This is a genomic window from Phaeobacter sp. B1627, from assembly GCF_006265095.1.
GTDB lineage: Bacteria > Pseudomonadota > Alphaproteobacteria > Rhodobacterales > Rhodobacteraceae > Epibacterium.
The window spans coordinates 1-57397 of sequence record NZ_VCNK01000002.1 but is presented as its reverse complement, the minus strand read 5'-3'; the positions used below and the strand labels follow the sequence as shown (position 1 = coordinate 57397).

Genomic DNA, 57397 nt, shown 5'->3' with positions numbered 1-57397 from the left:
CCTGCCCCCAGAACCCCCAGCCGCCAGGTCAGCAACAGCAGGAACACCGCGCCGGTGCAGGGACGCGCCGCAATGGCCAGCACAATCGCCAGCGCTTCGCGCAGGGAGCTCAGCCCTTCGGCCTCCTCCGGGGTGGGGCCGTGGCGATGGCCGCAACTGGCGCAGACCTCCCCCGCCGCGCCGGAGTGCAGGGGATCTGTATGACTGTGCTCTGTATGACTGTGGCCTGAATGACTGTGGCCTGAGTGGCTGTGTTCAGCGTGGCTGTGGCCTGTACTGTGGCCAACATGAGCGTGCTCAGCCTGATGCCCGTGATGCCCCTGGTGCCCGTGATGACCACCGTGACCGCCGTCCCCTACACCGCCGAATGGCAGCACCGCCGTCTGGCGCCAGAGCCGGAAGAACCGCCGCAGCCCCCGCAGCATCAGATAGAGCCCCAGCAGCGCCATCAACCCGTAGGAGACCGGTGCCAGCAGGCGTTCAGCGGTATCGGTCAGCCGCACGCGCCCCCAATCAAACAGCCATACCCCCGCCAGCACCAGGAGGACCGCCGTTGCGGCCTGCGCCAGGGATGAGGCCACCGCCAGCCCCGACAGACGCCACAGCGGCACCGACCGGCCCAGGCCGTAGCCGCCGATGACCATCTTGCCGTGACCCGGCCCCGCCGCGTGAAAGAACCCGTAGGCGAAACAGACACCCATCAGGCTCCACCAGGCGCCGGGGGCCCCGGCCTTCAGCGCCCGCAAGCCCCGCGCCATGGCGTTCTGCGCCTCCCGTTGCGCCTCCGCCGCCGCCCGCAACAGATGGTCCGCACCACCAAATCCCCAGAGCCAGAGCGCCACCGCGCCCACGGCCACCAGCATCAGCAGGCTCAGCGCGGTCAGGACAGGCCGCGCCATCTCAGGCGTCGCAGTCCAGCATCACGGTGGTGGCAAAGGCGCGGCCCACCTCCGGATAGGCATCTTCGGCCTGATCGGCCGGCATCGCATAGAGCAGCTCTTCGACCAGCGTATAGGCCCGGTCCAGATCCGGCGCTGTCACCGTGGCGGTGCAGGGGCCGCTCACGCGCACCCCGCGGCTGATTTCATAGGCGGTGTAATAGGTGGGATCATAGGCCCGTAGCGTCACCCCGGCGGCCTCTACCGGCACCGGCGCGGTCACTTCGCGCCGATGCCGGGTGGTGATGACACCATTCGCCACTTCGGTGCTCAGATGCTGCGGCGCGCCCAGCACCTGCGCCTGTTCCTGTTCCTGTCCCGGTGCGTCGGGGCCGGTGGTCACATATAGGTCACCCGCAAACCCCGGCGACCAGTTCAGATCGAACCCCTGCAGCGTCTGCAGCTCCTGCGGCGTCAGCTGACCGTCAAGATCCCCATCCAGCGCCAGATCCTCGAAGATCAGCAGCGAATAGAAATCGTCATAGGCCCAGGTGACCTCCACCGCGCGCAGAATGCCCGCGTCATCCACCTCCAGCGCCAGCCCCGTATCGACAAAGATATGGGGATGCGCCGCGAGCGGAGCAGGCAACAGCAGCCACAGGCCGAGAAATACAGGTCTCATCATGGCTCCGACTCCTACAGCGCCCGCAGCCTCCTCTCAAGCCTGCATATCGCCGCGCATTGCCACCGGCACCCTGACGCCGATCCCTGCCAGCATGACCCGCCAGATAACCGCCCCCGACGCCATCACCACCGACCATCACGGCGATCACCCGTTCGGCTACCACGGGCTGGCTGACACTGGCTCTGCCGCCCCGATGCCCCGCCGCCCTCTCGGGTTCATCTGTCGGGTTCACCTCACAGATTCAGCGGTGGCTCCAGTCCTGCGGATCGTCGAGATTGCCAGGGCTGAGCCCCAGCACATCGCCCTTGGTCGAGCAGCCAAGCCCCAAAACCGTCCGGTTGGCATAGGCGAAATAGGCCACCACCTGATTGATCTCGAGGATCTCGCCATCGCTCAGCCCGGCGTCGCGCAGCGGCCAGACGTCCTGCGATGTCAACTCCGCCGGTTGCTCTGTCAGCTTGCGCGCATATCGCAGCGCCGCCCGTTCGGCCTGCCGGACCGGCATGGCGGCAACGTCGCGCGCTTCAACCGCCGCCAACATGGCGGCGACGCGCTCCTCGTCATACATCAGCCGCTTCAGCCCGGCCTCGTGATGAAGCCTGCAATACTCACAATCGTTCAGCGCCGAAACCCAGACCCCCAGCAGCTCCAGAAACCACTTGGGCCGCTCGTTGCTGGTGTGATGCAGAACGTTCTTGTACAGCGCCATATGGCCTTCCATCGAATGCGGCCGCAGGGAATGCAGCTGCATGATGTTGTCCACCTGGCCATCCGGCCCCGTCATCCGTTCATAAAGTTCGCGCAGCTTCCCCGTCGCGTTCCGAAACGGAATCACCTCGATCCACGGCATCAATTACCTCTTACCAAACACTGGCCTGATATTGGCCCACTCGTACAAAACATCGCCAGAAGGTAGGCTGTGGACTATATTATGCAAGCCGGATGCGCCTGGGAAGGTGAATATATCACGCGGATTGTCATATTAACGGAGCGCCTGCGGCTCTGCCGCAACACCCACGCCCCGTTACCGCAAAGAACGCCCTCCCCGGCCCCCTCCCGGCTCCGCGCACTGCGCCCCTTCCCCCGCCCTGCGACATGCGCCATAATGGGCCCAACCAATAGCAACAATGAGCAGCGCGACACATGGCCGACGATCTTCTCAGCCCCAACACGTCCGAAACCTATGACGCTTCCTCCATCGAGGTGCTCGAAGGGCTGGAACCGGTGCGCCAACGTCCCGGCATGTATATCGGCGGCACCGACGAGCGCGCCCTGCACCATATGGTGGCCGAGATCCTCGACAACTCCATGGACGAGGCCGTCGCGGGCCACGCCAACCGGATCGAAATCACCCTGAACGCCGACTACTCGGTGACCATCACCGACAACGGCCGCGGCATCCCGATCGATCCGCACCCGAAGTTCCCCGACAAATCCGCGCTGGAGGTGATCCTCTGCACTCTGCACGCGGGCGGCAAATTCTCCGGCAAGGCCTATCAGACCTCCGGCGGTCTGCACGGTGTGGGCTCCTCGGTGGTCAACGCGCTCTCGGACAGTCTGGTGGTGCAGGTGGCCAAGAACAAGGAACTGTTCGAACAACGGTTTTCGCGCGGCATCCCCCTTGGTCCGGTCGAAAAAATCGGCGCCGCCCCCAACAAGCGCGGCACTTTCGTCACCTTTCACGCCGACGAGCAGATCTTCGGCTCGCATCGGTTCAAACCCAAACGCCTCTTCACCCTCGCCCGCTCCAAGGCCTATCTGTTCTCCGGCGTCGAGATCCGCTGGAAGAGCGCCATCGATGACGGCGAGACCCCGACCGAGGCGACCTTCCATTTCCCCGGCGGCCTCAAGGACTACCTGACCGAGGTGCTGGGCAAATCCACCACCTATGCCGATGCGCCCTTTGCCGGCAAAGTGGAGTTCCGCGAGAAATTCGGCGAACCCGGCTATGTGGAATGGGCGATCAACTGGACCCCCTCGCGCGACGGCTTCACCCAGAGCTACTGCAACACCGTCCCCACGCCTGAGGGCGGCACCCATGTGGCGGGATTCTGGGCCGCCATACTCAAGGGGATCAAGGCCTATGGCGAGCTGGTCGGCAACAAGAAGGCCGCCCAGATCACCCGCGACGACCTGATGGCGGGGGGCTGCGGGCTGGTGTCCTGCTTCATCGCCGACCCGGCCTTTGTTGGACAGACCAAGGACCGCCTGTCCACCGAAAGCGCCGCGCGCATGGTCGAGAACTCGGTCCGTGACCATTTCGACAACTGGCTGGCGGCCGATACCAAATCCGCCGGCGCCATCCTCGATTTCCTGATCCTGCGCTCCGAGGAACGGCTGCGCCGCAAACAGGAAAAAGAGACCCAGCGCAAATCCGCCACCAAGAAACTGCGCCTGCCCGGCAAGCTCACCGACTGTTCCTCCAAGGACCGCTCCGGCACCGAGCTGTTCATCGTCGAGGGCGACAGCGCCGGCGGCTCCGGCAAGGGCGCGCGGCACCGGGAATATCAGGCGCTGCTGCCGCTCAAGGGCAAGATCCTGAACGTGCTCGGCGCCGCTTCCGGCAAGCTCTCCTCCAACGCCGAGATCCGCGACCTCTGCGAGGCGCTCGGCGTCGGTCTCGGCACCCGCTTCAACCTCGACGATCTGCGCTATGACAAGATCATCATCATGACCGATGCGGATGTGGACGGCGCCCATATCGCCTCCTTGCTGATGACTTTCTTCTTCACCCAGATGCGGCCGCTGATCGACGGTGGACACCTCTACCTCGCCTGTCCGCCGCTGTTCCGCCTGACCCAGGGCGCGCGCCGAGTCTATTGCCTCGACGAGGCAGAGCGCGACAAATGGCTGGAGAAGGGGCTGGGCGGCAAAGGCAAGATCGACGTCTCCCGCTTCAAGGGTCTGGGCGAGATGGACGCCAAGGATCTCAAGGAGACCACCATGGATCCCAAGACCCGCAAGCTGATCCGCGTCACCATCGACGAGGACGAGCCCGGCGAAACCGGCGATCTGGTCGAGCGTCTGATGGGCAAGAAACCCGAGCTGCGCTACCAATACATCCAGGAAAACGCCAAATTCGTCGAAGAGCTGGACGTCTGAGGGGCACCCCGCAGGCTGGACGCGTCCTCGAAAAAAATCTCCCCCCTCGAAAAAAATGCGCATCCCCCCGAATAATCCGGGCTCTGCCGGTGTTTTCCAAGCATCAGACAACAACGACAGACGAAGGAACACATCATGGCCGAGACCATCAAAATCGCAGGCAAAGCCTATCCCGCCGACGTTGCCGGCATGCTCAAGCACAACACCATGCGCAACACCTTCGGCAACTGGATCGCGCGCGAGAAAAAAGTCCTGCTGCCGCACATCAAATTCGCGATCGCACAGATGAACAACGCCGATGGCCGTCATCTGTTTCAGACCTACCTCTCGCACGATGTGGCCGAAGCGGACCGGATCGATCTGCCGATCAACATCTATTCCATCCTCGATCAGGAGGACAAAAGCGACACCCCCCGCGCCGCCGCCTTCAAGGCTGTGCTGAACAAGGCGAAGAAATTCACCCTCGGCCCGCTGGATCACTACCGGCCGGAGTTCTTCGAGTCCAAAACCTTTCGCGATCTGGTGATCAAGCTGATCGGCCAGACCGATGCCAAGAAAGAGGCAAAGGCCCAGGGCATCAAGGACGACAAGGCCCTGTTCGAGATCATGATCCTCACCAACAGCGACCGCAAGGACGAGGCCATCAAGCAGGCCAAGGCTCTGGTGAAGAAGGAGAAACTCAGCAAGGATCAGGAAGCCTCGCTGATCCGGCAGATCAAACACGGACGCCCCTGAGCGACCAGAGGGCTGGCGGGCGGCGGGACCTCTGTGCAGGCCTCTGTTGCCTGCCCGCCGCCCGCCTCTGTTGCCTCCCCACCGTCTGCTAGGCTCGCGCCCCTGCCGCCCGTCAGTGATGCGCCCCCGCCGCCCGCCCGGCTGCGCAGATCTTAACCGTGCCCTGTCATTGTGCGGGGGTCGCGACATCGGAGGCGGGCTGACATCCCGCCCCACACAGGAGAACAGGCCCCCACAGACCACCCTCCTCCGGGTGCAGGGGATCTCAGCGAGACGCGGCCACCCCGCGCCCCCTCTCCGCCCCCCGGGGATTGAAACCCACCGGGCGGCGCCGCCTCTCACCGACGCTCTTTCGCCTCGATCCTATCCGGTCGCCCTCTCCCGAGGTTGATCCCGCGGACCTCTCCCGCCTACACTTCTCCCGCCAGCAGGTCTCCCGGCCCGGCAGAGGGGGTCTTTTGCCTGCGCAGATGCCACCCGCAGACAGTCCACGCCGTCCGCCCCCAGCCACGAGGATCCGCCCATGCTTCCTGCCTTTGACGACACCAGCCGGGTGCCGCGCGACCGTGACTAGACCTCTGCTCTGCCTCCTGATCCTGCTCACCGCCTGCGGGCGGTTGCCGACCGCACAGGAGCGGCTGTTTCTCGGGCAAATCCACGGCACCAGCCTCGATCTGGATCGTCTGCGGCTGGTCGAGGGCGCCCCCCTGCGCGCCGTCACCTTCCGCCGCCCGCAACGCCCGCGCGTCACCTGCCGCGAGCGCATCCTGCCCCCACGCCCGGCCGGCGAAGAGGTCACCGCCTCACCCGCGGCCGTGGCTCTCTTCAATCGGATCTTCTTCACCCGCGACTGGTTCATGGACAACTACCTCCCCGAATTCCCCGAGGCGCTGCCTCTGGTCGAGGCGATGCTGCTCGCCCACGAAGCCACCCACGCCTGGCAATGGCAGAACCGCGCCCGCACCGGCTACACCCCGCTGAAGGCGCTGCGCGAACACAGGGTCTCGCCCGACCCCTATCTCTTTGACCCCGAGGGATCGGCCAGCTTCCTGGACTACGGCTATGAACAACAGGGCACCATCGTCGAGGAATATGTCTGCTGCCGGGCACTCGCGCCCGAGGCCTCCCGCACCCGGCGCCTGCACGCGATGCTGGCCGCCGCCATGCCTGTCTCCGCCCTGCCGCAGCGCCGTCAAAGCGACGTCTACCTGCCGTGGAAAGGGGCGCAGATCGACGGCATCTGCGATTGAAAAATCATGTCCCACGTGGCACTTCGCAGAAAATCCCCGCGCCGGCCGAGACAGCCCTTGTGAGCCTGCGAACTTGCCGCCATGGTGCCCCCACAGGACAGGTGCAGCACCGGCGCAGGACGGGCGCAGGACGGGCACAGCACTGGCGAAAACCGGGCGCAGGATACCCGCGACTCAGACTGGACGAGGCGGTGATGGGAAGAGGAAGCGACATGACCCAATATGCGCTGATCATGCTGGCGGCCGGCATCGGCATTCCGGTGCTGGCTGCGCTCAACGCGCGGTTGGGGCAGTTTCTCGGCGCTCCGGGGGCGGCCTGTGTGGTGCTGTTCGCGGTCGCCTTCCTGACGGCGCTGGCCTTTTACGGGCTGGTCGGACCAAAGACGCTGATGCAGGCGGCAAGCGCCCCGAAACACCTGCTGCTGGCGGGCTTCCTCGTGGCCTTCTATGTCCTGTCGATCACCCATGTCGCGCCCCATTTCGGAGTGGGCAATGCGGTGTTCTTCGTGCTGCTCGGGCAGCTCATCTCAGCGGCGGCGATTGATCACTTCGGCCTCTTCGGCGCTCAGGTCAGCCCGCTGACGGCGATGCGGATGCTGGGAATTTCCGTCATGGCCTGCGGCGTCTGGATTACGCAAATCGCCGCCTGATCGCCACCTGTCTGCCGCCGGAGGTCCCGCCCCGTCCGCATACGGCAGACGCGCGTCGCCCGGCACCTTTTCCGCGCCGCGCCCTGCCCGTTCATCCAGCGCAGAGCACCCCGTCCTCCAGCCGCACCACCCGGTCCATCCGGGACGCCAGATCGAGGTTATGGGTCGCAATCAGCGCCGACAGCCCGGTTTCCGCAACCAGCCGCATCAACACCTCAAACACCTGATCCGAGGTGCCGGGATCGAGGTTCCCGGTCGGCTCATCCGCCAGCAACAGACGCGGCCGGTTGGCCAGTGCCCGGCAGACCGCCACCCGCTGCTGCTCGCCGCCAGAAAGCGCCGCCGGACGATGCGCGGCGCGGCGCTCCAGCCCCACCAGCGCCAACAGCTCGGCGCCGCGCGCCTCTGCCGCCCGCTGCGACACGCCATCCGCCAGCTGCGGCAGCACGATGTTCTCCAACGCCGTGAATTCCGGCAGCAGATGGTGGAACTGATAGACGAACCCCACGTCCTGCCGCCGCACCCGGGTGCGCCTGCGCTCGCTCGCGCCGCTCATGTCCTGCCCGCCGATCCGCACCGCGCCCGCATCGGCCGTATCCAGCAGACCCGCAATCTGCAGCAGGGTCGATTTGCCCGCCCCCGACGGCGCCACCAGTGCCACCACTTCGCCCGCATGCAGGGTGAGATCCGCCCCGCGCAGCACCTGCACCTCTCCCGGCGTGCCCGGCAGATAGGTCTTCTCCAACCCCTCCAGCTGCAATGTGATCTCACTCATAGCGCAGCGCCTCCACCGGGTTCATCCGCGCCGCACGGCGGGCGGGAAAGATCGTGACCAGAAACGACAGCCCCAGCGACAGGGCAACCGCCGACAGCACATCGCCCAACCGCAGTTCTGCCGGCAAGGCATAGATCCCCCGGATCGACGGATCCCAGACGCCGCCGCCCATCGCATAGTTCACAAAGGAGAAAATCGGATCGATATAGAGCGCAAACAGGCATCCCAGCGCCACCCCCATCACGGTGCCGATCACGCCGGTGACCGAGCCGCAGATGAAGAACACCCGCATGATCGACCCCTCGCTGAGCCCGATGGTGCGCAGGATCCCGATATCGCGCCCCTTGTTCTTCACCAGCATGATCAGGCCGGAGACGATATTCATCGTCGCAATCAGCACCAGGATCGACAGGATCACGAACATCACATTGTCCTCGACCTCCAGCGCCCGCAGGAATCCCCCCGAGGCATCCCGCCAGCTCCAGACGCCATAGCCCGTGCCCGCCGCCTGTATCAGCGGCAGCACATACTGATCCACCGCTTCGGGATCGGCCACCATGACTTCGATCTCATCGGCGACGCCGTCGCGGTTGAAATAGCTCTGCGCCTCGGCAAAGGGCAGATAGGCGCGGGTGTTGTCGATATCATAGCGCCCGGCGGTAAAGACATAGACCACCTCATAGGCGTTGACCCGCGGTGAGGTGCCAAAGGCGGTCTTGATCCCGTTGGGCGAGATCAGCTTCAGCTTGTCCCCCACCTGCAGCCCGAGACTGCGCGCCACACCGGATCCGATGGCGATCCCCTCGTTGAAACGGGACAGATCGCCATAGGCCTCGGCGCTCCGGGCCACGCCCGGAATCTGCGCGAGATCCGCCGCCGAGATGCCATAGACCTGCACGCCGGCATTACGGTCGCCGCGACTGGCCATCACCTGCCCCTTGATCAGGGGCGCAGCCTGCAGGACCCCCGGCACCTGCCGCGCCGCCTCTGCCAGCGCGGCATAGTCGGTGATCGTGCGGTCCAGCCTGCCCCCCTCCGTCACCTCTCCATGGGCATAGAGCGTGGCATGGGCATTGGCGCCGAGAATGGTGCCGACGAATTCCGACCGAAAGCCGGAGCGCACCGCCAGGGTCGCAATCAGCGCAAACACCGCCAGCGTGATGCCGATCAGTGAAATCCAGGTCATCACCGACACGCCGCCTTCGCTGCGGCGGGCCCGCAGATAGCGCCAGGCAATCATCCACTCGAAACGGGCAAAAGGTGCAGGTCCGGCCATGCAGGCTATCTTTCTGTGCAGAGCGCGGACAGGATCCGGCGCGGGAAGCTGGGCATCGAGCGGACCCTAGGCGCGAGCGATGAGAGGGTCAAGCAAGCCGGTTGCGGCGCTGGCGCATCCGGGCCGACCTGCGCCGCAGCAGCCCCAGCAGCGCCCCGAGCCCCCTGAGACCCCCGGCGCCCAGAATCCCCCCTGCCGCCATCAACAGCAGCGCATCCGCAGAGACCGGCAGAGCAGGCTCGAAGGCCCCGAGGGTGGCCGCCGCAATGTCGGTTTCCGCAAAGCGGCGCAGATGCAGCGCGCGATCCACCGGTGCCAGCGCAGCCAGCTCATGGAGGTCCGCAGCCAGCCGCTCGTAGCGGTCGATGGTGGCGGCCATGGTCTCGGCCCGCTGCGCCCCGATCTCGCCCGAGCGGGCCAGTTGCACCAGGGCCGAATGGCGCTCGAGCCCCAATGCGGCGGCGTCCGCATCAAACTCCGCCACGGTGCGTCGCAGCGCATCGACGTGACCACCCAGCCGCTGCAGATAGGCCTGCGCATAGGCGGGAAACTGGGACAGGCCCGCGCCCGCGCACAGCCCACCCAACAGAGGGATCACACGCGACATCATGGCTCTGCTCCTTTCGACCGGTATCGGGAGGCATGAGAATGCAGCCCCAATCGTGAGATTCAACCCCTTGTGCCCCGGGGTCAGCTCTTTGCCCGCCAACCGACCGGAAAAGCCGGCCCCTCAATGGAGCGATAGAAATGCCCAATACACATCTGGGCACAAAGCTGGACTACACGCCGGGCGCAAAGCGTCAGTCCAAAGCGTCAGCGCAAATCGTCTGCCCAAAGCATCGGCCCAAAACATCAATCTGGCCCACCTGCCCCTGCGGGAGCGGGGCGCTCCCGCCCCCTTTTGGTGTTTTGCCAAAGGCAAAACGCCGAAAAGGCGTTGGGGGTGGCGCCGGGCCTCTGGCCCGGCGCCACCCCCAACCCGCAAGGCCCAACGGGACAAGGGCACCCTGTGCCCGCAGGACCGGCGGGAGCAGCCACCGGTCGCAGATCTCAGGCGCTCAGAAGCCGCGCGGTGTCGGATGCGCGGCGTAGATGGCGGCGATCTTCTTCACCGCCTCTTCCGGGCTCAGCTCTTCGCTTTCGCCGGTCCGGCGGGAAGTCAGCTCAACGACGCCGTTTTTCAGGCCCCGCGGCCCCACCGTGATCCGCCAGGGCAGACCGATCAGATCCATGCCTGCGAACTTCGCACCGGCCCGCTCCTTGCGGTCATCATAAAGCGGTTCCAACCCGATCGCGGTGAGTGCCGCATAGAGCTGCTCGCAGGCGGCATCCGCCTCACCGTCGCCCTGCTTCAGATTGACGATCCCGCAATGGAACGGCGTGACCCCCTCGGGCCAGATGATGCCCTTGTCGTCGTGGCTCGCCTCGATGATCGCCCCCAGCAGGCGCGACACACCAATCCCGTGCGACCCCATATGCACCGGAACCGACGCGCCATCGCCGGTCTGGACGGTGGCATTCAGGGCCTCGGAATATTTGGTGCCGAAATAGAAGATCTGGCCCACTTCGATCCCGCGTGCGACACGGCGGCGCTCCTCGGGAACGGCCTCGAACAGAGCCGCATCATGGGTCTCGTCGGTGCGGGCGTATTTCGAGGTGAACTCCTCCAGGATCGCCTGGCACTGCGCGACGTCATCATAGTTGATGTCACGATCGCCAAAGGTCAGGTCGGTCACCGCGCTGTCATAAAACACCTCCGACTCGCCGGTGTCGGCCAGCACCAGGAATTCATGGGTGTAATCGCCGCCAATCGGCCCGCCGTCGGCGCGCATGGGGATCGCCTGCAGCCCCATGCGTTCATAGGTGCGCAGGTAGCTGACCAGATGGCGGTTGTAGGCGTGCAGCGCGTCCTCTTTGCTGAGGTCGAAGTTATAGCCGTCCTTCATGTAGAATTCCCGCCCCCGCATCACACCGAACCGCGGCCGGATCTCGTCGCGGAATTTCCACTGGATCTGATACATCGTCAGCGGCAGGTCCTTGTAGCTGCTGACATTGGCGCGGAACACATCCGTGATCAGCTCTTCGGCGGTGGGCGTGAACAGCATGTCGCGATCGTGGCGGTCCTTGATCCGCAGCATTTCCTCGCCATAGGCGTCATAGCGCCCGGACTCGCGCCACAGATCCGCCGACTGGATGGTCGGCATCAGCATCGGGATATGACCCGCGCGCATCTGTTCTTCGTGCACGATGCCTTCGATCTTCTTCAGCACGCGAAACCCCAGCGGCAGCCAGGAATAAATCCCGGCGGCGGACTGTTTGATCATGCCGGCGCGCAGCATGTAGCGATGGCTGACGACCTGAGCCTCGGAAGGGGTTTCCTTGAGGACAGGCAGGAAATAGCGGGACAGGCGCATGTTGGCTCCGTGCGGTAAAATTGGTTTGGCCCGGTGTAGAAGGTGTGGCTGGGTCAGACAAGAGCCGAGATCATCGCCGCACCCGACCGCACCCTGCGCGGCGCACCGCCATGCGCCCCCCCGTGCGCCTCCCGTATGCACCCCGCCCGTATGCCTCCCCCTGTGCGCCCCTGTTCCCCCGGTGCCCCCGTGCCCCTGTGACCCCCTGCAATGTCAGGTGGCAATCCCGGGCGGCAATCAAGACTTGAACCACGGTTCAGGATTTCGCATCGTGGTTCGAGTTTTCCCCGGAGGCCGCACAGATGAGCCAGACGATCACCGAACCCGCGCGTGAGATTGATGTCATTCACCGGACCGATGTCCTAGTGGTCGGCTCCGGCCCCGGCGGGCTGGCGGCGGCGCTTGCGGCGGCCCGCACCGGTGTCGCGGTGACGCTGCTGGAGCGGTTCGGCTGTTTCGGCGGCAATATTACCGCCGTCGGCGTCGAGGGCTTTGCCTGGTATCGCCACGCGGAAACGGTGGAGGCCGGCGGCATCGGCTGGGAATTCGAGGAGCGCGCCAAGGCGATGGATGCGGCCACGCCCGAAAGCCAGTCGCTGTCCTACGAGCTGGACGCCGAAGGGTTCAAACTGGTGGCCGACCAGCTGATTGAGGAGGCAGGCATCCACCCGATGCTGCACCGCATGTATGTGGCGCCGCTCCGCGAGGGCAAGCGGATCACCGGGGTGATCGTGGAATCAAAGGCCGGCCGCGAGGCGATCCTGGCGAAACGGGTGATCGACGCCACCGGCGATGCGGATATCGCCCGGATGATGGGGGCGCCGACGATCAAGACTCCGGTCGAGGAGATGCAGGCCGCCAGCGTCATGTTCCACATCGCAGGCGTCGACAAGCAGAAATTCATGGAGGGCGTCAAGGCCGACCCCCAGACCTACAAGGACTGGTCCACGGGCGAATGGCAGGTGGAGACCTCGGGCAAGGAGGACGACATGTTCTCGCCCTTCCTCGCCAAACCCTTTGCGCAGGCGCTGAAGGACGGGCTGATCCCGGCGCATCTCAACACCATCGGCGGCACCTGGGGCGCGGTGCATGACTCGGGCGAGATGACCTATATGAACCTGGTGCATCTCGCAGGCTGCGACGGCACCGACCCCGACAGCATGACCCGGTTTGAGATCGAGGGCCGCAAACAGGCGATGCATGCGATCAATGCGCTCAAGTACTATACGCCCGGCTGCGGCGGCGCCCGGCTGCGCAACTTCGGCATGACCATCGGCATCCGCGACACCCGCAAGCTCGATGCGCAGTACAATATGACCGAGGCAGATGTCCGCGAGCAGGGCCGCTTCGACGACAGCATCGGCATCTACCCGGAGTTCATCGACGGCTACGGCGTGCTGATCCTGCCCACCACCGGGCGCTACATGCAGATCCCCTATCGCGCCATGCTGCCGAAACAGGTCGAGGGTCTGCTGGTCACCGGCCGTGCCATCGGCGGCGACCGGATCGCCCATGCGGCAACCCGGAACATGGCCTGCTGCGCCGTGGCCGGTCAGGGCGCGGGAATCGCCGCCGCCCTCTCGGTCAAGGCTGACTGCGCGCTCGATTCCCTGGCGATTTCAGAGGTTCAGACGGAATTGAAACGACAGGGCGTGCGCATCGCCTGAACAGGAGCTGCCGGATTTTCCGCCCCCGCCGCCTGTTCAGCCACCTGTTCTGCCACCTGTCCGCAGGCCGTTGTTTTGATCCAAGGCGCGGGCCGGTTTCGGCACCAGTTTTTAGGCCAGTGTTGAGGCCCGTGTTGGGGCAGCTGTTGAGGCCGCTCCGTTCAAGGTCCTGACGTGGCCACCAGTCGGACGCGCCAGGTCAACCCACGTCAACCCAGGTCAACCCAAGGCAAGCCAGAATATATGAGGGCGAACCAGCGCGCACTCCGGCAAACTAGGAAAAAGGCGATCTACCTCATAGCCTGGGATCCGCAGGCGGGGTAGAAGCGCAAAGCGGGCAATAAAGCTCCGCAAAGCACTCTTAAAATGCCTTAAATTCAACATAGTTTTTTGCCACTTTAACCCGAAATTTGAGTATTTAATGAACAGAATTCGACAAACGCAGCAGCCGTGTTGCGCTGTCACGCCCGTCCCGACGCGACACTAATTCGCCCCCATTTCTGACCTTTGACAGATCCGGTTGCCATATGAATCATTCAGTCACGCTGAGACCAGATGCTATCGATATTCTGATCCGGAAGCTTGGGCTCCTGGATGCCGACCCAGATCCGGTGTTTGACACATTGTCCGGCCTGTCCGCCGAGGTTTTGCAGGCGCCGACGGTGGTTCTGGCCTTCGCGGCGCGCAGTGACGATGGCATTGCCGTCAAAAGCGCAGTCGGCACCGCCGGGCGCGAGGCTGACCTGCTGCAGATGGCGCTGGTGCGGATCTTCTTTGCCCATATCCTGGCCACCGATGACGCAGTTCGGATCGGTCGAATTCATCCCTCTGCCCTGCTGCCAACCCTGTTCACCGCGCAATCCGGCTCCGGCTCAGATACGGATACGGATGCGGATGCTGCCACATCCCTGTCCGGCCTCGGCGTACCGGTTCACCTGGCCGACGGCACCCCGATCGGCGCCCTCTGTGTACTTGACAGCGGTCCGCGCGACTGGAGCGACGGCGACCTGCAGAGGCTGCAACAGATCGCGACCTGCGTAGACCAGCGCATCGGCTGCAGGCTGGCGCTTCATCAGGCCCGCACGGCGGAGGCGCAGGCCCGCCAGGATGCGGAGGCGCGGAAATCCTGGCTGGCCAATATGAGCCATGAAATCCGCACGCCTCTCAATGGCATCATCGGTTCGGTGGACCTGCTGATGCAGGGGGCGGCGCAACCGGCCACGCCGCCGCAGGATCAGACCGAGCTGCTGCGGGCGGTGAACCGCTCGGCGCAGAACCTCTACCGGTTGCTGAACGATGCGCTCGACATCGCCAAGATCGACGCGGGCAAGCTGGAACTGATCCCCGCCCCCTTTGATCTGCGCGACATGGTCCATGACGTGGCCAAGCTGTTCTCCGCCAATGCCGCCGCCAAGAACGTGGATCTCAATCTCCGGTTCGTCGATGTGCCGGTGGGCGAAATGCGGCTGGGCGACAGTTTCCGCCTGGCGCAGGTCCTCGGCAACCTGTTGAGCAACGCGGTCAAATTCACCGATGCGGGCTCTGTCACGCTCTGTCTGCGCGGCAGCCCGCAGGGGCTGCAGATCCAGATCCGTGACAGCGGCTGCGGCATTGCGCCGGACGCAATGGAACATTTGTTCAAACCCTTCGTGCAGGCCGATGCGATCACCGCGCGCGACAAGGGGGGCACCGGCCTCGGGATGGCGATCGTGCAGCAGATCGTGGAGCTGATGAACGGCCGCATCCGCGCCGAGAGCAGCTATGGCGAGGGCACCACCGTTCATCTGACCCTGCCGATGCCGATCACCGAACCCCAAAAGCCGCGCGCTGCGGCTCCGGTCAGCCGCAGCGATTCCCTGCCGCAGTTGCTGCGCGGAAAGCGGGTTCTGGTCGCCGATGACAGCGCCGCCAACCGTATGGTTCTGACCAAGATGCTGGAACATTTGGGGGCGATCGTCGACACGGCGCGGGATGGCGGCGACGCCTATGGCCGCGCGGTCGCCACCTGCTATGATGTGCTGATGCTGGATATTCAGATGCCGGTGCTCAGCGGAACCGAGGTGCTCAAACAGCTGCAGGACCTGTTTCGCACCGGTCGCTCCGGTGCCGAAACGGCCGATAACGCGCTCTGTCTGGCGGTGACCGGCAACGCCTTTGCCGAACAGACCCGCGAATACCGCGAGGCCGGGTTTGATGGCTGTCTGGCCAAGCCCCTGCGTCAATCTGATCTGCTTCGGGTGCTGACGCCGCTGCTCTCGCCTCGCCGCTGAGCGCCGCCGCCGCTCCGCCCTGATGGCCGCCGCCGCTCCCTGCCTGATACCGCGCCGTTCCCTGCCTGATGCCGCGCCGCTCCTGATGTGCTGCGGGCGCAGCTCCCTGATGCACGCGACGGGCAGGTCAACTCTCTCTTGCAACTCCATGACCTATGGGCGATCACAGGGGCACCCCTCCCTGCAGGCCCGTGGCCTGCGCAACATCAGCGAGGTCGCTGTCTCATGGCCCTGCCCGCCAGCAAGCAACTGACATACTGGGGCCTCGCCCTGGTGATCTTCTCCGTGGTGATGTGGGCGCTCGGCAATGTGCTGCTGCCCTTCATCCTGGGCGGCGCCATCGCCTATATGATCGACCCGCTGGCCGACCGGCTGGAGCGCGCTGGCCTGAGCCGCGAGGGGGCGACCGCGGTGATCACCGTTGCCGCAGTCTTGATATTCCTGCTGTTCCTGCTGCTGATCATTCCGATGCTGGTGAACCAGCTCATCGATCTGGTGCAGACCCTGCCCGAGGCCTGGGCCAATCTGCGCGCCTTTGCCACGGACCGCTTCCCCGCGCTGTTTGACGGCAGCAGCCAGATGAACGAGGCCCTGTCCGGCCTGTGGAAGATGCTGCAGGACAAGAGCGTGACCCTGCTGCAGACCTTTGTCGGCTCCGCGCTGTCGCTTTTGAATGTTGTGGTGCTGATCGTGATCGTGCCGGTGGTGTCGGTCTATCTGCTGGTCGACTGGGACCGGATGGTGACCCGGATCGACGCGTTGCTGCCGCGCGATCATGCCCCCGTCATCCGGCGGCTGGCGCGTGAAATTGACGAGGTCCTGTCGTCGTTCATCCGTGGCATGGGCACGGTCTGTGTCATTCTCGGCACCTATTATGCGGTGGCGCTGATGGCCGTCGGGCTGAACTTCGGTCTCGCCGTCGGGTTTGTCGCGGGGCTGGTGACCTTCATCCCCTATCTCGGGTCGATCATCGGCGGCGTGCTGGCCATCGGGCTGGCGCTGTTTCAGTTCTGGGGCGCGCTCGAGGGTGCCGACGGCGAGATGATCCGCCAGGGCACCGACTGGATCCGCATCGCGCTGGTGGCGGGGATCTTCTTTCTTGGCCAGTTCGTCGAAGGCAACTTCCTGACCCCCAAGCTGGTCGGCGATTCCGTCGGGCTGCATCCGGTCTGGCTGTTGCTGGCGCTGTCGGTGTTTGGCGCATTGTTCGGATTTGTCGGCATGCTGGTGGCGGTGCCTGTGGCGGCCGCAATCGGAGTGGTTGCACGTTTTGCCGTGGACCAGTATCTGGACAGTCGTCTTTATCAGGGACAGACACACCGGGACGCGCCGTCCCGCGCAGATGTGGAATAAGCAGACCGACAATGTCCGAACAGCTGAGCTTTGATCTCCCGGCGAAACCTGCGCTGGGGCGGGATGACTTTTTTGTGGCCCCCTCGAACGCGATGGCGGTGGCGCTGATTGACATGAATTTCGCCTGGCCCTCGGGCAAGCTGGTGCTGACCGGCCCCAAGGGCTCGGGCAAGACCCACCTCGCCCATGTCTGGGCCCGCGACAGCGGCGCCCGGGTGATCCCGGCGCAGACCCTCACCGAGGCGGCGGTGCCCGGCCTCGCCAAAGGGCCGGTGGTGGTCGAGGACGTGCCCGAGATCGCGGAAGACGGCCCGGCGCAGAAGGCGCTGTTTCACCTCCACAATATGGTTCTGACCCATGGCCACCGGCTGATGATGACCGGCCGGCCTGCGCCGAATCTCTGGGGGCTCGGGCTTGCGGATCTGCAAAGCCGGGTGCAGGCCGCCACCCACGCCGCCCTCGATCCCCCCGATGATGCGCTGCTGGCGGTGGTGTTGGCAAAACTGTTCAACGACCGTCAGATCACGCCGAAACCCGATGTGATCCCCTATCTGGTTGGGCGGATGGACAGATCCTTTGCCGCCGCACAGGCGGTGGTGGACCGGCTGGACCGGTTGGCGCTGGCCGAACACCGCACCCTGTCGCGGGCGCTGGCGATCCAGATGATGGCCGCAGATCGCAAGACCGAAGACCGCAAACCCGACCGCCGGGAGGGCTGAGCCCCGGCGATCGCATCCCCTGCCCATCTTGCAAGTCACCTTGCGGCCCGCATCCCCTGCCCTCCTTGCGGTACGCATTTCTCCCTGGGTCACCTCTGCTGAATTGACCTGACCGATCCAATAGACCATTCTTTCCAAAGTCAAAACGTCCGGAGCCCGTATGACGATCCTGCCAGAAGCCCCGACCGAGCCCGCAGCGGGCAGCCCGAATTCAGGCAGCGATTCCGCGGACGGACGCGCCGCCGACCTGCCTCCCCCGACGGCAGAGCCCGCGGCCACAGCAGAGGATTGGGGTCCCTTCGGGCATCCGCTCTTCAACGATCCCGACGCCCGCGCGCTGGAGCGGATCGGGGTGGTGGATGTGGGTTCGAACTCGGTGCGGCTGGTGATCTTTGACGGCGCGGCGCGCAGCCCTGCCTATTTCTACAACGAGAAAATCATGTGCGCCCTTGGGGCCGGCCTGTCGGAAACCGGCAAGCTCAATCCCAAGGGGCGGGCCCGCGCCCTGGCCGCGCTGCAGCGGTTTCAGGCCCTCGCGGATGGTCTTTTGCCGGACAAGCTGCATGTGGTGGCCACCGCTGCGGTGCGCGATGCCAACGACGGGCCGGAGTTCTGCACCGAGGTCGAAGCCGCCACCGGGCTGCGCATCCGGGTCATCACCGGCGAGGAAGAGGCCCGCCTGTCGGCGCAGGGGGTGTTGCTGGGCTGGCCCGGTGCCTACGGGCTGATCTGTGACATCGGCGGCTCCTCCATGGAGCTGGCAGAGATCCAGGGCGGTATCGTCGGCAAATGCGTCACCTCGAACCTCGGGCCGCTCAAGCTCAAGGAAATCGAGGGCGGACGTCAGGGCCGCAAGAAGCACATCGATGAGGTCATGCTGTCCCTGCGCGACCAGATGGGCGATCAGCGCGACCGGCTGTTTCTGGTCGGTGGCAGCTGGCGGGCCATTGCGCGCCTTGACATGCTGCGGCGCAGCTACCCGCTGACGGTGCAGCACGAATACCGCATGACGGCAAAGGACGTGCGCGAGACCGCGAAATTCATCGAGAAGAACGATCTCGACAAGCTGCGCAGCGATTGCGGGATTTCCTCCACCCGGATGGCGCTGGTGCCCTATGCCATCGACGTGCTGTCGCGGCTGGTCAAGACGTTCCGCCCCAAGGATATTGCCGTCTCCAGCTATGGTCTGCGCGAGGGGCTTCTGTATGAACAGATGCCGGACCGGCTGCGCGAACGGGATCCGCTGATTGAGGCGGCGCGCTTTGCCGAAGCCAAGGACGCGCGGGTGCCGGGCTTTGGCAAAACGCTCTATGGCTTTGTCAAACCTCTGTTTTCCGGCAGCCCCTACGCCAAGATGCGGCTGGTGAAGGCCGCGAGCCTTCTGCATGATGTCAGCTGGCGGGCCCATCCCGACTACCGCGCCGAGGTCTGTTTCGACAATGCCACCCGCGCCAATCTGGGCGGGCTGAAACATTCGGAGCGTATTTTCCTCGGTCTGGCGCTGCTGCATCGCTACCGCAACAAACGCCAGGGCACCCATTTCGAGCATCTCTACGATCTGCTGGCGCCAGAGCAGCAAAAGGAAGCCGAAATCCTCGGCAAGGCCATGCGTTTTGGTGCGATGCTGATGGTCGGCGAGGACCGCGACATCGGGACATTGCGCTGGCAGCCGCGCAAACGCTTGCTGCATGTGGAACTGCCCGCATCCGGCACGGCGCTGTTTGGCGAGGTTGCGCGTGCCCGGCTGATGTCGCTTGTCAACGCGCTGGATGCCGACGTTCGGGTCACGGTCGACGGCAAACGCGGCGATCTGATGGCCGAGGGCTGAGCCGCCCCTCCCCCCCCGCGCGGCTGCCCTCTGCTGACGCAGAGCACCACCTGCTTCCCCCGATGCGGCCAGTGCGATCCAGTGCACCCTCGTGCGCCCGCTGGTCAGAGTTCGATGCTGCCCTCCCCCGGATCGCCCCGATCGCCGGGCGGCGTTTCTGCAGGTGGATGCGCGTCCGGGAGCGGGCGCTTGCGGCGCATGATGATATCTCCGTTCTCAAGGATCTCGGGCCGCTCATAGAGGCTCCAGTCCTCGACCTGCTCCGCAATAGCCGCCAACGCAGGCCCCATCTCGGCCAGAAACTCGCGCAGGGCGGGGCCGATCTCCGCGAACAGCCGCGCCGCGTCCTCCAGCGCCGGCTCCATTTCCCGGCGCAGCCCCCTGAGAAAGAGATCCGCCCCGCGCTCCATCAGGCTCTTGCCGTCACCCTCCGCCTGTGGCACCTCGCTATCGCCCTGCGTCGTCTGGGCCAGAACAGCGTCGACAGTGCCGAACGTCATCAGCGCAGAGACCGCCACAACACCGACAACCGCGATGAGCGGCGCCGTTTTGGCCGGGCGAAAAGGATGGCGAACACTCTGTATCATGACCGGACTCTCCCTCAGTTGTATCGCATCCGGAACAGAAGACCGCGCCCGCTCCCGGATGGGCAATCTCCTGCCCGAATGATGCCGGCGATGCCGCCTGGCGGTGGCGGCAGGCTCACAGCGGATCGCCATCGGTTTGCGGCCCAAAGGAGGCCACCTCCGGCTTCCGCAGAAGCTCCAGATCCAGATCGAGGCTCACCGGGAAATGGTCCGAAGCCTCCAGAAGCGCGCGGCGCAACTCCGCGTCGCCGTAGCATTCCGCGTCCTCGAAAGGATGCCAGATGCGCCAGCGTGGGTTGCAGCGGGCAAGATCCGGCGAAATCATCGCATAGTCCAGAAGCGCCTGAAAATAGCGCTTCTCGATCTGATTATAAAATCGGGCCGAGGTCGGCAGCCCCTGCCGGTTCGGCCGCAGCAGGCAGCGCGCATGGGGATCGGCCATCTCGGCGCCGAGAATGATCTCGACGGAGGAGCGACCAAACAGGGCCTCGTATTCGTCGAGCCCGGGACCGTCGTTCAGATCCCCCATCACCACCAGCGGATCTGCGGCGTTCAGATGTTCCGTCATCCGGGCCCGCAGCCAGATCGCCTGCGCCAATTGCTTGCGCCGGTTGGAGATGGACAGCGCCCGCGCCTCTTCCGGTGAGCGCGCGCCGTGGGGGGCCTTGGATTTCAGATGGGCGCCAATCAGACGAAAGGGAGGGCCGCTGTGCGGGGTGACCTGGATCTCCATTGGTGGTTTGGAGAACCGGACGCTGTCGGCCTCTGCGTCCACGTCGAGATCAATCGAAAAGCAGCCGTCAAAGGCAGGCACGCCGGGCGAAGACACCGGCGCATGGGTGGCGCTGAGCACATCGGGGTCGAAGAGAAAGGCGATTTCCTGCTGGGTTTCGTTGGAAAACCCCATCACGGCCGCGCGGGTGCGCAGCCCGGCCCAATCGGCGAATTCCGCCAGCGCGCGCAGGGTGCTCTGGCGGCGGCCGGTGTTCGGCGCCTCGATCACAACGATCGCATCCGCATCCACCCGCCGCAGCACGGTAGCGATGGCCTCGGTCTGGGCCGCACAGCTGACCCCGTGGCGGCCCGACCGTCTTCCGTCCAGAAACAGCCGGTCCCTGGCGTCAAAGAGATTGGCGAACCATTCGATATTATACGTGCTGAGGCGCATGGTCTCGGGCCTGCGCCGCGCCGCGGATGTCGTCCCAGGCCCGGTTGATATCCGCCAGGCGCTTTTCGGCCAGACGGATCGCCTCGGTCGGCACCCCCCGCGCGATCATCGCATCAGGGTGGTTGTCGCGCACCAGCTTTCGCCAGATCTGGCGGACCTCTTCCAGCGGGGTGCCCGGCGCGACCCCCAGCACATCATGCGGATCCCGCGGGGCGCCCTCGACAAAGCGGGCGCGCAGAGACCGGAACTGCGCTTCGGACTGACCGAACATGCGGCTGACATCCGCGAGAAAGGCGTTTTCGTTCGGGTGATAGAATCCGTCTGCCAGAGCAATATGGAACAGCCCCTCCATCAGGTCGCACAGCGTGCCCGGATCATCCTGAAACATGGTGCTGATGCGGCGGGCGTATTCGCCGTAGCCTGCGATGTCCTGACGGGCGAGATTGAACACGCGGGCGGCCTGCTGTTCGTCCTCGGCGGCGATCTGGAACACCTCGCGAAAGGCGGCCACCTCGTCCCGGGTCACCTGCCCGTCGGCCTTGGCCATCTTTGCCCCCAGCGCGATCACCGCGATGGTGAAGGCCACGGACCGTTCAGGCGGCGTGCGCAGACGGTCGAAAACCGTTGCAAGGCTTTCGCCGGTGGCCAGCGCCGACAGCGCCTCGGTGATGCGGGACCAGAGTGACATGGGGGGAGCTTAGCCGGGATCGCCCTGGCTGTCAGGTCGTGCCGGTTCGTCCTCACGGAGAATTTTCTGCATCAGCACAAGATCCAGCCACTGCCCCCATTTGCAGCCGACCTCCGCCAGCCGTGCGACCTCGCGATAGCCACAGGCGGCATGAAAGGCCTGCGCCGAGGGGTTGGCGCCGCTGATGGCGGCCACAAGCACATGCAGGCCGCGCACTCGGGCCAGGTTTTCCAGGTCGCGCAGCAGGGCGCGCCCCACGCCCCTTCCCCGGGCCGCCTCGGTCAGATAGATCGAGTGCTCGGCCGTATGCGCATAGCCCGGCCCGCCACGAAACGGACCGAAGGTGGCAAAGCCGAGAAACCTGCCGGATGACCTGTCCTCGGCAATCAGCATCGGTTGGCCCGACAGGATGTCCTCCGCCCAGTCGCTGACCCCGCGCACCACAGTGGTGAAGGTGGCGAGGCTATGCTGCACTCCATGGGCATGGAGCGCCGCGACAGCCTCGGCATCGCCCGAGTGGGCCGGACGAATGCGCGGGGCGTCTGTCATGTGAGGCGGCGCAGCCCGTGCGGCGTGTCGATCTCGGCCAGCAGCCCGACGGGGCCGGGTTCAAACACCACGCGGGCCTCGTCGAGGTTGAGCACGTCCCGCAGCGCCTGCGCCTCGGGGTGGGTGATCACCAGCCGTCGCAACGCGCATCCCTGCTGCTGCAAGCGCGGAGCCGGATGGGGTCCCTGCCATTGCATCAGGGCGGGAAAACAGTTGTCAAACGGCAGGGCCCCGCTGCTCGGCACCGCCATCTGCCAGCGCAGATCCCCGCGGGTCAGCGCAACCGGCTCCCCCGCGTCAAGGTCGATCCCCGCCAAGGTCGCGGCAAGGTTTTCACTGCGGCAGATCCAGTTGCTGATGCGGGGCGCGCCGGTGAACCGGTCGAGGTCGAACCAACGGGGACTGCGCTCGGGCGGTGCAGCCGGGTCGATGGCGATGGCTTCCAGATAGAGCCCCTCTGCCAGGCCGAGGAGGCAATTGTGGGTGCCAAAGACCTGATGACGCCCCCCCGGCTGCAGGGCCACGCCGAGCGCCGCTTCGACATGGGCGCAGGCCTCATCAAGCGAGGCAGCTGCCACGGCAAAATGGTCGAGTGCGATCATTGTGGTCTCTCCCGGAGTCTGATCCGGTCAGGTTTACCCAGCCAGGTGGCAGAGGCAACGGCAAATCCTTGCCTTGCCCCACGCCCGGTTGTGGTTCGGGCCATTCCCGGCGTGCTCCCGCCCGTCTCTGGCTGCGCCCCTGGCGCAACCGAACCGGTTGGGGGTGGCGCCGCGCGCGCCCCGGATGGGGCGCGCGCGGCGCGCAGTCGGCCCCTTTGGGGCCGACTGCCATGCCCAAGCCGCCAAAGGGGTCTGACACAGTCAGGCCACGCGGCGGCGCGGGAGCGCTTTCCCCCCAAACGTCGCGCCACATCGCGCCACCGGACCGCCTCTCTCAGCCCTGGCGCGCGGTCCGGATCAGCCGCAGGATATCCTGCGCTGCCTCGGGGATATTGGTTCCGGGGCCAAAGATCGCCTTCACCCCATGATCGTAGAGGAACTGGTAGTCCTGCTGCGGTATCACCCCGCCGCAGATCACGATTATATCCTCCGCCCCCTGCGCCTTCAGCTCGTTGACCAGCTGCGGTGCCAGGGTCTTGTGGCCCGCCGCCTGGGACGAGATCCCGACCACATGCACATCGTTGTCGATCGCATCCTGCGCAGCCTCGTCCGGGGTCTGGAACAGAGGCCCCACATCCACGTCAAAGCCGATGTCGGCAAAGGCGGTGGCGATGACCTTGGCGCCCCGGTCGTGACCGTCCTGTCCCATCTTGACCACCAGCAAACGCGGGCGGCGGCCCTCTTCTTCGGCGAACTCCGCAATGCTTTTCTGGATCGCGGCAAAGCCCTCGTCGCCCTCGTAGGCGGCCCCATAGACCCCTGCGAGCGTCTTGACCTCGGCGCGGTGGCGGCCGAATTCCTCTTCCATAGCCATGCTGATTTCCCCCACAGTGGCCCGAGCACGGGCCGCATCCACAGCCGCCCCGAGCAGATTGCCGCCCTCGCGGGCGCAGCGGGTCAGTTCCGCCAGAGCCGACGCGCAGGCTTCCGGGTTGCGGTCCTTGCGGATCCGGTCGAGCCGGGCAATCTGGCTGTCGCGCACTTTGACATTGTCCACGTCGAGAATGTCGATCGGGTCTTCCTTCTCCTTGCGGTATTTGTTGACGCCGACGATCACCTCCTCGCCGCGATCGATCATCGCCTGCCGCCGCGCTGCCGTCTCCTCAATGCGCAGCTTCGGCATGCCGGAGGCCACCGCTTTGGTCATGCCGCCCATCTCCTCGACCTCCTGCATCAGAGCCCAGGCCTTGTCGATCAGTTCCGCCGTCAGGCTCTCGACGTAGTAGCTGCCCGCAAGCGGGTCCACCACATTGGTGACGCCGGTCTCCTCCTGCAGGATCAGCTGGGTATTGCGGGCGATGCGGGCAGAGAAATCGGTGGGCAGGGCGATGGCCTCATCCAGCGCATTGGTATGCAGCGACTGGGTGCCGCCGAGCACGGCCGACATCGCCTCATAGGCGGTGCGCACCACGTTGTTGTAGGGATCCTGTTCCTGCAGCGACACGCCCGAGGTCTGGCAATGGGTGCGCAGCATCTTGGAGCGCTCGTTCTGGGCGCCGACCTCTGTCATCACCCGGTGCCACAGGGTGCGGGCGGCGCGCAGTTTCGCAGCCTCCATGAAGAAATTCATACCGATGGCAAAGAAGAACGACAGCCGGCCCGCGAATTTATCCACATCCATGCCGGCCGCCATCGCCGCCTTCACATATTCGCGCCCGTCGGCCAGCGTATAGGCGAGTTCCTGCACCAGGTTCGCGCCGGCCTCCTGCATGTGGTAGCCGGAGATCGAGATCGAGTTGAATTTCGGCATCTCGGCCGAGGTATATTCGATGATGTCAGAGATGATCCGCATCGAGGGTTCGGGCGGATAGATATAGGTGTTGCGGACCATGAATTCCTTCAGGATGTCGTTCTGAATGGTGCCCGACAGGACCGATTTGTCATGGCCCTGCTCTTCGCCCGCGACGATGAAACTGGCCAGAATAGGGATCACCGCGCCGTTCATGGTCATCGATACCGAGACCTGATCCAGCGGAATGCCGTCGAACAGGATCTTCATGTCCTCGACCGAATCAATGGCCACACCGGCCTTGCCCACGTCCCCGACCACGCGGGGATGGTCGCTGTCATAGCCGCGGTGGGTGGCCAGATCGAAGGCGACCGAGACCCCCTGCTGGCCGGCCGCGAGGTTGCGGCGATAAAAAGCGTTGGATTCCTCGGCGGTAGAGAAACCCGCGTATTGGCGGATGGTCCAGGGGCGGCCTGCGTACATGGTCGCCTTGACGCCGCGGGTGAAGGGGCCAAAGCCTGGCATCCCCTGCATATGCGCCAGCCCGGCGGTGTCCTCGGCGGTATAGAGCGGCTTGACCTCGATGCCCTCGAGGGTCTGCCAGTTGAGATCGTCCAGCTTGCGTCCGCGCAGCTCTTTCTCAGCCAGCGCCCGCCAATCGTCCGGTGTCTGCGTCTCCGGTGTCTGGGTCATGGATTGGTCCTCTTGTCAGGTCGTCCTGCGGCATGCGTTCTGCTGCCGCGTTTTTATTGCGGTCGTCGCGTGCGTCCGATTTGTTCGGATCTTCAACCAGTTCGGCCAGGCCGTCGGCCCCGCCCACCAGCCACATCATGTCGTCATAATAGCGCTCGCGCAGCTGCGCGGCCTCCGCCTCGGAGAAGGGCATCCAGCGGCCGTCCCCCTCGGGCAAAAGCGCCGCCAGCCGGTCCGGCAGATCCGCCCGCAGCGCAGGCAATCTGGAACAGGCGTTGAGGCGGAAACTGCCGCGAACCGGCGGGCAATCCACCCCGGTCATCACCGAGAGCTGCGCCTCGGGACGGGCGGCAAACACCTCATGCGCAAAGACCCGGATGCGCGCCCCCGGCAAGGCGCAATAGATGTCCTGGATCACGTCGCGCCAGCTGCGGGGGCTGGTTGCAATGCGCGACAGAACCCGGCCATTGGGCATCCGCAGCGACTGTTCCAGCCGCATCGACAGAGCCGAGGCCCAGAACACCTCGGGGCTGCGAATATTGAGCATCACATCCGTCACAGCGCCGGAAAAAGCATGATCGAGCCGCGCCAGATACTCGCCCGCGCCGGGATAGAGCTGCCCCAGCGACAGGCTTTGATCGAGGGCGCCGAGGAGGTTTGCGTCGCTGATCACCAAAGCCGCCGTCCCCGCCTCGCGCAGGGTGGTGAGCTGCAACGCGATCCGCCCGCGGGCCCGTTGCACCGGATCGCGCCCGTTGCCGAGGGACACCCCCGGCTGCACCCCGTGCAGCAGCCCCTTGCGGGTGCGCTCCGGCCCCATGACGGTCAGACCATACTGCGCCAGATGGTCCTGTTTGCGGGTCATGTAGTTCTGGAAACTGCGGGTTGCGCAGCGGTGAGCACCAATGTGCAGGATCACTTTCATGGCAGGGTTTCCTCGTGCAGGGGGCCCGGCGCGGGAGCGGGCGAACGGGGAAACCATGCGACGCCTGGAGTTCCATCAAGCTTAACCAAAGGTGTTTTTTTTGTACAATCAGCGGTTTCGCCCATCGCTTTTACGGTTGCGGTGCATATATTTCCGCACAGAGGAGTATTTATGAAAAACCTGATCCGCCCGACCCTGTCCAATCTGGCCAATCTGGCTACGCTGGCCAATCTGGCCAATCTGTCCGACCTCGCTAGGCTGGCCCCGATTGCGGCCCTGATGGCCGCCCTGCCCCTGAGCCCTACAGCCGCCGCATGGGCGCAGGAGGTTGAGATCGTGACTGACGCCCCTGACCCTGCCGCTGACCTTGTCCCGGTGGCGGAGCAGTTGCCGGATACAGAGGCTGGCGACACCGAGGCGGTGACAGAGACGGATGCAGCCGTCCCGCCGGTCTTTGCCATCCACGACGGATATGACGTGGACATTGCGGAGTATCGCTGGACCCATCGCCCGGTGGTGGTCTTCGCCGACAGCCCGGCGGACCCGAGGTTCCGGGAGCAGGTCGACGAATTGCTGAAGGATGTGCCGGCCCTGATGACGCGCGATGTGATCGTCTTTGTCGACACGGACCCGGAGCGGAAATCCGCCCTGCGCACCAAATTGCGGCCGCGCGGGTTTATGCTGGTGCTGCTCGGCAAGGATGGTGGGGTGAAACTGAGAAAGCCCCTGCCGTGGAGTGTCCGGGAACTGTCGCGGACCATCGACAAGATGCCAATGCGACTGCGCGAAGTCGAGGATCGGCGGGGCGGCTGAGTCATGAGGGTCGGCCGCGTGAAAAGAACAGCCGCCGGTTGCGCCGGTCAAAGACGGCCATGGATCTGTCCTGCGGCGCGTAGATCAGCACCGAGGTCGGGTCCAGCAGCGCGTTGAAATAGGCCACTTCCATCTCTTCAGCCATGCAGTCCTTGCCGCCGGTGCCGGAGGACAACACGCCGAGCCCCAGCGGCAGATCAAGGGTCATGATCTGTTCGGTCACCTGCGTCGGCGACAGGGCGTCGATCTGAAACGCGACGGTCTCTCCCTCGACGATGGCGCGCATCCCGGCCTCGATCGAGCCGGCCTTCCGGATCAACGAACTGATCCGGTTGGCTTTGACATCAAACAGCGCCGCGGTGCAGTTGACGCGGGAAAAGAAATAGAATGTCTCGCCCAGCTTGACCCAGCTCTGCACGTTGGAGCGCACTTCCTCCTCCTGGTCGAGACTGCAGGCAGAGAGCAGAACCCCGGCCGCCGTGGCCAGACCCAGAACAGTGGTACGCAGGCGGCGGCGAGAGCGGGTATGGGGCAAGGGATGATCCTTCAGAAACACAGGCACGCGCCTGACACGCCCCCCCGGAGACCGGGGCGACACGGCACGCCCGGCCAAGCTACTGGCGGAGGCTTCAGAAAGGCTTAACACCTCCGGTCTGGATCCCGGTTTTTGCGCTGATATCCTGCTCCTGCGACCATAGTCCGGGCGCAGGCCATCGCGGGACCGAGCTGCCCGCGCGCCGGATGGCGGCAGGCGGCGCAGGCAGTGCGGGCTGAACGGGCCCATCTGCGGCGATATGGCGGCTGCGCGGATCATCGGATCATTCGAATTCCATGATCACATCATCCACCGCGAGACTGTCGCCCGCGCCGGCATTGACCTTGCTGACCACCGCTTTTTTCTCGGCGCGCAGGATGTTTTCCATCTTCATCGCCTCGATCGTGCAGAGCGCCTGACCTTCGTGGACCTCATCGCCCACGGCCACATCGACCTTCACCACCAGGCCGGGCATCGGACAGAGCAGCATCTTCGAAGTATCCGGCGGCAGTTTCTCCGGCATCAGGGCGGCCAGTTCCGCCTGACGCGGGCGGCGCACATGCACCTTCAGATCCGCACCCCGGCTGCGGATGCGAAACCCCTGGGTGATCTTGTCGGTCTTCAGCACCAAGGGCGCGCCATCGGTCTCGATCCGGGCAATCATGTCGCCCGGCGTCCAGTCGGAGCTGACGCGCATCGCGGCGCCATCGTCGGTAAAGGTGACGGTGGCCCCCTCGGGGTCGGCGGCGACCTCGGTGCGGAAGCTCTGGCCGCCGAGGCTGACGACCCAGTGATTGCCGACCCGGCGCTCGTGATTGTCCATCCGTCCCGACACCTGCGTGCGGCGGATTTCGGCAATCCGGTGCATCGCAGCACAGGCGGCGGCGATGCGGCGCAATTCCGACACCGGCAGCGTGGCGCCGTCAAAGCCGTCGGGATATTCCTCGGCAATAAAGGCGGTGGTGATATCGCCCGAGATGAATTTCGGATGATCCATCACCGCCGACAGGAACGGCAGGTTATGACCGATGCCCTCGACCTCAAAGCTGTCGAGCGCCACCCGCATCGCCTCGATCGCGGCGTCCCGGGTCGGGGCCCAGGTGCAGAGCTTGGCGATCATCGGGTCGTAATACATTGAAATCTCGCCACCTTCGTAGACGCCCGTGTCATTGCGCACGACCACAGGTCCGGCCGCGCCCGGCGCGACACCGGGGCTGTAGGCGGCGGTTTCCGCAGGCGGGCGATAGCGGGTCAGACGGCCGATGGAGGGCAGGAAGTTGCGGTAGGGATCTTCAGCATAGAGGCGGTTCTCGATCGCCCAGCCGGTCAGTTTGACGTCATCCTGGGTGATGGTCAGCGGCTGGCCGGCGGCGACGCGGATCATCTGTTCCACCAGATCGACGCCGGTGATCAGCTCGGTCACGGGATGTTCCACCTGCAGACGGGTGTTCATCTCGAGAAAGTAGAAATTCTTGTCGCCGTCGACGATGAATTCCACCGTGCCCGCAGAGGCATAGCCCACGGCCTTCGCCAGAGCCACGGCCTGTTCGCCCATCGCCTTGCGGGTCGCCTCGTCCAGGAAGGGGCTGGGCGCTTCCTCCACCACCTTCTGGTTGCGGCGCTGGATGGAGCATTCCCGCTCGCCCAGGTAGATCCCGTTGCCATGGGCGTCGCAGAGCACCTGAATTTCAATGTGGCGCGGCTGGGTGACGAATTTCTCGATGAAGATCCGGTCGTCGCCAAAAGAGCTGGCGGCTTCGTTCTTGGAGGACTGGAACCCTTCGCGGGCTTCCTCGTCACTCCAGGCGATGCGCATGCCCTTGCCGCCGCCCCCGGCCGAGGCCTTGATCATCACCGGATAGCCGACCTCGCCCGAGATTTTCACCGCCTCGTCGGCATCGGCAATCAGCCCCATATAGCCGGGCACCGTCGACACGCCTGCCTCCTGGGCGATCTTCTTGGAGGTGATCTTGTCGCCCATCTTCTCGATGGCGCCGACGGGCGGGCCGACAAAGGCGACCCCCTCGGCGGCGAGCGCCTCGGCGAATTTGGAATTCTCCGACAGGAACCCATAGCCCGGATGCACCGCCTGCGCGCCACTTTCGCGGATGGCGGCCATCACATTGTCAATCACGATATAGGATTGGTTGGCCGGGGGCGGGCCGACGTGGACGGCTTCATCCGCCATCTGCACATGCAGGGCCTGCCGGTCGGCGTCGGAATAGATCGCCACCGTCTTGATCCCCATCTTGCGCGCGGTCTTGATGACGCGACAGGCGATTTCCCCGCGGTTGGCGATCAGGATCTTGTCAAACATGTGCTGTCCCTTGTGGTCGAGAATGTGATCGGTGATGTGGTCTGCCTTGCCAGGTCAGAGCCGCAAACCAAAAACCGCCGCACACGGGGGATGATCCCGTGGCGGCGGCTGGTCTGTCTGTGAGGGCCGGAGCGGAGTGGGTGCCCTGGCCGTGCCCCTGGTCAGCAGCGGTTCGGATGTTCCTGGCAGTAGATGAGGTTGCCGGCCGCGCCGACGGCGGCGCCGGTGACCAGATTGCCCTTGAGCAGGGCCGCGCCGGCCGCACCGGCCCCTGCCCCGTAGAGCGCCTGCTCGCCGGTGGTATCGCCACAGGCCGCGAGAGCGGCAGTGCCGCACAGCAGGGCTGCAAGAATGGATTTTCGCATCGGGAGGCTCCTTTTGATCGATCAGTCTGATTGACGGCCGGTTTGACCGTCACTTTGATCTGATAACGTCGGGCGTCCAGAGATGTTCCTTCGGGGGGCGTGAAATGGGCGGAGGATCGCGCGGTGGCGGCCCCTGTCGGGCGGGGTTTCGCCCACAGGTTCAAACAGGGCGGCAACAGGTGGCGGGCTGCGGTGGATGTGACCCCGCGGGCGCCGTCGGTTGCGGCACCAAAAGCGGGCAGATGGCACAGGGGTATGCACATCTGCCCAGTGGGGTTTTGGGGCCGGAACAACAGCCGGAAGGGACGAAAAGGCTGTGTCGGCCTGCTCACCCTGCCACGGCCACAGCGACCTGCAAACGGATGTGTCGCCCGCATTTGGGTTCGGGCGGCAGGCCGCGCAAATCGCCCCCCTTCAGGCAGGAAAATGCCGATACACGCCATACAGGTCCTTGCAGCGGCAATTTCCCGCCGCCCTGCTGTGCCCGATTGGCGGATATGATCCCCTGCCCGCATGCGCTCAGCCCTCAAAGGCCTCGGGGAAGGACCGGCGGGCGACATCGACATCGATCACCAGAAGCGACTCGTAGCTTTCCGGATCGAAGGGGTCATCCACCGCCACGACCTCGCGCCCGAACAGCCAGCTGAGCCGCCCCGCGTCGAGGTTGCCCCGCTCGAAGGGCTGGTCGCCGAAATGGTCCCACAGGGCCTTCATGAAGCCGGCATCGGCCCGGCGATCCGGGGGTCTGCGGTCGCGAAAGCGTTCGCGTGCAATCAAAGGCGTGATGCCCTTGGTGCTGGCGCGACGGATGATGAACTGAAAATCTGTACCCGGAAGACGGCCGGGAAAGCCGCGGTGTTTCAACATGGGGGGGCCTCCGGTCCGGCACCCCGCAGGTCGGACGGGGCCGGCCACAGGGCCGGACCCCTGAAGTGATTACTTGTATTTGCCGGTGTAGACCGGTTCCTGCGAGATCGGCTCTGGCTCGACCACGACGAATTCTTCTTCGCGCGGGCCCGCGCATGCGGAAACGGCCGCCACGAGGCCTGCGAGAGTGAGAAGCTTGATGCTCTTGGACATGTCAGTCTCCTAAGATCATTGATGAAACCTGCACGGGCCGAAACCCGCGCCTCTGGCAACCCAACGGGAAAATCCCCACTGAGTTGAGGCGCATATTTGCGTCCCGCGCGCAGTATAGCGGCATTGGTTTCAGGAACATATGACAATTCCTCCGCAGGGCGCGCTTGTGACGCGAAAACCGCAGAAACATGCCGACAGAGCGCAGACCGCCGCATCAGTACCCCTCCCAGATGCAGGTTCCGGCCTCCAGCCGGTAGGTTTCGAAGAACTGCGTGGCCTCCGGCACGCTGCTGCCGAAGGGCAGGAGCCGGTCCGAGAGTGAGATCACCACCCGCTCCGGCGTGACCCTGTGATGGGCCAGATAGGGCAGCGCCACGGCCGCGCAGAGATGGTCAATATCGGCGGCACTTCGGCCGGGGTCGGCCGCGCCCGCAATCTGCGGCGCGACAAAACGGAACCGCGCCCAGAGCGCACCGGGGGTGTCGTCCAGAAGAACCTCGGCGAGGGTCACCGGCTGCCCGGAGGGGACCGCCAGACCATTGGCTTGCGGCCGGCTGGCCTGCGGATCACTGGTCTGCGGATCACTGCCCTGCTGATCATTCGTTTGCTGATCACTCGTTTGCTGATTACTGGCCTGCTGTCCCGAGCCCTGCTGACCCGAGGCCGCAGAGACGGGGAGCGTGCCCAACAGGAGCCAGACTGCACAGAGCATCAGCAGCGCCAGCCCGGTGTGATCAGGCCGCAGGCCGCTGCTGCGGGAGCATGGCCTTGACGTGGTTGACATCCGAGCTGAGCTGGGCGCCGAGATGGCCGCTGACATCGGATCCGAGATGCGGAATTCAATCATTGGATGTAATGGGAATGGCGGGCGTGTTGGGAATGGCCTCGGCCAAGAAACCAAAGAACCGCAGCCCCGACCTCGATATAATCGAGCTCCTCCTGCCGGGGCTGCGGGCGCTGCGCCAAGGGCGCGCGCTGAACTCGCTTCGGCTGAAACAGAGCATGCAACCGATTCGGCCTCTGTGTCAAACCCTGTTACAAATTTGTGCAAAAATACTGCATGCCGCACAGCAGTCAGGCATTTTGCGAACCCGCCACAAAAACGCCGGGCCCGCCCGTCATTTCGGCGCAAGTCCTGCAACAAATTTGCGCTGGGTTTCGATTGACCTCGGGTCATTCAGAAACCTTTTGCCTTGCGCTGCGCCTGAGTGATCCAGCGCCGCCGCTTGTCCGGATGCTCCAGAACCTCGGAAATCCGGGCCGCGAGTCTGGGGGAAACAGGGCTCGCCACCCGCCCGCCGGCCTCAACGCGAATCGCCTCTCCGTCGCGGGTCAGACGCACCACCGGAGAGAAGCCCCGCACCCGTTGCAAGGCCCGCCACAGGTCCTGCCGGATCTGATGCGCCAGCCGCACCGGATCGCCCATAGGGAGAGTGGTGACCGCCACGACATCAAACCGGGCAGGACGCTGGCGACAGAGCACCAGCTCTCCCTCAGTGCGGGTGATATGCCAACGGGACGCCATCGGTCACAACGGGATGTTGTCGTGTTTTTTCCACGGATTCTGCAGCTTCTTGTTGCGCAGAGAGGCAAAGGCCCGGGCCACCCGGCGGCGGGTCGAATGCGGCTGGATCACCTCATCGATAAAACCGCGCTCGGCCGCCACGAAGGGATTGGCAAAGCGGTCCTCATAGTCCTTGGCGTGGGCGGCGATCTTTTCCGGATCATGGAGGTCGGCGCGGTGGATGATCTCGGTCGCGCCCTTGGCGCCCATGACCGCGATTTCTGCGGTGGGCCAGGCATAGTTGAAATCGCCGCGCAGGTGTTTGGAGGCCATCACGTCATAGGCGCCGCCATAGGCCTTGCGGGTGATCACGGTGACCTTGGGCACTGTCGCCTCGCCATAGGCGAACAGCAGTTTGGCCCCGTGTTTGATGACGCCGCCATATTCCTGCGCCGTGCCCGGCAAGAAGCCCGGCACATCCACGAAGGTGAGAATCGGGATCTCGAAGGCATCGCAGAACCGCACGAAGCGCGCGGCCTTGCGGCTCGAGTCGATATCGAGACAGCCCGCCAGCACCATCGGCTGGTTGGCGACCACGCCCACCGTCTGCCCCTCGAGGCGGATGAAGCCGGTGATGATATTCTTGGCGAACTCTTCCTGAATTTCGTAGAAGTCGCCCTCATCCGCGGTTTTGGTGATCAGCTCTTTCATATCATAGGGCGTATTGGCGTTTTCCGGCACCAGCGTGTCGAGGCTGTTCTCGATCCGGGCGGGGTCGTCAAAGAACGGGCGCACCGGCGGTTTTTCGCGGTTGTTGAGCGGCAGGAAATCGACCAGGCGGCGCACCTCGGCGAGGGCCTCCACGTCGTTTTCAAACGCCCCATCGGCGACAGAGGATTTCCGCGTATGGGTGGAGGCCCCGCCCAGCTCCTCTGCGGTGACCTGCTCGTTGGTCACGGTTTTCACCACGTCGGGACCGGTGACAAACATATAGGAGCTGTCTTTGACCATGAAGATGAAATCGGTCATCGCCGGGCTGTAGACGGCCCCCCCGGCGCAGGGTCCCATGATCACGGAAATCTGCGGGATCACCCCTGAGGCCAGCACGTTGCGTTGAAAGATCTCGGCATAGCCTGCCAGCGCATCAACGCCTTCCTGAATACGGGCACCGCCGGAATCGTTGAGCCCGATCACCGGCGCGCCGTTCTGCATCGCCATATCCATGATCTTGCAGATCTTCATCGCGTGGGTCGCCGAAACCGAGCCCCCCAGCACGGTGAAGTCCTGGCTGAACAGATAGACCTGACGGCCATTGATGGTGCCCCAGCCGGTGATGACGCCGTCACCCGCAGGTTTGTTGTTCTCCATCCCGAAATCGGTACAGCGGTGGCTGATGAACATGTCGAATTCTTCGAAGCTGTCTTCGTCGAGCAGCAGCTCCACCCGTTCGCGGGCGGTCAGCTTGCCGCGGGCATGCTGCGCATCGATGCGTTTCTGTCCGCCGCCGAGCCGCGCGGTTTCGCGACGGCCCTCGAGTTCGGCAAGGATGTCCTTCATGGCAAATGCCCCCTGATCAGTTTGGGCCCCAATGGTCCGGGTCGCCGGAGAACCGGTCCCGATGTTGCGGCTGACCCTAGCCTGCGCCACCCTGTGCCCCAAGGCAATTGTGGCAAATTTGCAAAGTCAATGCAGCGCGCGGCCGCAAATCAGCAAATCAGCAAACCCCGGCAAGCCATCGCATGTGCCCGCAGGCCCGGCGGCGAGGGCGTGCTTTGGCCCGGTCGGGCGGATATTGCGCAGGCCGGGGGTCGGCCTGTGACCCGGCGTTTGTGGCAAAGTGGTGGGCCATGTCTGGGGGCGGCCTGTGGGGAAATCTCTGGCTAAAATTGTACCCGAGGTGACCCGCGCCGTAGACTTTCCCCGGGTCAGCCCCTAGACGATTAACACGCAAACTAAACCGAGACGTATAGTGACACGCACAACACCCCCGACCATCTGGACTCTCATCCTGCTTTCCGGCCTGTCGGCCCTGGGCATGAACATCTTTCAACCGTCGCTGCCGAGCATGGCGAGCTATTTCGGGGTAGAGTACCGGCTGATCGCCCTTTCGGTTCCCTTTTATCTCGCGGCGAGCACGGTGGTGCAGATTGTTGTCGGGCCGATCTCGGATCAGATGGGGCGGCGCCCGGTGATGATGGCGTCGCTGGTGCTGTTCCTGCTGGCGACGCTGGGCTGTATCTTTGCCCAGAGTGCGGGCGTGTTTCTGGCCTTCCGCATGGCTCAGGCGGTGGTGGCCACCTGCATGGTCCTGAGCCGCGCGGCGGTGCGCGATATGTATGACGGTCCCAAGGCTGCCAGCATGATCGGCTATGTGACCATGGGCATGACCGTCGTTCCAATGATCGGACCGGCGCTGGGAGGCGTGCTGGATCAGAGCTTTGGCTGGCATGCGAGCTTTTGGCTGCTGTTTGGCGCGGCGGCTGTGACGCTGGTGGTTTTCTATGCCGATTTCGGCGAGACCGCGACCGTCAGCGGCAAGACCCTGCTGAACCAGTTTCGCGAATATCCGGAGCTTTTGCGGTCGCCCCGATTCTGGGGCTATTCGCTGGCCGCAGGTCTCAGCGCCGGCAGCTTCTTTGCCTATCTCGGCGGCAGCCCGTTTGTCGGCACCAATGTCTACGGGCTGAACAGCGCGGAGCTGGGGTTCTACCTCTCGGCACCGGCCCTTGGGTATTTCCTGGGGAATTTTCTGTCCGGGCGCTACTCGGAGCGATTTGGCATCAATATCATGGTGTTCTGGGGCGCGGTTGTGAATATATTCGGGGTCGGTCTGTCGCTGCTGGTGACGCTGGCGGGGCTCGACACGGTCTGGACCTTCTTCGGGTTCATGTGTTTCGTGGGCCTCGGCAATGGCATGGCTATCCCCAATGGCACCACCGGCGCGATCAGCGTCCGCCCGCATCTGGCGGGAACGGCGGCCGGTCTGTCCTCGGCGATCATGATCGGGGCCGGCGCGGCGCTCAGCGCTGCTGCGGGCTGGCTGCTGGTCCCGGGGTCGAATGCGGTGCCGCTGCTGACGATCATGGTGGGCAGCGGTGGCGTTGGCATGCTGGCGATCCTCTTCGTGATGCGCCGGGAACGGCGACTGGGGCTCGCGGTCTGATGGCAAGCGGCCTGATCTGATAGCAAACAGTCGGCCGCCGGGCCTCTGCGGGCCACCCATCCGGCCCTCCCGTCAACCTCAGGGTCAGGCTTGATCGCCGGACCTCATGTCCAGGCGTCATATCCGGGCCGCGCCCAAGCCATCTGTTGGGGAGATGGTCCAATAGGTGGCCAGAGGATGCAGGACGGCTTTTGGACTTTCAGTCCCGTTGATTGAGGTGTTTCGCTTCGGGCAAAGCCCGAAACGACCGGCGCGGCGCGCGCCCCTGACGGGGCGCGCGCCGCGCCATGCCCAACTGCTGTCCCGGCTTTTTCAAAGCAGGGGCCGCAGGCGGGAGCTCGCCCGCTATACTCGCCTTCCGGCGCTCCTCTCGGTGCCGCTCCCGGTACGCCGTCCTGGGCTGCTCCGCCCAGCCCTCACTTTGTGGCCCATCCTGCACCCCGATCTGTACTCGCCCTGTCACGTTCCGTGATCACACGGCTTGCCAGCAAAACTTTGCACTTATACAATTCCGTAACACCCAATTTGCAAAGGCACCCGTCATGGCGACCCAAAAGCTCTACGCCGGAGCGAAGCTGCGCGAGATGCGGGGCCGTCTCGGCCTCACCCAAAAGGACTTTGCAGCCAAGCTTGGTGTCTCCCTGCCCTATCTGAACCAGATGGAGAACAACAACCGCCCCGTCTCCACCACGGTTGTGCTCGCCCTCGCACAGGAGTTCGGGCTGGATGTGACCGAACTGTCCTCCGGCGACAGTGAACGGCTGATTTCCGATATGCGCGAGGCCATGGCCGATCCGGTCTTTGCCGATGATGTGCCCCCGCTTGCGGACCTGCGCCTGGCGGCCTCCAACGCCCCGGCCCTTGCGCGGGCCTTTCTCGCGCTGCATCAGGCCTACCGGCAAACGCACGAGCGCCTGGCCTCGCTCGACGAGGCGCTGGGACGGGAGGACGCCCGTATTCAGGCCAGCCCCTGGGAAGAAGTGCGGGATTTCTTTCACTACTGCGACAACTATATCGATGCGGTCGACCGCGCCGCCGAGCGCTGCGGCAGTGCCGAGACCGCGCTGCAGGCGATCGGCGTCACGGTGACGCTGCGGGATATGGCCGGGCTGCGCACCTTCGACCCCGACACCAGAGTGCTGGCGCTCTCGCATCGCTCGGCGCCACAGACCCGGCAGTTTCAGATGTATCTGCAGCTGGCCTTGCTGAAATATGGCGACCTGCTGGAGGCGACACTGGATTTTGCGAAGTTCCAGACCGAGGAAGCGCGCGCCATTGCCAAGATCGGGCTGGCCAATTACTTCGCGGGCGCAGCGCTCATGCCCTATGGCCGGTTTCTCGAGGCAGCGCGGGCCTGCCGCCATGACCTCGAACTGCTGGCGATCCGCTTTGGTGCCTCGATCGAACAGGTCGCCCATCGCCTGTCGACCCTGCAACGTCCCGGTGCCAAGGGCATCCCGTTCTTCTTTGTGCGTGTGGATCAGGCGGGCACCATCACCAAGCGGCACTCGGCCACCCGGCTGCAGTTTGCCCGCTTCGGCGGTGCCTGCCCGCTGTGGAATGTGCACCGGGCCTTTGAGACACCGGGCCGGTTCCTGCGGCAGCTGGCCGAGACCCCGGACGGGGTGCGCTATATTTCACTGGCGCGGGATGTCTCCAAACCCGGCGGCTCCTTCGGGGCGCCGGTGCGTCGCTATGCGATCTCACTGGGCTGCGAAGTCAGCCATGCCGACGCGCTGGTGTTCGCGGACGGCCTCGATGTGTCACAGGCCAGCGCCTTTGAACCGATCGGCATTTCCTGCCGGATCTGCGAACGCCCGGAGTGTCACCAGCGCTCGGTGCCACCGCTGGAACGACGCCTGAGTGTGGATACAAACGCGCGCGGCGTGCTGCCCTACCGCGTCAGCTAGCGCCGCTCCACGGCATCACACCGGACTGGGTGAGACCCCAGACAGGATCGGATCAATCAGGTCTGGATCAACCAGAACCAGATGAACAGGACCAGATCAATCAGGGCCAACCGCCTGAACGCAAAAAAGGCCGCCCCCCTGAGCGGCCCCTCCCGGTCATCCGACGCAGGACGCTATCACGCCTTTGACAGGATGCCCCAGATCTCATCCTTGAGCGCCGCGCGGGATTTGCGCATTTCCCCCTCCGCCTGCTCCGAGACCGGCTCCACGTTGGTTTCGGCCCGATGCACGGCCCGGTTCACCGCGTGATACTCATCCGCAAGTTTCGCAAAATGCGCATCCGATTGCTTCAGCGTGCTCAGCAATGCCGCTTTGTCGGGAAATTCCTCGGCCAGTTCATGCGGGGTGTGAGACATCTTGGTCGCTCCTTGGTTTCTTTGGTCTTGAGGAGTTTAGAAGGTCACGCGCGGGCCCAGGTTGATCCGGATCAAACCGCACCTCAGATCCGGGATATTTTGGCGCGAAAAATCGATCCGGGCCCAAAGCCCGGCCCCGTCGGCCCCATCGGCCGAGCCGCCCCAAACGCAAAACCGCCCCGCTGCGGGGAGGCAGGGGGCGGTTTTCACAGAGAAGCCGGGGAGCAGGCCGAAAATCAGCGCTGCTCCGTCTGCCAGTTCGGGTGGAACCAGGGTTCCGCGTTCGAGGCCGGCAGGCGCCGGCCGAGGATGTGGTCCGAGGCTTTCTCGCCGGTCATGATCGAGGGACCGTTGAGGTTGCCGTTGGGGATCCGCGGGAAAATGGAGCTGTCGGCCACCCGCAGCCCATCGACCCCGATGACACGGCATTCGGGATCGACCACCGACATCGGATCCTCTGCCGCCCCCATCTTGCAGGTGCCGCAGGGATGATAGGCGCTCTCGACGTGTTCGCGGATGAACCCGTTCAGTTCATCATCGCTCTGCAGCGCGTCGCCCGGCTGGATCTCGTGTTTGACAAATGGCGCAAAGGCCTCCTGTCCGAAGATCTCCCGCGTGAGGCGGATGCAGGTGCGGAAATCCTCCCAGTCCTCCTCTTTGGACATGTAGTTGAACAGGATGTTCGGCGCCGCATTGGGGTCGGCAGAGGCCAGTGTGACCGCCCCGCGAGAGCCGGAGCGCATCGGACCCACATGGGCCTGAAACCCGTGCCCCTCGGCGGCGACCTTGCCATCGTAGCGCACTGCGAGGGGCAGGAAATGATACTGGATATCCGGGTAGTCGACCCCCGCACGGGAGCGGATGAAGGCCGCACTTTCAAACTGGTTCGACGCCCCCAGACCGGTTTTGGTGAACAGCCACTGCGCGCCGACCCAGGCCTTGCCCAGAAGGTTCCAGTATTTGAACAGGGTGACCGGCTGCGAGGCCGCCATCTGCAGATAGAGCTCCAGATGGTCCTGCAGGTTCTGGCCGACACCGGGACGATCCGCGACCACCTCGATGCCATGTTCGGCCAGATGCGCCGCCGGGCCGATCCCCGACAGCATCAGCAGTTTCGGCGAGTTCAGCGAGGAGGCCGCGAGGATCACCTCGGCCCCCGCGCGGATCACCTCGACCTTGCCGCCGCGTTCGATTTCAACACCGACAGCGCGGCCATCCTCGATCACCACCTTGCGGGCAAAGCCGCGGATCAGATCACAGTTTTTCCGCTTCAGAGCCGGTTTGAGATAGGCATTGGCGGCAGACCAGCGACGGCCCTTGTGGACCGTCATCTCCATCGGGCCGAAGCCCTCCTGCTGCTTGCCGTTGTAGTCGCCGGTGACCTCATAGCCCGCCTGCCGTCCGGCCTCGACAAAGGCCGCATGCAGCGGGTTGTCGCGGGGGCCGCGGGAAATATGCAGCGGGCCATCGGTGCCGCGCCAGTCCGGGTCGCCGCCCTGACCGCCGTCGTGCCAGGTCTCCATGCGTTTGAAATAGGGCAGCACATCGGCGTAGTCCCAGCCCTGCGCGCCGCTTTCGGCCCAGTGGCGATAATCGCCCGCGTGGCCGCGCACATAGACCATACCGTTGATCGAGGAGGACCCGCCGACCACCTTGCCGCGCGGCGTCACCAGGCTGCGCCCGCCCAGATGCGGCTCCGGCTGGGTGGAATAGCCCCAGTCATACATCGGCATGTTCATCGGATAGCTGAGGGCACCGGGCATCTGGATCAGCGGCCCCGCGTCAGAGCCGCCGTGTTCGATCACCAGAACCGACTTGCCCGCCTCGCTGAGACGATAGGCCATGGCACAGCCTGCGCTGCCGGCTCCAACAATCACGTAATCCGCGTTCATCGCGTCATCTCTCCTGTCACAGGTCTGGCCACAGCGGTCCGGCCACGCAGGGTGGCGACCATGGGGCAACATATCCTTTTCCCCCATCGTCCCTTCGGACGACGGGGCGGGTGGGTGGGCGTCGTCCGAAGGGACGATCCTCGATTAAAAAGCGGCTTCGCAGTCGCCCATGCGCACATAGACGGATTTGACCTGACTGTAGTGTTTCAGCGCCTCCTTGGAGTTCTCGCGCCCCACGCCCGAGGCCTTCACCCCGCCAAAGGGGGCCTCCACCGGCGCGTCATTGTAGGAGTTGATGAAACAGCTCCCCGCCTCCAGCTGGCCGATCACCCGGTGGGCCCGGGAAAAATCCTTGGTGAAGACCCCTGCCGACAGGCCGAATTCGGTGTCATTGGCGCGCGCGATCGCCTCTTCCTCGGTGTCGAAATCCAGCACGCACATGACCGGGCCGAAGATCTCTTCGCGGGCGATCACCATATCGTCGGTGACATCGGCAAAGACGGTCGGCTGGACGAAATACCCGTCCATCTCCGCGCGCGCGCCCCCGCAGATCAGCCGTGCGCCCTCCGCTTTGCCGGTCTCAATGTAGTCCAGCACGATGTTCATCTGGGTTTCGCTGACCATGGGGCCGAAATTCACCGCCTCGTCCATCGGATCGCCCAGCTTGGCGGTCGCCGTGCGCTCTGCCAGGCGGGTCAGGAATTTCTCCTTGATGCCCTTTTGCACAAACACCCGCGTCCCGTTGGAACAGACCTGACCGGAGGAGTAGAAATTGCCGTTGATAGCACCCGAGATGGCACTTTCGATGTCAGCATCGTCAAACACCAACATCGGGGATTTGCCGCCCAGCTCCATGGTGACGTGCTTCATGCCCGTGGCCGCCGCCGCATAGACCTTTTTGCCGGTCGGGACCGAGCCTGTCAGCGACACTTTGTCGACGCGCGGGTCTGTCACCAGCGCGCCGCCCACTTCGCCCATGCCCTGAATGACGTTGTAGAGCCCCGCAGGCGCTCCCGCCTCCATCAGGATCTCCGCCACCTTCAGCGCGCAGAGCGGCGTTGTCTCGGAGGGTTTGAACACCATCGAATTGCCGCAAGCCAGGGCCGGAGCCCCCTTCCAGCAGGCGATCTGTGTCGGGTAGTTCCAGGCGCCGATGCCGACGCACAGGCCCAGCGGTTCGCGGATGGTATAGACCCAATCCTCGCCGAGCTGGATATGCTCGCCGGTGAGGCTGGCGGCCAGCCCGCCGAAATACTCCAGCGCGTCGGCGCCGGAGGTGGCATCGGCCACCAGCGTTTCCTGCAGGGGCTTGCCGGTGTCAAAGGTTTCCAGCACCGACAACTCATGGTTGCGCTCGCGGATGATGTCAGCCGCCCGGCGCAGCACGCGGCCGCGTTCGGTGCCGGTCATCTTGGCCCAGATCTTCTGCGCCGCCTTGGCGCTGGACAGGGCCTGTTCCACGATCTCCGGGGTCGCCGCATAGACGCGGGCGATCTCTTCGCCGGTGGCGGCATAGATCACCGGAATCGGGGTCCCGGAGGTGTCCTCGACATATGCGCCATTGATGAAATGACTGGCTTTGGGCTGTGCCGGATGGGTCATCGTTTCGCCTCTTCTGGTCTTGGGTCAGCGTGTCCCCCCGCAGCGCCTGCGGGAGATATGTGGTCTCTCTGTGTGGGTCCCGGGCCGGATCTGCCGAGGTCCGGGACATCGACACATACAAAAAAGCCGCGTGGGTCTGCGTCTTTCATGGATGGGTCGCGAGCAGGTCAGCGGGGCTGCGGCCCCCGGATCAGCAGGGGGCCGCAGCGGTTTTGGTCTCAGTGGACGTTTTCAATCTTGTGGAAATCCAGCTCGTTCTCGGCCGGGCTGGCTTTGATCGCCAGAACCTCACTGCGCTTGACCAGCGCGATATAGGCGAGGCAGGCCACATAGAGGCCGATCACCACCGCGCCGATCCACTGGATCTGCAGCCACTGGCTCTTGAAGGCCACGGTGAGGGCAAACAGCACCACCGCGTTGCCGAGGACATATGGCACCTTGCCGAGACGTTTCGTGGTCAGGTTCAGGTTGTCTGTGTAGAGGCGGATCAGCGAGTCAAACGAGTTGATCACGAAGATGATGCCCACAACCACCATGGAGATGTTGATGAACAGCGTCGTCTCGATCCCGTTGAGGTGGTAGAAATACAGCACCGAGAACCACACGCCGAGGGGGATCGACGGGAAGATCAGCAGGGCCGCCAGCACCTGCCAGGTCTTCAGCCCACCGACAAAGCGCGAGGTGAACTGGCCGATCATGATCGACCAGGCGAACCACCAGAACAGGTAGAATTCGTGGTAGTCGGTCAGCGGCAGTACGAATTTGTGGATATTGGCAAAGTAGCCGCCGATATTGCCGGCAGTGTCAAAGAACGCGCCCAGCCCCATGCCGGAATAGGCCCACATGCCGAGGATCAGGGCCGCGAACAGCGCTGTGGAGCCCACCGACAGGATGCGCACATATTTGATGTCGGTCGAGGAGAAGGCCGCAAAGAGGATCACCAGGAAGGTCACCGCATAGAAGGCCGGGATCACCGTTTCACCATCGCCGACGAAGGTCGCATAATACGGCAGGTAGATCAGGAACAGCGCGCCGGTAAAGGCACAGGTGCCGATGATGACGATGTTGTTGATCCATTTGACCAGTGGGATCTCAAAGAATTTGACCCGGGGTTCGATGACGCAGAAATAGAAGGTGGTCAGGAAATAGAAGCCCCAGATCAGGAAGCCCCAGAACCCGAACTCCAGCGCCAGCGGGTTGGTGAACCCATAGGCGGGCTCTGCTGCGGTATCGGCATAGAGCGGGAAATCCCAGGCAAGCGGGAACATGATCAGGCCAACGTCGAGGCCGGATGTAAACAAAATTGCAATAAAGGTGAAAAGCGGCACCGGCGTCACGCCGACCACCTCCAGATTCCACCATTTTATGACGCAGAATGCCACCAGCGCAAAGGCCAGCAATATGCCTGCGGAAATTAGAACTGTCATTCGTTTCAACTCCCAGTCAGTCGCTTCAAGGGCGCAGCCGCTGCGCCCCTGACAGTATGTGTTATTGTTATTTCGCTGCCCTGACAGTGCACGCCAGGATCCTCATAAACTAAACAAATTTTGAATGGTCATTCAAGTTTTGGTTTTTCGCGGTGAAATATTGAATATTCAGCCCGGTTGGCGCAGTTTAGACTCCATGGCACGCAAACGCATTCGCGACATCCGCAACGAAGAACTGATAGAAGCCACCATCGTCACCGTGCACAAACGGGGCTATGCGGCTGTAACCATGGCCGAAATCGCGCGTGAAGCGGGGGCGTCGGCGGCCTCTATCAGCTATTATTTCGGCTCAAAAGAAGGGTTGATGGAGGCGACGATGCGCCATCTTCTGCGTAAGTTGCGCCGGGCCATGGTGGAGGGCTACGCGCAGGCAGAGACCCCAATCGAGCGGCTTTATGCGGTGATGGATGCCAACTTTGCAGATTCGCTCTTCACTGTGCCGCAGTGCAGCATCTGGATGCAGTTCTGGGCCAATGCCCCCTATTCACCGCGTCTGGCGCGTTTGCACCGGATCAACCGGGCCCGCGTCATCAGCCATTTTCTGGCGGAGCTGAGCCAATTGGTTGCGCCGGATCAGATCGAGACGGCCCGCCAGGCATTGCAGAGCTATATGGATGGCGTCTGGCTGCAGGCGGCGCAATCGGACGGGCCTCTGGACAGCCAGGCGGCGCGATTTGCAGCGCATCGGGTGGTTGACCTTGTCACCTCGCGCGAGATGGTGGCCTAGGGGCGACACCGGTACGTAAGACGGGCCAGATAAGACGGGCCAGGTAGGACAGGCCAGGTAAGACAGGCCGAATATCACTGGCTGAATATCACTGGCAAATCAGTGCGCAGACTATGGCGCGCGCCCTCACTCCCGGCGATAGATCAGTTCGGTGCCGTGAGGCAGGTATCGCAGAGACAATTCCTGATCGCTCACCTCTGCGATCAGGTAGCACAAGCGGATGCCCGCAGTGTTGTCCCAGGTGTATAAATAGGGTCCCTCGCCGCTGGCCGGACCGCAATGATCGAGAATGGCAACGTTTTCCACCGAGGTCTCCGCCCCGGCATAGACATTCACACGTTCCGCGCCGAAAAAACGAAATCTGTCGTCGGCATCCGCCACCGAGGACCAATCGCCCTGCAGCAATGCCAGAATACGGTCCGCCCTGTTCAGCGCCTGCACCTCGGCGCTGTACAGCACCAGACCGGACGTGGTGTCAAACAGCGTTTCCAGCTCTCCGCTCAGGGCCACACGCCGCCCGCGGGGCAGAGCCTGCAGCGCTTGCCAGAGGTCCCCCGGAATGCGGCCGTCATCATAGACCAGATACCGCCGCCCCTCGCCAATGAAGGTGCAAAAACTCTGGTAGGGGGCCCGGTTCTCGGCGTGACAGCCCTGAAAGACCGCCTCCCCCTGAAACAGTGAAGCCCCGGGCTGCTTGCGGGCGGCATCCTCTTCCTCATCAGAGGTCAGATGGGCGCGGAGCATATGGCGGTGCTGCGGCCTATCCGGTCCGATGTCGATACGGGCAAATCCCTCCTGCCGATAGCCGCGCCGCGCACAGTTGCTGTCACCATCGATGGTAAAAATCCGGTCGGCAACGCAGAATGCCAGCTTGTCATCGCGAAATGTCCAGCCCTCGGTTTCGACCCGCAGGTAATAAAACCGGTGCAAAAGCGGCCCCGGCACCACGCGGGCGCATTCGCCCGGGCTCACCTGCCACCACCCCTGAGAGGTCCAGCCCAGACGGTCCTTGTAGCCGACCGCTACGGCGTGTTCCGCATCAGTGTCATTGCAAAGATCAAGGGCAGCCTGCGCCGAGGGCGCCCACATCAGCACACTCAGCAGTCCCAATATGCGTGTGACCGTCGGGAAACCCATCGTGTCCTTTTACATTTTTATCTTTGCAATCAAACATATACGAAAACTCTGTAACAAATACATGACAGTCAGGACTTGGGCGCATGCAGCGGTGGCGTGATCGCCCGCCGCTTCAGCATGGCCTCGCGCCAGGTCATGAAACTGACAGCACCGAGAATCATGGTGCCGCCGATCACAACCCAGAGGTCGATCCCTTCGCCAAAGGCCAAAGCCCCGAGCAATGTCGCCCAAATTAGTTGCAGGAACGTTACCGGCTGGGTCACGGTCAGCGGCGCCGCCACAAAGGCCAGTGTCATCGTGTAATGTCCCGCCGTGGCAAAACAGGCAACGGCGAACAGGAGGCCGAGTTCCGGCAGTGTCGGCGTCACCCAATGCGCCAGCGCAAAGGGCGCCAGGCCGATGGTGACCCAGACCGACAGCATCGCAACCACAAAGGTCGGATTGGTGCGCCCGACGAGGGTCTTGGCCAACAGGTAGGAGATCCCGAAGGTGAACCCGGTCACCAGCATGGCAAGATGGCCGGGCGAGACCTCGCGAAAGCCCGGTCGCAAAATCACCACAACGCCCAGAAGCGCCACCGCGATGGCCGCGATGCGGCGCAGCGCCAGTTTCTCGCCCATGAACAGGGCCGCGCCCAGGGTGACATAGATTGGCGACAGGTAGTTCATCGCCGTCACTTCGGCCAGCGGGATACGGATCATGGCAAAGAACCACATCAGGACTCCGATGCTGTGCAGTGCGCCGCGCGTCAGGACCAGCCCCCAGAGCCCCGGCGTCCACTGTACCGCCCGCAGTGAGCCGATCATCGGCACCAGGAACACCAGCCCCAGCAGATAGCGCAGAAAGGCGCTCTCGGCCGGGGGGATACGCGGGCCGAGATATTTCACCAGCGCCGTCACCGCGACGAAATTCAAGCCCGTCACCAGCATCCAGAAGACCCCACGCATGGGGTTTGAGGATGGTTCTTCGCTGACGGACGGGGTGCTCATGCGAGCAACAGATAGAGAAGCCGTTCACATGGCAACCCTTCATGCGTGAAATATTTTCGCAGCCGCGATGCGGGAGCTGTGACGAACCGCCGCGCCGGCGCGCGGCACAGGGTCGGGCGGTGAAGAGTGCGGGTGGGAACGCGGGTCGGATGGGGTCACAGGCCGGATCACGGGCCGGATCACGGGCCGGATCGCCGCCTGTCTCCGGCACTGCCTCACATCAGCAGCAGCTTCAGCGCCAGGGCCAGCATCACAACACCGATCATCGCGTCCAGCACCTGCCAGGCGCGGGGGCGGGCAAAGACGGGCGCCAACAGGCGCGCGCCATATCCGAGCGCAAAGAAGAACACGAAAGAGGCCAGAACCGCGCCGAGCCCGAAGATCCAGGTCGGGTCGTATTGCGCCGAAATCGCCCCCAGCAGAACAACCGTGTCGAGATAGACATGCGGGTTGAGCCAGGTGAAGGCGAGACAGGTCAGCACCGCAGGCCAAAGGGCCGTCTGGATGCCCTGCCCCGTTGCGGGCCCCTCCGTCTCCAGTGCCGCGCCGCCCGTGCAGGCGGCCCGCAGCGCCCGCAGCCCGTACCAGCTCAGGAATGCCACGCCACCGAGGCGCATGGCGGTTTCGAACCATGGCAGCGCCGCCGTCAGGGTGCCAAACCCCGCCACTCCGACGGTGATCAGAACCGCATCAGACAGCGCACAGGTCAGCACGATCGGCAACACATGATGCCCCCGCAGCCCCTGCCGCAGCACAAAGGCGTTCTGCGCGCCGATTGCCATGATCAGGCTGAAGCCAAGGCCGAATCCGGCCATCAGCACGGGCAGCATTTCGAGTGTGACGGGGATCTGCGGCATATTGGACCTTGTGAGCGGGGGCGCGAAAGTTGGCGGGGGCGCGAGAGTGGATGAGCATGCGAAGCTGAGCGACGGCGGAACGCGCCCTGTTGGAACAAGCGCCCTGTTTGACTATCCAAACCGCGTGACGTAATCCAATTAAAGATACTCATCCGGATTAAGTTTCGCTAATGCGCTTTGACCCTCATCACCTCTCTGCCCTGTCGGCGGTTTTGCACCTCGGCAGCTTTGACGGCGCGGCGGCCGCGCTGGGGGTGACGCCCTCTGCCGTATCGCAGCGGATCAAGGCGCTGGAGGACCGGGTTGGCACCCCGCTGGTGAACCGGGGCAGCCCCTGCACCGGCACCGAAGCGGGCTTGCGGATTGCCAAACACGCGGAGGATGTGGCCCTGCTGGAGCGCCGCCTGTCCCGCGCGCTGTCGCTGAACGGTGATCTGCGCCCGGCCCGGCTGAAGGTGGCGGTGAATGCCGACAGCCTCGCCACCTGGTTCATCGAGGCAATGGTCGCCGCCGACGGCGTGCTGTTTGATCTGGTGATCGACGATCAGGATCACAGCACCGAGTGGTTGCGCAGCGGCGCGGTCTCTGCTGCGGTCACCGCCGAGGCCCGGGCCGTGTCCGGCTGTGATGTGCATGCGCTGGGGAAACTGGACTATGTGGCGACGGCCAGCCCGGCCTTTGTGGCGCGCTGGTTCGAAGGCGGGCTGACGGCGGAGGCTCTGGCGCGCGCGCCCTGCATGATCTTCAACGCCAAGGACCGGCTGCAGCATCGCTGGCTGGACCGGTTCGTGGCGCCGGGTCTTGCGCCGCCTGCGCATTATCTGTCGTCAACGCAGGCCTTTCTGGATGCGGCTGTGGCCGGGCTGGGCTGGGGGCTGAACCCGGACGTTCTGGCGCGCCCGCGATTGGCGCGGGGTGATCTGGTCGAGATGGCTCCGGGCTGCAGGCTGGACACGCCGCTTTATTGGCAGGTGAGCCGGATCATGGCGCCTGCCCTGCGTGAGGTCACCAGAGCCGTGCGTCAGGCCGCCGCTGCGGGGCTGGTGCCGCCGGACGGGTCCTGATCGCCAGCCCCTATATGCCCGGCGGCCCCAAGAGGGTGGTTTCTGCGGCGCGGTGCCATATCTCTATGTGAGAGACGAGGAACGGGGTGCGCAGACGTGCCATGGCACAGAAAGAACTGGCAGAACCGGCGATTGCCGCAGGATGCAGAGGCCTCTGCCACGCGACCCCTGCGGTCTCCTGGCCGGGGGAATTGGGGCCGGGGAAATTTGGGCTGGGGGAATTGGGGCCGAGGATCCTTTGGTCAGACCTTCTGGCTGCGTCTGGTACTGCCGCGTCTGCTCTTGCTGGCGACGCTCCGGGGCCTGAATGAGACGCTGCAATTGCCGGTCTGGCTGGCGGTTTGCATCATCGGGGCGGATGGTCTGATCCTGCTGTGGCAACTGTGGCGGTACCACAGGCGGGCCGAGCAACATATCCGCGAGACCGGCGCCATGGCGTTGAGCTGGGGCGGCTATCTGCTGTGGCTGCTGCTGACACTGGCCTGCGTGATGCTGTGGTGGGAGATGATCCTCCTTGCCACCCGCGCGCCCGCCGCCGAGACATTCGAGACGCAGATGCGACGTGAGCGGGCGGCGCGCTATGTGCTGGAGCCCGATGCCAGCGGAGAGAGGCTGCGGTTTGAGGGTGAGATCACATATGGGCTGACGGCGCGGCTGCAGGCGTTGCTGGCGACCCTGCCGGAGCTGCGCGAAATAGAGCTGACCAGCCCCGGCGGCCATGTCTATGAGGCCCGCGGCGCGGCGCAGGCGATTGCTGCGGCCGGGTTGGAGACCGTCGCCTCCGGAGAGTGCACATCGGCCTGCACGCTCCTGTTCATCGCGGGCAGTCGGCGCAGGTTGGCCCCCGGTGCCCGGCTCGGGTTTCACGGCTACGGTCTGGCCCATGCCGTGCATCTGCCGTCCTATGATATTGCCGCAGCCGAGGCCCGGGACATGGACTATGTGCTGTCGCGCGGGATCAGCCGCGCCTTCGCCACCCGTATGTTCGCGACCCCGCCGCGGTCCATGTGGTATCCCGACGAGGCGACCCTGCGCGCGGCGGCTGTGCTGCGGGACTGATCAGACCGATCAGGCGCGTTGGAAAAGGCCCGTTGGAATAGATCTGACGGAACAGGCCCGCCCGGCGGAACCGGACGGGCCTGAAGAGCGGGACCCTGAAGGCAGAGGCGCGGATCTTGTGCGCGCCGCCACGCCTCGGATCAGAGCTGCGCCATGACCTCGTCGGAGGCCTCGAAATTGGTGGTGACGCGCTGGACGTCGTCGTCATCCTCCAGCGCATCCACCAGCTTCATCAGCTTTTGCATGCCTTCCAGATCCAGTTCGGTGGTGGTCGAGGGTTTCCAGATCAGCTTGGTGCTCTCCGACTCGCCCAGCTCCGCCTCCAGTGCGGTGGAGACATCGTTGAGGTCGGTGTCGGCGCAATAGATCGAATGGCCCTCTTCGGAGCTTTCGACATCCTCGGCCCCCGCTTCGATCGCGGCCATCATCACCGTGTCGGCATCGCCCACGGTGGCCGGATAGGTCACCTCACCCTTGCGGTCGAACATGAAGCCGACCGAGCCGGTCTCGCCCAGGTTGCCGCCGTTCTTGGAAAAGGTCGAGCGCACGTTGGAGGCGGTGCGGTTCTTGTTGTCGGTCATCGCCTCGACGATCACCGCGACGCCGCTGGGGCCGTAGCCCTCATAGCGGATTTCGTCGTAATTCTCGGCGTCGCCGCCGATCGCCTTCTTGATCGCGCGTTCGATTACATCCTTGGGGACCGACTGGCTCTTGGCTTCCTTGACCGCCAGACGCAGGCGGGGGTTCTTTTCCGGGTCCGGGTCGCCCATTTTGGCGGCGACGGTGATTTCCTTGGCGAGTTTGGAAAATAGCTTGGATCGTGCTGCATCCTGGCGCCCTTTACGGTGCTGGATGTTCGCCCATTTTGAATGGCCTGCCATGGTGCATCCTTGACTTTGAGTTCGTGAAACTGGCGCCCATATAGACCCGGTCCCTGCCTGCTTTCAAGCGCGGCCTTGAGGCATGGCCGTTCTGCCCCGTGGTTTCCTCCCCCGATCCGCCTTCCATGGCTTGCCAGTGGCGCGGCGTTGACTAGAGTGGCGCCATGACATTGGATCAGACTCTGCTCTTCAGCCTTTTCGCCTGCGTTTTCGGTCTCTTGCTGTGGGGACGGTTCCGCTATGATCTGGTGGCCTTTGCCGCGCTGATGGTGGCGGTGTTGCTGGGGCTGGTCGAGACCAAGGACGCCTTTGCGGGGTTTGGTCATCCGGCGACGCTGGTGGTGGCGCTGGTTCTGATCGTCTCGGCCGGGCTGGTCAAATCGGGGGCCGTGCATCTGATCACCCGAACATTGGTCGATCAGAGCCGCAGTCTCGGGGCGCATATCGCGCTGATGGGCAGTGTCGGTGCGGTGCTGTCGGCCTTTATGAACAACGTGGCGGCACTGGCGCTGCTGATGCCGGTGGACATCCAGACCGCACGAAAGGCGGGGCGCGCGCCGGGTCAGAGCCTGATGCCGCTGTCCTTTGCCACCATCCTCGGCGGTATGGCGACCCTGATCGGGACGCCTCCGAATATCATCATCGCCTCCATCCGCCACGACACGCTGGGTGAACCGTTTCAGATGTTCGACTTTGCTCCGGTGGGGCTGGCGGCGGCGGCGGCGGGGCTGGCCTTTGTGGCCCTGGTGGGTTGGCGGCTGATCCCTGACCGCTCCACCGGTGGTGCGGGCGCCTCTGACAGCCAGCTGGCCCCCTATATTGCCGAGCTCACAGTGCCGGAGGGATCGGAGCTGGTCGAGCAGAGGCTCGGCAGTCTCGACAAGGAAGCCGAGAAAGCGGACGTGGTCATCCTGGGGCTGATCCGGGGCGGCCAGCGGCGCTACGGCCGGGCCAGCGGCGCGTTGTTGCAGGCCGGAGATACCATCGTACTGGAAGCCACCCCCGAGGCGCTGGACGAGTTCCGCTCGACGCTGAAGCTCGATTTTTCCGATGCCGCGCGCGAGGAAAAGCTGAAGGCGGCCGGCGACGGGCTCGAAGTGATCGAGGTGGTGGTCACCGATTACGCCCGCATTGCAGGCCGCAGCGCCCAGGCCATCGGCCTGGCCTGGCGCAAGGGGTCGGTCTTGCTCGGCATTGCCCGCCAGGGGCAGCGGCTGACCAGCCATATCCGCCAGACCGAAGTGGTACCGGGCGACATCCTGCTGCTCCTCTGCCCCCGCGATCAGGGCGGCGAGGTTGCGGATTGGCTCGGGTGCCTGCCCCTGGCGGCGCGCGGCCTGTCGGTCACCGCAAATGACAAGACCTGGTGGGCGATCGGCCTCTTTGCGGCGGCGGTTCTGACCGCATCGGTGGGGTTGGTGTACCTGCCGATCGCCTTGGGGATCGTGGTTGTGGGCTATGTCGTGCTGAAGATCCTGCCGGTGGCGGAACTCTACGATCACGTGGAATGGCCGGTGGTGGTGCTGTTGGGGTCAATGATCCCGCTGGGGCAGGCGCTGGAGACCTCGGGAGGCACCGAGCTTCTGGCCCAGTCGCTGGTTGATCTGACCAACGGGCTGCCGGCCTGGGCGATCCTGACGGTCCTGATGGTGGTGACCATGACGCTGTCGGATGTGCTCAACAATACGGCGACGGCGATTGTGGCTGCCCCGGTCGGGATCTCGATGGCCAATACGCTGGGTGTCTCGCCCGACCCTTTCCTGATGGCGGTGGCGGTGGCGGCCTCGGCGGCTTTTCTGACCCCCATCGGCCATAAGAACAATACGCTGGTGCTCGGCCCCGGAGGCTATCGCTTTGGCGACTACTGGCGCATGGGGCTGCCGCTGGAAATCCTGGTCATCGCGGTCTCGATACCTGCCATCCTGATCTTCTGGCCACTCTGACCTCCGCACCGCTCCCGAGGTGAACCGGGGCCGGTCATTGGCCTGGTGACGTCGTTGGCCTGGTGACGTTGACGGTGGCTCTCCCGCCCCTTTCCGGATGAGGCAAAGCCTCCCTCAAAAGCGTTGGGCCGGGCGGGGGCCGCGCCGAAGGCGCGGCCCCCGCCCCCCCGCGATGCGCATCGCGCAGCGCAATCCCTCGAACCGTCCGCTCCATTGCCACCACCACAGGCCAGGCTCTGGCGCCTTGCCGCACCTGGACGCCACGAATGCAGTGGCGGCAGCACCCACCGGAACCTGTTCCACACCTGCGCCCACGTCGAAGGGCACAGCGCACGGCCTGTCGCCGCGGCACTTGATACACGCAATGATTGCGCCATTCCTGCGATTGCGCCTAGGCTGAGGACCGGAGGAGCGGAGCACAGGGAGAGCTGCCATGACCACCGCGCATTCGGACAACAGCGCCGACGTCATCGTGATCGGCGCGGGCCTGGCAGGTCTGGTGGCCGCCGACGCGCTTGCAACCCGGGGCAAACGGGTGATCCTGCTGGAGCAGGAGCCTGCGCATTTCATCGGCGGTCAGGCGCATTGGAGCCTCGGCGGTCTGTTCATGATCGACACCCCCGAACAGCGGCGCATGGGCATCCGCGACAGTCTCGAACTGGCCCGGAGAGACTGGGCCGGCAGCGCCGGGTTTGACCGGCCCGAGGATCACTTCCCCCGGCTCTGGGCGAAATCCTATCTGGACTTTGCCTCAGGCGACATGCGGTCCTGGCTGCGCGACCTCGGTCTGCGCTGGTTTCCGGTGGTGGGCTGGGCGGAACGCGGCGACGGTGAGGCGGACGGTCATGGCAACTCGGTGCCCCGCTTCCACGTCACCTGGGGCACGGGCCCCGGCGTGCTGGCGCCCTTCGTCGCCCGCGTCCGCAGCCATATGGCCGAGGGCCGCATCGACGCCCGGTTTCGCCATCAGGTGAGCCACATCATACAGCAGGGCGGCCAGGCCACCGGCGTCTCGGGCGAGGTGCTGGCCCATGACGCCGCGCCGATCGGAGCACGTACCAACCGCCATGAGGTCGGCGAGTTCGAGGTCTATGCCGCCTCGGTGCTGATTGCCTCCGGCGGTATCGGCGGCAACCTGGAGATGGTGCGCGCCAACTGGCCCACCGGCCGCCTTGGCCCCGCGCCCGGGCGCATGGTCTCCGGCGTGCCCTTTCACGTCGATGGCCGCATGCTGAAGATCGCACAATCCGCAGGCGGGCGGATCATCAACGGCGACCGCATGTGGCATTATTGCGAAGGCCTGCGCAACTGGGACCCGATCTGGCCGGACCACGGCATCCGGATCCTGCCGGGGCCGTCATCGATGTGGTTTGATGCCCATGGCACCCGCCTGCCCGACCCTGCCTTTCCGGGCTTTGACACCCTCGGGACGCTCAAGGCCATTCTCGCCACCGGACAGGACTACAGCTGGTTCATCCTCAGCCAAAAGATCATTGAAAAGGAGTTTGCCCTGTCCGGATCGGAGCAGAACCCGGATATGACATCGGGCAAATGGGTCGAGGTCCTGAAGGCCCGGCTGCTGGCGCGCGGACGGGCGCCGGGGCCGGTCGAGGCCTTCAAGACGCGGGGAGCCGATTTCGTCACCGCCACCACCCTGACAGAGCTGGTACGCGGCATGAACGAGATCGGCGATGTGGCACTGGATGAGGCCCGGATCCGCGCCCAGATCGAGGCCCGCGACGCCCAGGTGGACAACCCTTTTGCCAAGGACAGGCAGATCCAGGCCATTCACGCGGCCCGAAATTACCGGGGCGACCGGCTGCTGCGCACGGCCAAACCGCATCGCATTCTGGACCGCCGCAACGGCCCTCTGATCGCGGTGCGCCTCAGCGTCCTGACCCGCAAGACATTGGGCGGGCTGCAGACCAATCTGGACTGTCAGATGATCGGCGCCGATGGTCAGGCAGTGCCCGGCCTGTTCGCAGTCGGCGAGGCGGCCGGGTTTGGCGGCGGCGGCTACCACGGCTATAATGCGCTGGAGGGGACATTTCTGGGAGGCTGCCTGTTTTCAGGCCGCCAGGCCGGGCGCTCCGGGCTGATCGCGTGACGGAAGGCGCGCACAATATAGGCCCACAGTCCGCCCTGCGAGCGGCAGACAAGGGCCGCCGCCCGCAGGCAGCAGTCACAGGGGGCCGCCAAACGGGGGAAACCCCACGCGGAAGGCTGCCGACAGGAAGCGGCCGCCGGGGGTCAGCCGCCGGTCTCAACCAGCGTTTCGTCAGGTTCGGCGTCGCGTCGGTAGCGCAGCAGCTCTGTGCCGTCTTCGTCCAGAAGAACCAGAACGGTGGCGTCGATCTCAAAGGAAACCACCTGTGCCAGCAGGGCCAGCACCTGTTCCTCCTGCTCTGCCAGACCGTCCGGGCAGGCCATCATGGTTCCGGCCAACTGGTCTGGAAAGAGAATTTCAGATCCGTTGATCTCGGCGGTGCCCTTGAAGCTGTTGCAGCCCGCGCCGGTTGCAAACACGCCATCCTGCGCGAATGTCAGCTCAAGATTGCCGCGCCCTGCAAGCGGCGCCTCGCCCTCGATCTGGTCGAGCGTCCACTCCGTGTCGGTCAGGACCGGCCTCACAGTTTCCGTCGCCCAGGTTTCTGCGCTGAACACGATCGCGCTGGCCGCGATCAATATCGTGGCGATGAAGGTGATCCGGGTTGTCATCTCGCACTCTCTCCCATTTCGCGGCCCTCTCCGTTGCGCATCCTGCCACAGCCGCCTGAAAGGCCCGAATGGGGCTCCTCGGACAGAGGAACAGAGGATCGGACAGGCCTGTTTCCGACCCTTTCGGGCAGGCTCTTTCCACACAGGCTATATGAGAGGTGGGTGCGGATCTCTCCCTGTTCAAGCCTGCTTGAGAACGCCAGGAGAGACTGGGCGAAAACACGCGCATATGGCGGGTCTGCGGGCCTCTCCGAGCGCTTCGGCGCAGGGTCACAGGGTCACAGGGGCCAGATCAGCGGAATGACCGCCGAGGCCAGCACTCCCATCGACAGGTTGAGCGGAATGCCGACGCGCAGGAAGTCGGAAAAGCGGTAGCCGCCGGGACCGTAGACCAGCATGTTGGTCTGATAGCCGATGGGGGTGGCAAAGGACGCCGAGGCCGCCACCATCACCGCCACCACCAGCGGGCGCGGATCCAGCCCCATGGCCTGCGCCAGCCCGACCGCGATCGGTGTCACCACGACGGCCACCGCATTGTTGGAGACCAGTTCGGTCAGAACCGAGGTCAGAAGATAAACCGCCCAGACCAGGAAGAACGGCGGCAGATCCGACAGAACAGGGGCAATGCCGCGCACGATCAGCTCCACCGCGCCGGAGCTTTCCAACGCGGCCCCAATCGCCAGCATGGAAAAGATCAGCGCGAGCAATCGCCCGTCGATGAAGGAAAACGCCTCATCCGCATCGATGCAGCGGGTCACCAGAACAAGGGCCACCGCGAGGATCGAGAGCATCAGGATCGGGGCCAACCCGAAGGCTGCGCCCACCACGATGCCGACCATTGCGACCATCGCAACCGGCGCGTGGCTGCGGCGGTAGGCCCGCTGCGTGGGCTGCGAGACATCGGCCAGGTCCATATCCGCGGCCAGCCGCTGGATATCGGCCGACGCCCCTTCAAGCAGCAGCGTGTCGCCGATGCGCACCACCAGATCATCCAGTTGCACCCCGATGTTCTGGTTGCGGCGATGCACCGCCAGAACATAGACGCCGTAGCGGCGGCGCAGACGCATGGCGCCAAGCGAGCGGCCGACCATCCGGCAGCCCGGGGTGATCAGCACTTCGACGGTATTGGTTTCCACCGCAGAGACCTGATCGACACGTTTCAGTTCCTTGTTGCTCTGCAGGCTGAGGAGTTCAGTCATCCGGGTCCGCAGCACCACCCGGTCGCCGACCTGCAGTTCGACCCCCTGGAGGTTGCGGCGCAACGAGTCATCGCCGCGCACCACATCGATCAGCCGCACACCGGGGCGTTTGAACAGCTGCACCCCGGTGACTTCGCGCCCGATCAGGTTGCTGTCCGGCGGAATGACCGCCTCGGTGAAGAATTTCATGTTGGAGCGATCCGACAGCATCATCGCCAGGCTGTCGCGGTCCGGCAACAGGCGCGGCGCGATGAAGCGCAGGTACACCAGGCCCCAGGCCACCACGACCACGCCCAGCGGGGTGACCTCGAAGATGGTGAACGGCACCAGCCCCTGCGCCCGGGCGACCCCATCCACAAGGAGGTTGGTCGAGGTGCCGATCAGGGTCAGCGTGCCGCCGAGGATCGCCGCATAGGACAGCGGGATCAGCATCTTGGATGGTGCCAGCTTGAGGGTGCGGGAGATCTGGATGAAGACCGGGATCATCACCACCACCACCGGCGTATTGGACACGAAGGCCGACGCGATCACCACAAAGCCCATCAGCATCGCGATCGCCAGTCTCGGGCTGACCTCGGCCTGTTTGCGCGCCACAGAGGTAAAGGCATCCAACGCCCCCGTGCGCACCAGCGCCCCCATGATCAGGAACATCGCGGCAATGGTCCAGGGCGCCGGGTTTGCGAGGACCGGAAGCGCCGCATCATAGGGCAGAACCCCCGTCAGCAGCATCACCGACACGCCGCAGATTGCGACCACTTCGGTCGGATAGGTTTCGCGCAGAAATGCTGCAAACATCGCGCATACGATCAGCAGCGCGACAATCGCGCTCGCTGTGTCACCCGATTGAAAGAGAAACATTCGGTCCATTGATCCATGATCTACGCCAGCCACGCTCCGGGGCGGCGTTTCAGCCGATGTGCAGTGTCTCCCATCCGCCCCCGGTCAGCAAGCATTTGTGTTGGGAAAATCAAAGATCAGGACAGAGCGGGACCGAGAGTAACACGGAGATATCCAGCCGCGCCTGACTGGAGGGTAGATCGCGAATATAGCCTGCGGCGCGGGTGTGCTCCCGTCCGGACCACGCTGCCCTGGCTATGCCAGAGAAGCGGGTCCCGTTGGGCCGGGCGCCGCGCCTT

At 64.6% G+C, this 57397-nt stretch carries 49 protein-coding genes (1 of these 49 cut by a window edge); 17 read left to right on the top strand and 32 right to left on the bottom strand.

Annotation, left to right across the window (positions count from 1 at the left end; all coding sequences use genetic code 11):
* From FGE21_RS01690 to FGE21_RS01680, 3 genes are all read right to left on the bottom strand, one after another.
* Positions 1 to 899, bottom strand: partial view of a nickel/cobalt transporter gene (locus tag FGE21_RS01690; RefSeq protein ID WP_139661131.1) — the 5' portion only. The gene continues 301 nt to the left of window position 1, outside the view; the window shows 899 of its 1200 coding nt (coding positions 1–899); the start codon lies at positions 897 to 899; its stop codon lies beyond the left edge, outside the window.
* Between the two features lies 1 nt (position 900).
* On the bottom strand, positions 901 to 1563 hold the full coding sequence (locus FGE21_RS01685; RefSeq protein WP_139661129.1) for a DUF1007 family protein: 663 nt from the start codon (positions 1561 to 1563) through the stop codon (positions 901 to 903).
* Between the two features lie 241 nt (positions 1564 to 1804).
* The gene (locus FGE21_RS01680) at positions 1805 to 2413 is read right to left on the bottom strand and encodes a carboxymuconolactone decarboxylase family protein (protein ID WP_139661127.1); all 609 of its coding nucleotides are present in this window, start codon (positions 2411 to 2413) and stop codon (positions 1805 to 1807) included.
* A 293-nt stretch (positions 2414 to 2706) separates the two neighbouring features.
* On the opposite strand from FGE21_RS01680, the gene parE reads away from it, so the two are divergent.
* From parE to FGE21_RS01660, 4 genes are all read left to right on the top strand, one after another.
* Positions 2707 to 4665 (top strand): DNA topoisomerase IV subunit B, encoded by a 1959-nt coding sequence (gene parE, locus FGE21_RS01675; RefSeq protein ID WP_139661126.1) that lies wholly within the window; start codon positions 2707 to 2709, stop codon positions 4663 to 4665.
* A 135-nt stretch (positions 4666 to 4800) separates the two neighbouring features.
* Positions 4801 to 5400: a hypothetical protein gene (locus tag FGE21_RS01670; protein ID WP_139661124.1), complete on the top strand. Its 600-nt coding sequence runs from the start codon at positions 4801 to 4803 to the stop codon at positions 5398 to 5400.
* A gap of 566 nt (positions 5401 to 5966) precedes the next feature.
* The gene (locus tag FGE21_RS01665; RefSeq protein ID WP_139661122.1) at positions 5967 to 6650 is read left to right on the top strand and encodes a hypothetical protein; all 684 of its coding nucleotides are present in this window, start codon (positions 5967 to 5969) and stop codon (positions 6648 to 6650) included.
* 212 nt (positions 6651 to 6862) lie between these two features.
* Positions 6863 to 7300, top strand: coding sequence for a DMT family transporter (locus FGE21_RS01660; RefSeq protein WP_139661121.1), 438 nt, complete (start codon positions 6863 to 6865; stop codon positions 7298 to 7300).
* A gap of 91 nt (positions 7301 to 7391) precedes the next feature.
* Here FGE21_RS01660 and FGE21_RS01655 read toward each other — a convergent pair whose 3' ends face one another.
* The 4 genes from FGE21_RS01655 to proS all read right to left on the bottom strand — a co-directional run bounded on the left by FGE21_RS01655 (position 7392) and on the right by proS (position 11765).
* Entirely contained in the window at positions 7392 to 8075 is a 684-nt protein-coding gene (locus tag FGE21_RS01655; RefSeq protein WP_139661119.1) for an ABC transporter ATP-binding protein, read from the bottom strand.
* Complete coding sequence (locus FGE21_RS01650; RefSeq protein ID WP_139661117.1) at positions 8068 to 9351, bottom strand: lipoprotein-releasing ABC transporter permease subunit; 1284 nt, start codon at positions 9349 to 9351, stop codon at positions 8068 to 8070. Before FGE21_RS01650 ends, FGE21_RS01655 begins: the two co-directional genes overlap by 8 nt.
* Positions 9352 to 9439: 88 nt before the next feature.
* A complete protein-coding gene (locus FGE21_RS01645) occupies positions 9440 to 9961 on the bottom strand; it encodes a DUF2937 family protein (protein WP_139661116.1) in 522 nt (173 codons plus the stop codon).
* A gap of 448 nt (positions 9962 to 10409) precedes the next feature.
* On the bottom strand, positions 10410 to 11765 hold the full coding sequence (proS, locus tag FGE21_RS01640) for a proline--tRNA ligase (protein WP_139661114.1): 1356 nt from the start codon (positions 11763 to 11765) through the stop codon (positions 10410 to 10412).
* Between the two features lie 302 nt (positions 11766 to 12067).
* Here proS and FGE21_RS01635 point away from each other — a divergent pair, with 302 nt between their 5' ends.
* The 5 genes from FGE21_RS01635 to FGE21_RS01615 all read left to right on the top strand — a co-directional run bounded on the left by FGE21_RS01635 (position 12068) and on the right by FGE21_RS01615 (position 19602).
* Complete coding sequence (locus tag FGE21_RS01635) at positions 12068 to 13432, top strand: FAD-dependent oxidoreductase (RefSeq protein ID WP_139661112.1); 1365 nt, start codon at positions 12068 to 12070, stop codon at positions 13430 to 13432.
* A 527-nt stretch (positions 13433 to 13959) separates the two neighbouring features.
* A complete protein-coding gene (locus FGE21_RS01630) occupies positions 13960 to 15702 on the top strand; it encodes an ATP-binding protein (RefSeq protein ID WP_139661110.1) in 1743 nt (580 codons plus the stop codon).
* A gap of 225 nt (positions 15703 to 15927) precedes the next feature.
* Positions 15928 to 17055 (top strand): AI-2E family transporter, encoded by a 1128-nt coding sequence (locus FGE21_RS01625; RefSeq protein ID WP_139661109.1) that lies wholly within the window; start codon positions 15928 to 15930, stop codon positions 17053 to 17055.
* 11 nt (positions 17056 to 17066) lie between these two features.
* Positions 17067 to 17774 carry a DnaA ATPase domain-containing protein gene (locus FGE21_RS01620; protein WP_139661107.1) on the top strand — a complete coding sequence of 236 codons (708 nt, stop codon included), beginning with the start codon at positions 17067 to 17069 and terminating at the stop codon, positions 17772 to 17774.
* Between the two features lie 160 nt (positions 17775 to 17934).
* Complete coding sequence (locus FGE21_RS01615) at positions 17935 to 19602, top strand: Ppx/GppA family phosphatase (RefSeq protein WP_139661105.1); 1668 nt, start codon at positions 17935 to 17937, stop codon at positions 19600 to 19602.
* A 104-nt stretch (positions 19603 to 19706) separates the two neighbouring features.
* On the opposite strand, the gene FGE21_RS01610 is transcribed toward FGE21_RS01615, so the two are convergent.
* The 7 genes from FGE21_RS01610 to FGE21_RS01580 all read right to left on the bottom strand — a co-directional run bounded on the left by FGE21_RS01610 (position 19707) and on the right by FGE21_RS01580 (position 26603).
* A complete protein-coding gene (locus FGE21_RS01610; protein ID WP_255731225.1) occupies positions 19707 to 20189 on the bottom strand; it encodes a hypothetical protein in 483 nt (160 codons plus the stop codon).
* Between the two features lie 115 nt (positions 20190 to 20304).
* Positions 20305 to 21357 (bottom strand): endonuclease/exonuclease/phosphatase family protein, encoded by a 1053-nt coding sequence (locus FGE21_RS01605; RefSeq protein ID WP_139661104.1) that lies wholly within the window; start codon positions 21355 to 21357, stop codon positions 20305 to 20307.
* Complete coding sequence (locus FGE21_RS01600; RefSeq protein WP_139661102.1) at positions 21338 to 22045, bottom strand: DnaJ family molecular chaperone; 708 nt, start codon at positions 22043 to 22045, stop codon at positions 21338 to 21340. The genes FGE21_RS01605 and FGE21_RS01600 overlap by 20 nt, the downstream gene beginning before the upstream one ends.
* A 9-nt stretch (positions 22046 to 22054) precedes the next feature.
* The gene (locus tag FGE21_RS01595) at positions 22055 to 22594 is read right to left on the bottom strand and encodes a GNAT family N-acetyltransferase (protein ID WP_139661101.1); all 540 of its coding nucleotides are present in this window, start codon (positions 22592 to 22594) and stop codon (positions 22055 to 22057) included.
* Entirely contained in the window at positions 22591 to 23193 is a 603-nt protein-coding gene (locus tag FGE21_RS01590) for a VOC family protein (protein WP_139661172.1), read from the bottom strand. The genes FGE21_RS01595 and FGE21_RS01590 overlap by 4 nt, the downstream gene beginning before the upstream one ends.
* Before the next feature lie 337 nt (positions 23194 to 23530).
* Positions 23531 to 25678, bottom strand: a complete 2148-nt coding sequence (gene scpA, locus FGE21_RS01585) for a methylmalonyl-CoA mutase (protein ID WP_139661099.1) — start codon at positions 25676 to 25678, stop codon at positions 23531 to 23533.
* Positions 25626 to 26603: a hypothetical protein gene (locus tag FGE21_RS01580; RefSeq protein ID WP_139661098.1), complete on the bottom strand. Its 978-nt coding sequence runs from the start codon at positions 26601 to 26603 to the stop codon at positions 25626 to 25628. The genes scpA and FGE21_RS01580 overlap by 53 nt, the downstream gene beginning before the upstream one ends.
* A gap of 171 nt (positions 26604 to 26774) precedes the next feature.
* Between FGE21_RS01580 and FGE21_RS20575 the strand changes: the two genes are divergently transcribed.
* Positions 26775 to 27416, top strand: a complete 642-nt coding sequence (locus FGE21_RS20575; protein ID WP_370285356.1) for a DUF4174 domain-containing protein — start codon at positions 26775 to 26777, stop codon at positions 27414 to 27416.
* Position 27417: 1 nt separating this feature from the next.
* Here the strand turns inward: FGE21_RS20575 and FGE21_RS01570 are convergent, their stop codons facing one another.
* The 8 genes from FGE21_RS01570 to FGE21_RS01540 form a co-directional block, all read right to left on the bottom strand.
* A complete protein-coding gene (locus tag FGE21_RS01570) occupies positions 27418 to 27951 on the bottom strand; it encodes a hypothetical protein (RefSeq protein WP_255731224.1) in 534 nt (177 codons plus the stop codon).
* Between the two features lie 283 nt (positions 27952 to 28234).
* Positions 28235 to 30268 carry an acetyl/propionyl/methylcrotonyl-CoA carboxylase subunit alpha gene (locus FGE21_RS01565; RefSeq protein ID WP_139661094.1) on the bottom strand — a complete coding sequence of 678 codons (2034 nt, stop codon included), beginning with the start codon at positions 30266 to 30268 and terminating at the stop codon, positions 28235 to 28237.
* A gap of 161 nt (positions 30269 to 30429) precedes the next feature.
* Complete coding sequence (locus FGE21_RS01560; RefSeq protein WP_139661093.1) at positions 30430 to 30633, bottom strand: hypothetical protein; 204 nt, start codon at positions 30631 to 30633, stop codon at positions 30430 to 30432.
* Between the two features lie 519 nt (positions 30634 to 31152).
* A complete protein-coding gene (locus tag FGE21_RS01555; RefSeq protein WP_139661091.1) occupies positions 31153 to 31500 on the bottom strand; it encodes a hypothetical protein in 348 nt (115 codons plus the stop codon).
* A 69-nt stretch (positions 31501 to 31569) separates the two neighbouring features.
* Positions 31570 to 31713: a hypothetical protein gene (locus FGE21_RS19995; RefSeq protein ID WP_176695342.1), complete on the bottom strand. Its 144-nt coding sequence runs from the start codon at positions 31711 to 31713 to the stop codon at positions 31570 to 31572.
* 214 nt (positions 31714 to 31927) lie between these two features.
* Entirely contained in the window at positions 31928 to 32497 is a 570-nt protein-coding gene (locus FGE21_RS20270) for a DUF6497 family protein (RefSeq protein WP_255731223.1), read from the bottom strand.
* Between the two features lie 393 nt (positions 32498 to 32890).
* Positions 32891 to 33238, bottom strand: a complete 348-nt coding sequence (locus FGE21_RS01545; RefSeq protein WP_139661089.1) for a hypothetical protein — start codon at positions 33236 to 33238, stop codon at positions 32891 to 32893.
* A 3-nt stretch (positions 33239 to 33241) separates the two neighbouring features.
* A complete protein-coding gene (locus tag FGE21_RS01540) occupies positions 33242 to 34774 on the bottom strand; it encodes an acyl-CoA carboxylase subunit beta (RefSeq protein ID WP_139661088.1) in 1533 nt (510 codons plus the stop codon).
* Positions 34775 to 35186: 412 nt separating this feature from the next.
* Here FGE21_RS01540 and FGE21_RS01535 point away from each other — a divergent pair, with 412 nt between their 5' ends.
* Together FGE21_RS01535 and FGE21_RS01530 are read left to right on the top strand one after the other, a co-directional pair.
* A complete protein-coding gene (locus tag FGE21_RS01535; RefSeq protein WP_139661086.1) occupies positions 35187 to 36380 on the top strand; it encodes a multidrug effflux MFS transporter in 1194 nt (397 codons plus the stop codon).
* A gap of 542 nt (positions 36381 to 36922) precedes the next feature.
* On the top strand, positions 36923 to 38290 hold the full coding sequence (locus FGE21_RS01530) for a short-chain fatty acyl-CoA regulator family protein (protein ID WP_139661085.1): 1368 nt from the start codon (positions 36923 to 36925) through the stop codon (positions 38288 to 38290).
* Positions 38291 to 38466: 176 nt separating this feature from the next.
* Here FGE21_RS01530 and FGE21_RS01525 read toward each other — a convergent pair whose 3' ends face one another.
* The 4 genes from FGE21_RS01525 to FGE21_RS01510 all read right to left on the bottom strand — a co-directional run bounded on the left by FGE21_RS01525 (position 38467) and on the right by FGE21_RS01510 (position 43627).
* Positions 38467 to 38706 (bottom strand): YdcH family protein, encoded by a 240-nt coding sequence (locus FGE21_RS01525; RefSeq protein WP_139661084.1) that lies wholly within the window; start codon positions 38704 to 38706, stop codon positions 38467 to 38469.
* 236 nt (positions 38707 to 38942) lie between these two features.
* Positions 38943 to 40598, bottom strand: a complete 1656-nt coding sequence (gene betA / locus FGE21_RS01520; RefSeq protein WP_139661082.1) for a choline dehydrogenase — start codon at positions 40596 to 40598, stop codon at positions 38943 to 38945.
* Between the two features lie 144 nt (positions 40599 to 40742).
* Positions 40743 to 42200 carry a betaine-aldehyde dehydrogenase gene (betB, locus tag FGE21_RS01515; RefSeq protein ID WP_139661080.1) on the bottom strand — a complete coding sequence of 486 codons (1458 nt, stop codon included), beginning with the start codon at positions 42198 to 42200 and terminating at the stop codon, positions 40743 to 40745.
* A gap of 218 nt (positions 42201 to 42418) precedes the next feature.
* Positions 42419 to 43627, bottom strand: a complete 1209-nt coding sequence (locus FGE21_RS01510) for a BCCT family transporter (protein WP_139661079.1) — start codon at positions 43625 to 43627, stop codon at positions 42419 to 42421.
* 196 nt (positions 43628 to 43823) lie between these two features.
* Between FGE21_RS01510 and betI the strand changes: the two genes are divergently transcribed.
* The gene (gene betI / locus FGE21_RS01505; protein ID WP_139661077.1) at positions 43824 to 44414 is read left to right on the top strand and encodes a transcriptional regulator BetI; all 591 of its coding nucleotides are present in this window, start codon (positions 43824 to 43826) and stop codon (positions 44412 to 44414) included.
* 126 nt (positions 44415 to 44540) lie between these two features.
* Here the strand turns inward: betI and FGE21_RS01500 are convergent, their stop codons facing one another.
* From FGE21_RS01500 to FGE21_RS01490, 3 genes are all read right to left on the bottom strand, one after another.
* Positions 44541 to 45551: a DUF1036 domain-containing protein gene (locus tag FGE21_RS01500; protein WP_139661075.1), complete on the bottom strand. Its 1011-nt coding sequence runs from the start codon at positions 45549 to 45551 to the stop codon at positions 44541 to 44543.
* A 68-nt stretch (positions 45552 to 45619) separates the two neighbouring features.
* Positions 45620 to 46540, bottom strand: coding sequence for a DMT family transporter (locus tag FGE21_RS01495; protein WP_139661073.1), 921 nt, complete (start codon positions 46538 to 46540; stop codon positions 45620 to 45622).
* Between the two features lie 215 nt (positions 46541 to 46755).
* On the bottom strand, positions 46756 to 47370 hold the full coding sequence (locus FGE21_RS01490) for a LysE/ArgO family amino acid transporter (protein ID WP_176695344.1): 615 nt from the start codon (positions 47368 to 47370) through the stop codon (positions 46756 to 46758).
* Between the two features lie 197 nt (positions 47371 to 47567).
* Here FGE21_RS01490 and FGE21_RS01485 point away from each other — a divergent pair, with 197 nt between their 5' ends.
* Both FGE21_RS01485 and FGE21_RS01480 read left to right on the top strand, forming a co-directional pair.
* The gene (locus tag FGE21_RS01485) at positions 47568 to 48461 is read left to right on the top strand and encodes a LysR family transcriptional regulator ArgP (RefSeq protein WP_139661070.1); all 894 of its coding nucleotides are present in this window, start codon (positions 47568 to 47570) and stop codon (positions 48459 to 48461) included.
* Positions 48462 to 48668: 207 nt separating this feature from the next.
* Positions 48669 to 49520, top strand: coding sequence for a hypothetical protein (locus tag FGE21_RS01480; RefSeq protein ID WP_139661068.1), 852 nt, complete (start codon positions 48669 to 48671; stop codon positions 49518 to 49520).
* 140 nt (positions 49521 to 49660) lie between these two features.
* On the opposite strand, the gene FGE21_RS01475 is transcribed toward FGE21_RS01480, so the two are convergent.
* On the bottom strand, positions 49661 to 50401 hold the full coding sequence (locus FGE21_RS01475) for a YebC/PmpR family DNA-binding transcriptional regulator (RefSeq protein WP_139661067.1): 741 nt from the start codon (positions 50399 to 50401) through the stop codon (positions 49661 to 49663).
* A gap of 164 nt (positions 50402 to 50565) precedes the next feature.
* Here FGE21_RS01475 and FGE21_RS01470 point away from each other — a divergent pair, with 164 nt between their 5' ends.
* Positions 50566 to 52344 carry an SLC13 family permease gene (locus tag FGE21_RS01470; RefSeq protein ID WP_139661065.1) on the top strand — a complete coding sequence of 593 codons (1779 nt, stop codon included), beginning with the start codon at positions 50566 to 50568 and terminating at the stop codon, positions 52342 to 52344.
* A 433-nt stretch (positions 52345 to 52777) separates the two neighbouring features.
* Positions 52778 to 54451 (top strand): FAD-binding dehydrogenase, encoded by a 1674-nt coding sequence (locus tag FGE21_RS01465; RefSeq protein WP_139661064.1) that lies wholly within the window; start codon positions 52778 to 52780, stop codon positions 54449 to 54451.
* 143 nt (positions 54452 to 54594) lie between these two features.
* Here FGE21_RS01465 and FGE21_RS01460 read toward each other — a convergent pair whose 3' ends face one another.
* Together FGE21_RS01460 and FGE21_RS01455 are read right to left on the bottom strand one after the other, a co-directional pair.
* Entirely contained in the window at positions 54595 to 55062 is a 468-nt protein-coding gene (locus FGE21_RS01460) for an META domain-containing protein (protein WP_139661062.1), read from the bottom strand.
* A 278-nt stretch (positions 55063 to 55340) separates the two neighbouring features.
* Entirely contained in the window at positions 55341 to 57119 is a 1779-nt protein-coding gene (locus FGE21_RS01455; RefSeq protein ID WP_139661061.1) for an SLC13 family permease, read from the bottom strand.
* Positions 57120 to 57397 lie beyond the last annotated feature (278 nt).

What these genes read in the sequence shown, in the direction of transcription:
- FGE21_RS01625 (WP_139661109.1), top strand. Translation starts at nt 15,928, where the DNA reads ATGGCCCTGCCCGCCAGCAAGCAACTGACATACTGGGGCCTCGCCCTG.
- FGE21_RS01610 (WP_255731225.1), bottom strand. Translation starts at nt 20,189, where the DNA reads ATGATACAGAGTGTTCGCCATCCTTTTCGCCCGGCCAAAACGGCGCCG.
- FGE21_RS01605 (WP_139661104.1), bottom strand. Translation starts at nt 21,357, where the DNA reads ATGCGCCTCAGCACGTATAATATCGAATGGTTCGCCAATCTCTTTGAC.
- FGE21_RS01600 (WP_139661102.1), bottom strand. Translation starts at nt 22,045, where the DNA reads ATGTCACTCTGGTCCCGCATCACCGAGGCGCTGTCGGCGCTGGCCACC.
- FGE21_RS01495 (WP_139661073.1), bottom strand. Translation starts at nt 46,540, where the DNA reads ATGAGCACCCCGTCCGTCAGCGAAGAACCATCCTCAAACCCCATGCGT.
- FGE21_RS01470 (WP_139661065.1), top strand. Translation starts at nt 50,566, where the DNA reads ATGACATTGGATCAGACTCTGCTCTTCAGCCTTTTCGCCTGCGTTTTC.
- FGE21_RS01670 (WP_139661124.1), top strand. Translation starts at nt 4,801, where the DNA reads ATGGCCGAGACCATCAAAATCGCAGGCAAAGCCTATCCCGCCGACGTT.
- FGE21_RS01650 (WP_139661117.1), bottom strand. Translation starts at nt 9,351, where the DNA reads ATGGCCGGACCTGCACCTTTTGCCCGTTTCGAGTGGATGATTGCCTGG.
- FGE21_RS01465 (WP_139661064.1), top strand. Translation starts at nt 52,778, where the DNA reads ATGACCACCGCGCATTCGGACAACAGCGCCGACGTCATCGTGATCGGC.
- parE (WP_139661126.1), top strand. Translation starts at nt 2,707, where the DNA reads ATGGCCGACGATCTTCTCAGCCCCAACACGTCCGAAACCTATGACGCT.
- FGE21_RS01530 (WP_139661085.1), top strand. Translation starts at nt 36,923, where the DNA reads ATGGCGACCCAAAAGCTCTACGCCGGAGCGAAGCTGCGCGAGATGCGG.
- FGE21_RS01685 (WP_139661129.1), bottom strand. Translation starts at nt 1,563, where the DNA reads ATGATGAGACCTGTATTTCTCGGCCTGTGGCTGCTGTTGCCTGCTCCG.
- FGE21_RS01475 (WP_139661067.1), bottom strand. Translation starts at nt 50,401, where the DNA reads ATGGCAGGCCATTCAAAATGGGCGAACATCCAGCACCGTAAAGGGCGC.
- FGE21_RS01565 (WP_139661094.1), bottom strand. Translation starts at nt 30,268, where the DNA reads ATGTTTGACAAGATCCTGATCGCCAACCGCGGGGAAATCGCCTGTCGC.
- FGE21_RS01540 (WP_139661088.1), bottom strand. Translation starts at nt 34,774, where the DNA reads ATGAAGGACATCCTTGCCGAACTCGAGGGCCGTCGCGAAACCGCGCGG.
- FGE21_RS01510 (WP_139661079.1), bottom strand. Translation starts at nt 43,627, where the DNA reads ATGACAGTTCTAATTTCCGCAGGCATATTGCTGGCCTTTGCGCTGGTG.
- FGE21_RS19995 (WP_176695342.1), bottom strand. Translation starts at nt 31,713, where the DNA reads ATGTCCAAGAGCATCAAGCTTCTCACTCTCGCAGGCCTCGTGGCGGCC.
- FGE21_RS01615 (WP_139661105.1), top strand. Translation starts at nt 17,935, where the DNA reads ATGACGATCCTGCCAGAAGCCCCGACCGAGCCCGCAGCGGGCAGCCCG.
- scpA (WP_139661099.1), bottom strand. Translation starts at nt 25,678, where the DNA reads ATGACCCAGACACCGGAGACGCAGACACCGGACGATTGGCGGGCGCTG.
- FGE21_RS01525 (WP_139661084.1), bottom strand. Translation starts at nt 38,706, where the DNA reads ATGTCTCACACCCCGCATGAACTGGCCGAGGAATTTCCCGACAAAGCG.
- FGE21_RS01595 (WP_139661101.1), bottom strand. Translation starts at nt 22,594, where the DNA reads ATGACAGACGCCCCGCGCATTCGTCCGGCCCACTCGGGCGATGCCGAG.
- proS (WP_139661114.1), bottom strand. Translation starts at nt 11,765, where the DNA reads ATGCGCCTGTCCCGCTATTTCCTGCCTGTCCTCAAGGAAACCCCTTCC.
- FGE21_RS01555 (WP_139661091.1), bottom strand. Translation starts at nt 31,500, where the DNA reads ATGTTGAAACACCGCGGCTTTCCCGGCCGTCTTCCGGGTACAGATTTT.
- FGE21_RS01680 (WP_139661127.1), bottom strand. Translation starts at nt 2,413, where the DNA reads ATGCCGTGGATCGAGGTGATTCCGTTTCGGAACGCGACGGGGAAGCTG.
- FGE21_RS01635 (WP_139661112.1), top strand. Translation starts at nt 12,068, where the DNA reads ATGAGCCAGACGATCACCGAACCCGCGCGTGAGATTGATGTCATTCAC.
- betA (WP_139661082.1), bottom strand. Translation starts at nt 40,598, where the DNA reads ATGAACGCGGATTACGTGATTGTTGGAGCCGGCAGCGCAGGCTGTGCC.
- FGE21_RS01460 (WP_139661062.1), bottom strand. Translation starts at nt 55,062, where the DNA reads ATGACAACCCGGATCACCTTCATCGCCACGATATTGATCGCGGCCAGC.
- FGE21_RS01620 (WP_139661107.1), top strand. Translation starts at nt 17,067, where the DNA reads ATGTCCGAACAGCTGAGCTTTGATCTCCCGGCGAAACCTGCGCTGGGG.
- FGE21_RS20270 (WP_255731223.1), bottom strand. Translation starts at nt 32,497, where the DNA reads ATGTCAACCACGTCAAGGCCATGCTCCCGCAGCAGCGGCCTGCGGCCT.
- FGE21_RS01645 (WP_139661116.1), bottom strand. Translation starts at nt 9,961, where the DNA reads ATGATGTCGCGTGTGATCCCTCTGTTGGGTGGGCTGTGCGCGGGCGCG.
- FGE21_RS01580 (WP_139661098.1), bottom strand. Translation starts at nt 26,603, where the DNA reads ATGAAAGTGATCCTGCACATTGGTGCTCACCGCTGCGCAACCCGCAGT.
- FGE21_RS01485 (WP_139661070.1), top strand. Translation starts at nt 47,568, where the DNA reads ATGCGCTTTGACCCTCATCACCTCTCTGCCCTGTCGGCGGTTTTGCAC.
- betB (WP_139661080.1), bottom strand. Translation starts at nt 42,200, where the DNA reads ATGACCCATCCGGCACAGCCCAAAGCCAGTCATTTCATCAATGGCGCA.
- FGE21_RS01660 (WP_139661121.1), top strand. Translation starts at nt 6,863, where the DNA reads ATGACCCAATATGCGCTGATCATGCTGGCGGCCGGCATCGGCATTCCG.
- FGE21_RS01630 (WP_139661110.1), top strand. Translation starts at nt 13,960, where the DNA reads ATGAATCATTCAGTCACGCTGAGACCAGATGCTATCGATATTCTGATC.
- FGE21_RS01490 (WP_176695344.1), bottom strand. Translation starts at nt 47,370, where the DNA reads ATGCTGCCCGTGCTGATGGCCGGATTCGGCCTTGGCTTCAGCCTGATC.
- betI (WP_139661077.1), top strand. Translation starts at nt 43,824, where the DNA reads ATGGCACGCAAACGCATTCGCGACATCCGCAACGAAGAACTGATAGAA.
- FGE21_RS20575 (WP_370285356.1), top strand. Translation starts at nt 26,775, where the DNA reads ATGAAAAACCTGATCCGCCCGACCCTGTCCAATCTGGCCAATCTGGCT.
- FGE21_RS01560 (WP_139661093.1), bottom strand. Translation starts at nt 30,633, where the DNA reads ATGCGAAAATCCATTCTTGCAGCCCTGCTGTGCGGCACTGCCGCTCTC.
- FGE21_RS01545 (WP_139661089.1), bottom strand. Translation starts at nt 33,238, where the DNA reads ATGGCGTCCCGTTGGCATATCACCCGCACTGAGGGAGAGCTGGTGCTC.
- FGE21_RS01500 (WP_139661075.1), bottom strand. Translation starts at nt 45,551, where the DNA reads ATGGGTTTCCCGACGGTCACACGCATATTGGGACTGCTGAGTGTGCTG.
- FGE21_RS01455 (WP_139661061.1), bottom strand. Translation starts at nt 57,119, where the DNA reads ATGTTTCTCTTTCAATCGGGTGACACAGCGAGCGCGATTGTCGCGCTG.
- FGE21_RS01655 (WP_139661119.1), bottom strand. Translation starts at nt 8,075, where the DNA reads ATGAGTGAGATCACATTGCAGCTGGAGGGGTTGGAGAAGACCTATCTG.